The sequence below is a fragment of the Nocardia cerradoensis NBRC 101014 genome (assembly GCF_000308535.1).
Lineage (GTDB): Bacteria > Actinomycetota > Actinomycetes > Mycobacteriales > Mycobacteriaceae > Nocardia > Nocardia cerradoensis.
The window spans coordinates 1-56,358 of the sequence record NZ_BAFW01000008.1 but is presented as its reverse complement, the minus strand read 5'-3'; the positions used below and the strand labels follow the sequence as shown (position 1 = coordinate 56,358).

At 68.3% G+C, this 56,358-nt stretch carries 57 protein-coding genes and 1 riboswitch (1 of these 58 only partly in view); of the genes, 15 read left to right on the top strand and 42 right to left on the bottom strand.

What is annotated here, in order from left to right; all coding sequences use genetic code 11:
• The 3 genes from ON23_RS02030 to ON23_RS02020 form a co-directional block, all read right to left on the bottom strand.
• Positions 1 to 744, bottom strand: partial view of an enoyl-CoA hydratase/isomerase family protein gene (locus tag ON23_RS02030; RefSeq protein ID WP_039775737.1) — the 5' portion only. Its footprint begins 87 nt before the window's first position; 744 of the gene's 831 nt are visible here — the first part of the coding sequence; the start codon lies at positions 742 to 744; its stop codon lies off the left edge, out of view.
• Positions 745 to 979: 235 nt separating this feature from the next.
• The gene (locus ON23_RS02025; protein ID WP_039775735.1) at positions 980 to 2,149 is read right to left on the bottom strand and encodes an acyl-CoA dehydrogenase family protein; all 1,170 of its coding nucleotides are present in this window, start codon (positions 2,147 to 2,149) and stop codon (positions 980 to 982) included.
• A 135-nt stretch (positions 2,150 to 2,284) separates the two neighbouring features.
• Entirely contained in the window at positions 2,285 to 3,028 is a 744-nt protein-coding gene (locus ON23_RS02020; RefSeq protein WP_039775734.1) for an alpha/beta fold hydrolase, read from the bottom strand.
• Positions 3,029 to 3,072: 44 nt separating this feature from the next.
• On the opposite strand from ON23_RS02020, the gene mhuD reads away from it, so the two are divergent.
• Positions 3,073 to 3,387, top strand: a complete 315-nt coding sequence (gene mhuD / locus ON23_RS02015) for a mycobilin-forming heme oxygenase MhuD (protein WP_039775732.1) — start codon at positions 3,073 to 3,075, stop codon at positions 3,385 to 3,387.
• 76 nt (positions 3,388 to 3,463) lie between these two features.
• On the opposite strand, the gene ON23_RS02010 is transcribed toward mhuD, so the two are convergent.
• The 3 genes from ON23_RS02010 to ON23_RS02000 all read right to left on the bottom strand — a co-directional run bounded on the left by ON23_RS02010 (position 3,464) and on the right by ON23_RS02000 (position 5,845).
• Positions 3,464 to 3,907: an OsmC family peroxiredoxin gene (locus ON23_RS02010; RefSeq protein WP_039775731.1), complete on the bottom strand. Its 444-nt coding sequence runs from the start codon at positions 3,905 to 3,907 to the stop codon at positions 3,464 to 3,466.
• 109 nt (positions 3,908 to 4,016) lie between these two features.
• Complete coding sequence (locus ON23_RS02005) at positions 4,017 to 4,865, bottom strand: ABC-2 transporter permease (RefSeq protein WP_039775729.1); 849 nt, start codon at positions 4,863 to 4,865, stop codon at positions 4,017 to 4,019.
• Positions 4,862 to 5,845 carry an ABC transporter ATP-binding protein gene (locus ON23_RS02000; RefSeq protein ID WP_083903638.1) on the bottom strand — a complete coding sequence of 328 codons (984 nt, stop codon included), beginning with the start codon at positions 5,843 to 5,845 and terminating at the stop codon, positions 4,862 to 4,864. Before ON23_RS02000 ends, ON23_RS02005 begins: the two co-directional genes overlap by 4 nt.
• A 126-nt stretch (positions 5,846 to 5,971) precedes the next feature.
• Here ON23_RS02000 and ON23_RS01995 point away from each other — a divergent pair, with 126 nt between their 5' ends.
• Entirely contained in the window at positions 5,972 to 7,201 is a 1,230-nt protein-coding gene (locus ON23_RS01995; protein WP_039775727.1) for a sensor histidine kinase, read from the top strand.
• Between the two features lie 34 nt (positions 7,202 to 7,235).
• Positions 7,236 to 7,901 (top strand): response regulator transcription factor, encoded by a 666-nt coding sequence (locus ON23_RS01990; protein ID WP_039775725.1) that lies wholly within the window; start codon positions 7,236 to 7,238, stop codon positions 7,899 to 7,901.
• Between the two features lie 15 nt (positions 7,902 to 7,916).
• Here ON23_RS01990 and ON23_RS01985 read toward each other — a convergent pair whose 3' ends face one another.
• The 21 genes from ON23_RS01985 to ftsH form a co-directional block, all read right to left on the bottom strand.
• On the bottom strand, positions 7,917 to 8,825 hold the full coding sequence (locus ON23_RS01985) for an LLM class flavin-dependent oxidoreductase (RefSeq protein ID WP_039775722.1): 909 nt from the start codon (positions 8,823 to 8,825) through the stop codon (positions 7,917 to 7,919).
• A gap of 75 nt (positions 8,826 to 8,900) precedes the next feature.
• Entirely contained in the window at positions 8,901 to 9,686 is a 786-nt protein-coding gene (locus tag ON23_RS01980; RefSeq protein ID WP_039775720.1) for a phytanoyl-CoA dioxygenase family protein, read from the bottom strand.
• A 145-nt stretch (positions 9,687 to 9,831) separates the two neighbouring features.
• Entirely contained in the window at positions 9,832 to 12,381 is a 2,550-nt protein-coding gene (locus tag ON23_RS01975; protein ID WP_039775717.1) for an ATP-dependent Clp protease ATP-binding subunit, read from the bottom strand.
• Between the two features lie 291 nt (positions 12,382 to 12,672).
• A complete protein-coding gene (locus ON23_RS01970) occupies positions 12,673 to 13,638 on the bottom strand; it encodes an esterase/lipase family protein (protein WP_039775715.1) in 966 nt (321 codons plus the stop codon).
• A gap of 116 nt (positions 13,639 to 13,754) precedes the next feature.
• Positions 13,755 to 14,378: an FHA domain-containing protein gene (locus ON23_RS01965; protein WP_039775713.1), complete on the bottom strand. Its 624-nt coding sequence runs from the start codon at positions 14,376 to 14,378 to the stop codon at positions 13,755 to 13,757.
• A 216-nt stretch (positions 14,379 to 14,594) separates the two neighbouring features.
• Positions 14,595 to 14,960 carry a histone-like nucleoid-structuring protein Lsr2 gene (locus ON23_RS01960; protein ID WP_030517338.1) on the bottom strand — a complete coding sequence of 122 codons (366 nt, stop codon included), beginning with the start codon at positions 14,958 to 14,960 and terminating at the stop codon, positions 14,595 to 14,597.
• Positions 14,961 to 15,074: 114 nt separating this feature from the next.
• A complete protein-coding gene (lysS, locus tag ON23_RS01955; protein WP_036497454.1) occupies positions 15,075 to 16,541 on the bottom strand; it encodes a lysine--tRNA ligase in 1,467 nt (488 codons plus the stop codon).
• A 165-nt stretch (positions 16,542 to 16,706) separates the two neighbouring features.
• A complete protein-coding gene (locus ON23_RS01950) occupies positions 16,707 to 17,144 on the bottom strand; it encodes a rhodanese-like domain-containing protein (protein ID WP_039775710.1) in 438 nt (145 codons plus the stop codon).
• Positions 17,141 to 17,800, bottom strand: a complete 660-nt coding sequence (locus tag ON23_RS01945; protein WP_083903637.1) for a cupin domain-containing protein — start codon at positions 17,798 to 17,800, stop codon at positions 17,141 to 17,143. The genes ON23_RS01950 and ON23_RS01945 overlap by 4 nt, the downstream gene beginning before the upstream one ends.
• A gap of 176 nt (positions 17,801 to 17,976) precedes the next feature.
• Complete coding sequence (locus tag ON23_RS01940) at positions 17,977 to 18,771, bottom strand: type III pantothenate kinase (RefSeq protein WP_039775709.1); 795 nt, start codon at positions 18,769 to 18,771, stop codon at positions 17,977 to 17,979.
• A 21-nt stretch (positions 18,772 to 18,792) separates the two neighbouring features.
• Positions 18,793 to 19,212: an aspartate 1-decarboxylase gene (gene panD, locus ON23_RS01935; RefSeq protein WP_039775707.1), complete on the bottom strand. Its 420-nt coding sequence runs from the start codon at positions 19,210 to 19,212 to the stop codon at positions 18,793 to 18,795.
• A gap of 14 nt (positions 19,213 to 19,226) precedes the next feature.
• On the bottom strand, positions 19,227 to 20,213 hold the full coding sequence (gene panC, locus ON23_RS01930; protein ID WP_373282154.1) for a pantoate--beta-alanine ligase: 987 nt from the start codon (positions 20,211 to 20,213) through the stop codon (positions 19,227 to 19,229).
• Positions 20,214 to 20,251: 38 nt separating this feature from the next.
• Entirely contained in the window at positions 20,252 to 21,127 is an 876-nt protein-coding gene (locus ON23_RS01925; protein ID WP_051041847.1) for a Rossmann-like and DUF2520 domain-containing protein, read from the bottom strand.
• A 292-nt stretch (positions 21,128 to 21,419) separates the two neighbouring features.
• Entirely contained in the window at positions 21,420 to 22,403 is a 984-nt protein-coding gene (locus ON23_RS01920) for an AurF N-oxygenase family protein (RefSeq protein WP_039775706.1), read from the bottom strand.
• An 88-nt stretch (positions 22,404 to 22,491) separates the two neighbouring features.
• A complete protein-coding gene (locus ON23_RS01915; RefSeq protein WP_051041830.1) occupies positions 22,492 to 23,574 on the bottom strand; it encodes a DUF6779 domain-containing protein in 1,083 nt (360 codons plus the stop codon).
• A 70-nt stretch (positions 23,575 to 23,644) separates the two neighbouring features.
• The gene (locus ON23_RS01910) at positions 23,645 to 24,115 is read right to left on the bottom strand and encodes a DUF3180 domain-containing protein (RefSeq protein WP_039775781.1); all 471 of its coding nucleotides are present in this window, start codon (positions 24,113 to 24,115) and stop codon (positions 23,645 to 23,647) included.
• Between the two features lie 22 nt (positions 24,116 to 24,137).
• Positions 24,138 to 24,674 (bottom strand): 2-amino-4-hydroxy-6-hydroxymethyldihydropteridine diphosphokinase, encoded by a 537-nt coding sequence (gene folK / locus ON23_RS01905; RefSeq protein WP_039775703.1) that lies wholly within the window; start codon positions 24,672 to 24,674, stop codon positions 24,138 to 24,140.
• A complete protein-coding gene (gene folB / locus ON23_RS01900) occupies positions 24,671 to 25,063 on the bottom strand; it encodes a dihydroneopterin aldolase (protein ID WP_039775700.1) in 393 nt (130 codons plus the stop codon). Before folB ends, folK begins: the two co-directional genes overlap by 4 nt.
• On the bottom strand, positions 25,060 to 25,977 hold the full coding sequence (folP, locus tag ON23_RS01895; RefSeq protein WP_039775699.1) for a dihydropteroate synthase: 918 nt from the start codon (positions 25,975 to 25,977) through the stop codon (positions 25,060 to 25,062). Before folP ends, folB begins: the two co-directional genes overlap by 4 nt.
• A gap of 10 nt (positions 25,978 to 25,987) precedes the next feature.
• Positions 25,988 to 26,659, bottom strand: coding sequence for a GTP cyclohydrolase I FolE (gene folE / locus ON23_RS01890; protein ID WP_036497445.1), 672 nt, complete (start codon positions 26,657 to 26,659; stop codon positions 25,988 to 25,990).
• Positions 26,660 to 26,734: 75 nt separating this feature from the next.
• Entirely contained in the window at positions 26,735 to 29,125 is a 2,391-nt protein-coding gene (gene ftsH, locus ON23_RS01885; RefSeq protein WP_039775696.1) for an ATP-dependent zinc metalloprotease FtsH, read from the bottom strand.
• Positions 29,126 to 29,436: 311 nt separating this feature from the next.
• Between ftsH and ON23_RS01880 the strand changes: the two genes are divergently transcribed.
• Complete coding sequence (locus ON23_RS01880) at positions 29,437 to 30,360, top strand: hypothetical protein (protein WP_039775693.1); 924 nt, start codon at positions 29,437 to 29,439, stop codon at positions 30,358 to 30,360.
• A gap of 4 nt (positions 30,361 to 30,364) precedes the next feature.
• Here the strand turns inward: ON23_RS01880 and ON23_RS01875 are convergent, their stop codons facing one another.
• A complete protein-coding gene (locus ON23_RS01875; protein WP_223273473.1) occupies positions 30,365 to 31,186 on the bottom strand; it encodes a DUF1266 domain-containing protein in 822 nt (273 codons plus the stop codon).
• 183 nt (positions 31,187 to 31,369) lie between these two features.
• On the opposite strand from ON23_RS01875, the gene ON23_RS01870 reads away from it, so the two are divergent.
• Positions 31,370 to 31,621 (top strand): DUF2277 domain-containing protein, encoded by a 252-nt coding sequence (locus ON23_RS01870; RefSeq protein WP_036497439.1) that lies wholly within the window; start codon positions 31,370 to 31,372, stop codon positions 31,619 to 31,621.
• Between the two features lie 4 nt (positions 31,622 to 31,625).
• Here the strand turns inward: ON23_RS01870 and ON23_RS01865 are convergent, their stop codons facing one another.
• Positions 31,626 to 33,047, bottom strand: a complete 1,422-nt coding sequence (locus tag ON23_RS01865) for a PucR family transcriptional regulator (RefSeq protein ID WP_039775690.1) — start codon at positions 33,045 to 33,047, stop codon at positions 31,626 to 31,628.
• A gap of 429 nt (positions 33,048 to 33,476) precedes the next feature.
• Here ON23_RS01865 and ON23_RS01860 point away from each other — a divergent pair, with 429 nt between their 5' ends.
• The 3 genes from ON23_RS01860 (at position 33,477) to ON23_RS01850 (ending at position 37,786) form a co-directional block, all read left to right on the top strand.
• Positions 33,477 to 35,012: an aldehyde dehydrogenase family protein gene (locus ON23_RS01860; RefSeq protein WP_039775777.1), complete on the top strand. Its 1,536-nt coding sequence runs from the start codon at positions 33,477 to 33,479 to the stop codon at positions 35,010 to 35,012.
• Positions 35,009 to 35,848, top strand: a complete 840-nt coding sequence (locus tag ON23_RS01855) for an SDR family oxidoreductase (RefSeq protein ID WP_039775688.1) — start codon at positions 35,009 to 35,011, stop codon at positions 35,846 to 35,848. The genes ON23_RS01860 and ON23_RS01855 overlap by 4 nt, the downstream gene beginning before the upstream one ends.
• A gap of 609 nt (positions 35,849 to 36,457) precedes the next feature.
• Positions 36,458 to 37,786, top strand: coding sequence for an amidase (locus ON23_RS01850; protein WP_039775775.1), 1,329 nt, complete (start codon positions 36,458 to 36,460; stop codon positions 37,784 to 37,786).
• Positions 37,787 to 37,813: 27 nt separating this feature from the next.
• Here ON23_RS01850 and ON23_RS01845 read toward each other — a convergent pair whose 3' ends face one another.
• From ON23_RS01845 to ON23_RS01825, 5 genes are all read right to left on the bottom strand, one after another.
• Positions 37,814 to 38,695: a LysR family transcriptional regulator gene (locus tag ON23_RS01845; RefSeq protein ID WP_039775686.1), complete on the bottom strand. Its 882-nt coding sequence runs from the start codon at positions 38,693 to 38,695 to the stop codon at positions 37,814 to 37,816.
• A gap of 376 nt (positions 38,696 to 39,071) precedes the next feature.
• On the bottom strand, positions 39,072 to 39,626 hold the full coding sequence (gene hpt / locus ON23_RS01840; protein ID WP_030517362.1) for a hypoxanthine phosphoribosyltransferase: 555 nt from the start codon (positions 39,624 to 39,626) through the stop codon (positions 39,072 to 39,074).
• Positions 39,627 to 39,650: 24 nt separating this feature from the next.
• Positions 39,651 to 40,583, bottom strand: coding sequence for a tRNA lysidine(34) synthetase TilS (tilS, locus tag ON23_RS01835; RefSeq protein ID WP_051041840.1), 933 nt, complete (start codon positions 40,581 to 40,583; stop codon positions 39,651 to 39,653).
• A 173-nt stretch (positions 40,584 to 40,756) separates the two neighbouring features.
• Entirely contained in the window at positions 40,757 to 41,893 is a 1,137-nt protein-coding gene (locus tag ON23_RS01830; RefSeq protein WP_083903632.1) for an Rv3626c family coenzyme F420 biosynthesis-associated protein, read from the bottom strand.
• Positions 41,894 to 41,907: 14 nt separating this feature from the next.
• Entirely contained in the window at positions 41,908 to 43,335 is a 1,428-nt protein-coding gene (locus tag ON23_RS01825; RefSeq protein WP_051041828.1) for a D-alanyl-D-alanine carboxypeptidase/D-alanyl-D-alanine-endopeptidase, read from the bottom strand.
• A gap of 268 nt (positions 43,336 to 43,603) precedes the next feature.
• On the opposite strand from ON23_RS01825, the gene ppa reads away from it, so the two are divergent.
• Entirely contained in the window at positions 43,604 to 44,095 is a 492-nt protein-coding gene (gene ppa, locus ON23_RS01820; protein WP_030517366.1) for an inorganic diphosphatase, read from the top strand.
• Positions 44,096 to 44,217: 122 nt separating this feature from the next.
• Here ppa and ON23_RS01815 read toward each other — a convergent pair whose 3' ends face one another.
• Positions 44,218 to 45,039 carry a crotonase/enoyl-CoA hydratase family protein gene (locus ON23_RS01815; RefSeq protein ID WP_039775683.1) on the bottom strand — a complete coding sequence of 274 codons (822 nt, stop codon included), beginning with the start codon at positions 45,037 to 45,039 and terminating at the stop codon, positions 44,218 to 44,220.
• A gap of 184 nt (positions 45,040 to 45,223) precedes the next feature.
• On the opposite strand from ON23_RS01815, the gene ON23_RS01810 reads away from it, so the two are divergent.
• A complete protein-coding gene (locus ON23_RS01810) occupies positions 45,224 to 45,688 on the top strand; it encodes a flavin reductase family protein (protein WP_083903646.1) in 465 nt (154 codons plus the stop codon).
• Positions 45,689 to 45,796: 108 nt separating this feature from the next.
• A riboswitch (SAM riboswitch) is annotated at positions 45,797 to 45,910 on the top strand.
• Positions 45,911 to 45,956: 46 nt separating this feature from the next.
• Positions 45,957 to 47,423: an aminotransferase class V-fold PLP-dependent enzyme gene (locus ON23_RS01805; RefSeq protein WP_083903631.1), complete on the top strand. Its 1,467-nt coding sequence runs from the start codon at positions 45,957 to 45,959 to the stop codon at positions 47,421 to 47,423.
• Positions 47,424 to 47,439: 16 nt separating this feature from the next.
• Here the strand turns inward: ON23_RS01805 and ON23_RS01800 are convergent, their stop codons facing one another.
• From ON23_RS01800 to ON23_RS01790, 3 genes are all read right to left on the bottom strand, one after another.
• Entirely contained in the window at positions 47,440 to 47,628 is a 189-nt protein-coding gene (locus ON23_RS01800; protein ID WP_039775767.1) for a hypothetical protein, read from the bottom strand.
• A 29-nt stretch (positions 47,629 to 47,657) separates the two neighbouring features.
• Positions 47,658 to 48,110, bottom strand: coding sequence for a DUF2752 domain-containing protein (locus tag ON23_RS01795; protein ID WP_039775765.1), 453 nt, complete (start codon positions 48,108 to 48,110; stop codon positions 47,658 to 47,660).
• A 64-nt stretch (positions 48,111 to 48,174) separates the two neighbouring features.
• The gene (locus ON23_RS01790; protein WP_157170140.1) at positions 48,175 to 48,798 is read right to left on the bottom strand and encodes a TetR family transcriptional regulator; all 624 of its coding nucleotides are present in this window, start codon (positions 48,796 to 48,798) and stop codon (positions 48,175 to 48,177) included.
• A 99-nt stretch (positions 48,799 to 48,897) separates the two neighbouring features.
• Here ON23_RS01790 and ON23_RS01785 point away from each other — a divergent pair, with 99 nt between their 5' ends.
• Both ON23_RS01785 and ON23_RS01780 read left to right on the top strand, forming a co-directional pair.
• Entirely contained in the window at positions 48,898 to 49,686 is a 789-nt protein-coding gene (locus ON23_RS01785; RefSeq protein WP_039775677.1) for an SDR family oxidoreductase, read from the top strand.
• Between the two features lie 170 nt (positions 49,687 to 49,856).
• Positions 49,857 to 50,372 carry a L,D-transpeptidase gene (locus ON23_RS01780; protein WP_051041826.1) on the top strand — a complete coding sequence of 172 codons (516 nt, stop codon included), beginning with the start codon at positions 49,857 to 49,859 and terminating at the stop codon, positions 50,370 to 50,372.
• 32 nt (positions 50,373 to 50,404) lie between these two features.
• Here ON23_RS01780 and ON23_RS01775 read toward each other — a convergent pair whose 3' ends face one another.
• Both ON23_RS01775 and ON23_RS01770 read right to left on the bottom strand, forming a co-directional pair.
• Positions 50,405 to 50,749 carry a YrdB family protein gene (locus ON23_RS01775; RefSeq protein ID WP_039775675.1) on the bottom strand — a complete coding sequence of 115 codons (345 nt, stop codon included), beginning with the start codon at positions 50,747 to 50,749 and terminating at the stop codon, positions 50,405 to 50,407.
• Positions 50,750 to 51,009: 260 nt separating this feature from the next.
• The gene (locus ON23_RS01770) at positions 51,010 to 51,372 is read right to left on the bottom strand and encodes an ArsR/SmtB family transcription factor (RefSeq protein ID WP_039775672.1); all 363 of its coding nucleotides are present in this window, start codon (positions 51,370 to 51,372) and stop codon (positions 51,010 to 51,012) included.
• A 94-nt stretch (positions 51,373 to 51,466) separates the two neighbouring features.
• On the opposite strand from ON23_RS01770, the gene ON23_RS01765 reads away from it, so the two are divergent.
• On the top strand, positions 51,467 to 53,425 hold the full coding sequence (locus tag ON23_RS01765) for a heavy metal translocating P-type ATPase (protein WP_039775670.1): 1,959 nt from the start codon (positions 51,467 to 51,469) through the stop codon (positions 53,423 to 53,425).
• Positions 53,426 to 53,601: 176 nt separating this feature from the next.
• Positions 53,602 to 54,459: a cyclopropane mycolic acid synthase family methyltransferase gene (locus ON23_RS01760; RefSeq protein ID WP_039775667.1), complete on the top strand. Its 858-nt coding sequence runs from the start codon at positions 53,602 to 53,604 to the stop codon at positions 54,457 to 54,459.
• Between the two features lie 111 nt (positions 54,460 to 54,570).
• Here ON23_RS01760 and ON23_RS38390 read toward each other — a convergent pair whose 3' ends face one another.
• Positions 54,571 to 54,726: a DUF6131 family protein gene (locus tag ON23_RS38390; RefSeq protein ID WP_086006819.1), complete on the bottom strand. Its 156-nt coding sequence runs from the start codon at positions 54,724 to 54,726 to the stop codon at positions 54,571 to 54,573.
• 176 nt (positions 54,727 to 54,902) lie between these two features.
• On the bottom strand, positions 54,903 to 56,358 hold a 1,456-nt coding region (locus ON23_RS01755), incomplete at its 5' end, for a serine/threonine-protein kinase (protein WP_039775665.1).

Here is a 56,358-nt window from a genome sequence, read left to right as displayed (position 1 = left end):
GCCCTTCCACTGTGGCTGGCGGCGGTCGCGGAACGCCGCCATTCCCTCGGCCGCGTCCACACTCTTGCCGACGAAGCCGTGCAGTTCGGATTCCAGCCGGCCGACCGCCTCGGGGCTCATCCCGAGGCCCTCCCAGAGCAGCCGCTTGGTCAGCGCCGTCGGCAGCGGCGCCGAACCCGCCGCCAGGTCGTGGGCCACGGCCAGGGCGGTCGGTAACACCTCGCCGGCCGGCAGGCTGCTGTTGGCCACGCCCAGCTGGCGCGCTTCCTCACCGTCGAACGTGCGGCCGGTCAGCATGATGTCGGCAGCGCTGGCCATCCCCACCAGACGCGGCAGTGTCCAGTGCGCGTAGCCGTCGGCCATCGCGCCGCGACGCACCTGGTTCAAGCCGTATACGGCGTCGGTCGCCATGTATCGCAGATCGCACTGCAGTGCCAGCGACAGTCCGATCCCCACGGCATGCCCGTTCACGGCCGCGATCACCGGCTTGCGGATCTGCCACGGCGGCGGATCGATCGTGCCGCGCACGTCGCCGACGCGAGCGGACAGATCGGCGCCCGCGCAGAACGCGGGCGGAGTCCCGGTGATCACCACCGCGCGAATCGCGTCCTCGGTATCGCAGCGCCGCAGCGCGGTCCCGAGCTCCGTCGCCATCGTGGGCGTCATGGCGTTCTGCTGCGCGGGACGATTGAGCGTGAGTACGGCGACACCGGCGGAGACATCGACCTGCAGTTCCGAACTCATGCGACACAATCCTAGGCTTGGGTGATCTTTCCGCCCCACCTTACTTGCACGCAATCACCATGAGCGGGTGTCGGTGATCGACCGAAGCGCACATCTGCGAGCCGTAAACCTTGGTGGGTCTCGGCCCGCCTCGATTTTGGAGCGACGGAGCGAGGGAGCGCAGCGACTGAGCGGAGGAGTGAAAAATCGAGGCCCAGGGGGCCGAGACCCCGCCGGAGCGAAGCGGAGGCCAAAATTACCGCAAGATCTGGCGTCCGATCGCGTATTTGTGGACCTCGGTGGGGCCGTCGTAGAGGCGAAAGGCGCGCATGTCGCGGAAGATCATCTCGACCACGGTTTCGTCGCTGATACCGATGCCGCCGAGGACCTGGACGCAGCGGTCGGCGACCTTGAACAGTTCCTCGGATACATAGGATTTCGCCATCGAACTCTCGTGCCGCGCCTTGTGGCCCTGATCCATCAGCCAGCAGGCGTGCCAGATGGTCAGGCGGCACTGGTGCAGCGCGATCTCGTTGTCGGCCAGCATGAACGACACGCCCTCGTGCTCGCCGATCGGTTTCCCGAAGGCGGTGCGGGTCTTGGCGTGTTCGACGGCGATGCTCTGGGCGCGTTCGGCGGCGCCGAGCCAGCGCATGCAGTGGGTCAGGCGGGCGGGGGCCAGTCGCAGCTGGGCGTAGCGCAGGGCCTGGCCGCTCTCCCCCAGCAACGCCTCCTTGGGCAGGACCAGATTCTCGAAGCGCACGACGCCGTGGCCGCCGACGTAATTGCGGTCCATCGTGTTCATGGTTCGCTCGATGACGATTCCCGGCGTATTCCCCTCGGTGAGGAACAGGGTCGGGCCCGCGGGCAGGTGATCGTTGTCCTCGAGTCTGGCCATGACGATCCAGGTCTTCGCCCCGTCGGCCCCGGTGATCAGCCATTTGCGGCCGTTGATCGTGAAGTTCTCGCCGTCGAAGGTGGCGGTGGTGGCGAGCTGGGCCGGATCCGATCCGGCGCCACCGGGTTCGGTCATCGCGAAGACCGATCGCTGATGGCCGTCGATCACCGGCATCAGGTAGCGCTCCACCTGCTCCGGGTTCGCGACCTTGGACAGCAGGAACATATTGCCCTCGTCGGGCGCGGCGCAGTTCATCGCGACCGGTCCCAGCGTGGACCATCCGGCGGCCTCGTACAGCACGGCCTGTTCGACGTGGGTGAGCCCGCGACCGCCGAGTGCCTCGGGCGCCTGAATGGTGAGCAGCTTCTCGGCCCGCGCCACTTCCACCAATTCCTGCCGCAGCTCGTCGTTGGGCCCGTGCGCGGTCAGGCGGGGGTCGCGCTCGAACGGGACGATCTTGTCGATGACGAACCGGCGGATGCGGTCACGTTCGGCGGCGAGGTCGGCGGGGATCGAGAAGTTAATCATGATTCACCTTTTGGTCGGGGCCTCAGAGGAGCATACGTCGCCTCCGGCCCGAGACTGAAGGCGATTGCCCGCAGCTGCCGGACCGCAGCTCCCGAAGGCCGCTGTTTCGGCCCGCACCCACCGCGCACGATCCGATCAACCCAGGTTTTCGTGCAGAAACCGCTCGACTTCGGCGCGATAGACATCGGGTTGATCGTCGTGGACGAGATGTCCGGCGGCACCGACGACCACATGGCGCACACTCGGCCGCGCCGCCGCCATCTCTCGCATCTGCCCCGGCGGCGTGATCGTGTATTCGCCCTCGATCAGCAGGGTCGGCACGCGCACCGCGGCCCATTGGGCCCAGAAATCGCGCGTGCCCCATTCCTCGGAGATGTCGCGGAAGGTCGCGACCGAACCGTGCAACCGGTAGCCGTCCGGTGCGCGCGTGAACGACTCGAGGAAGTAGCGCCCGGCGACCGGGCCGAAATAGTCGAGTACCGCGTCGGCATCGGGAAACGGCTGCGGCCAGGCCTCGATCATCTCCGCCCAGTGCCGGGCGGTGCGCCCCCGGAAATCGGGCGCCATATCCTCGACCACCAGCGCCCGCACCCGCTCGGGATGGGTGGCAGCGAACATCCAGCCGTGCAGTCCGCCCATCGAATGCCCGATCACCACCATCGGCTCCGATATCGCGGCGGTCGCGGCGGCCAGGTCGGCGACGAACGCCTCGGTGGTGAGCTCCGGCGGCGCCGGACGACCGTGCCCGGCGGCGTCGAAGGAGTGGACATGACCGAACGCGCGCAGCCACGGCACCTGCCCGGCCCAGGTCCGCGCGCTGCCCATCAATCCGTGCAGCAGCAGAATCGGCACCCCGGTGCCGCCCTCGTCGTACAACATCGGCACCGACGATACGTGGCGAGCCATGGGATTAGCCTGGGCTCATGGCTGTTGTGAAGATCAATGCGATCGAGGTTCCCGAGGGAGCCGGACCCGAACTCGAGAAGCGCTTCGCGCATCGTGCGCACGCGGTGGAAAATTCCCCGGGCTTCCTGGGCTTCCAGTTGCTGCGTCCGGTCGCCGGGGACAACCGGTATTTCGTCGTGACGCAGTGGGATTCGGAAGAATCCTTCGCCGCGTGGCGGGACGGACCGGCCAAGGAGGCGCATGCCGGGCAGGCCCGGCAGCCGGTCGCCACGGGTGCCTCGCTGCTGGAATTCGAGGTCGTCCTCGACGTCGCGGGGAAATCCGCCGAGTAGTTTTCCCCGCACCCGGTGGTCGAAGCGGCCACCGGGTGCGGTGCGCCGGTCTGCCGGCTGGTCGGCCCGCGCCCGCTCAGCTTTCGAGTGCGGCGTCGAGTTCGATCGTCTCGACACCGGCGAGGGCCTTGCTGACCGGGCAGCCGGCCTTGGCGGTCTGGGCGGCCTGCTCGAAGCCGCTCGCGTCGATACCCGAGACCCGGCCGCGCACGGTCAGCGCGATCTTCGAGATGCGGAAGCCGCCCGCGGGATCCGGGCCGAGCGTCACGTCGGCATTCACGTCCAGGCTTTCGATGGTGCCGCCGGCGGCGCCGATCTGACCGGACAGTGCCATCGCGTAGCAGGACGAATGCGCGGCCGCGATCAGTTCCTCGGGGCTGGTGGTGCCCTCGGCGGTATCGGCGGTCCGCTTCGGGAACGAGACGTCGAATTTGCCGACACCGGAACTGGCGAGATCGACCTGTCCGGATCCGTCCTGCAAGCCACCGGTCCATGCGGTACGCGCGCTACGTGTGGGCATCGCTGTCCTTTCGTCGAGTGAGAATGAGCCGTCGCGATCGAACCTACTCGCCGAGCGCGCTCGACTCACCGTTGTCCGGCACGATTCCCGCGCGACGCCGCGCGGGCGGTCACGCCATATCGCGACGCACCATCAATACCACTGTGGCGCAGGCGAATACCGCGATGTATGCCGCCAGGACGAGAAACGACGCCGGTCGCGACAGAATATCCAGGACGCCCGGTGTCGCGGCGCCGCCCACACTGCGCATGGCCCCGGCCGCCGAACCCGCCGCGGTCCCCGGAAGATGGTCGGTGAGCACCCGGATCGGCGAGAAGATCGAGGCGACGCCGCGCAGCAGATTCTCCACGACGAGCACCCACACCAGCCCCAGTCCCACCGCCAGTGCCGGACCACGCGCGATCGCCGCGATCAGCGCACCGGCCAGTGTCCACATACCGAGGATCACCACGCCGGTCGCCAGACCGAGCAGGGTGTGCGCGGCCGTCGGCAGTGTCAGCGCCTGATGCTCGGCGACCCCGATCACCGCGGCCACAGCGGTATCCACCACGAACGCCGCACCGACCAGACCCACCACCACACTCGCCAGCGACAGCACGGTACCGCCGACCACCGCGCCGCGCGAAGGCCCCTGCGTGAAGGCGGTTTTCCAACTGCCCCAGCCGTATCCGCTGCCCACCACCAGCGCCCCGAGTACCAGCATGAGCGCACCGCCGAACATCGCCATGCCCTGGGTGAACACCTCCGGCACGGCCGCGGGCAGCATCAGCTGCAACAGCACCTCCCGTGGTTGCCCGTTCGACATCCGGGAACTGCTGCCCGAGGTGTAGGCCAGATAGTTGAACAGGTAGGCGAAGACGAGATTCAGCGCGATCCACGTGCCGAGCACGATCCAGAACGCGGGCCACTTCCGCAACCGCGCGAATTCGGCTCGGGCGCAGGTCAGTACGTCGATCATGGGTGCTCCTGTTTCGTCATCTCGAAAAACACTTCCTCCAGTGACTTCTCGTCCGTGCGCAGTTCCAGCAGATCCGCACCGGATGCGATCACCGCGCGCGCCACCTCGGGCGCCATTGCCCTACCGGCATCGACTCTGATGCCGGCGGCGGTCAGCAGCGCACGGTGTTCGCCCACCACCCGGCGCACCGCCGGATAGGCCGTCTCCAACGGTTCGGCGCGCACCAGAAGTGTTGCCGCGCCGCGAAGTTCGCCCACTGTCGATTCGGTGAGCAGCGTCCCGCCGGAGATCACGCCGACCCGATCGCAGATTTCCTGCACCTCGCCGAGCAGATGCGAGGAGAGCACGACGGTATGCCCGTCTGCGGCCAAACCGGTGACCAGTTCTCGCATTTCGGCCATGCCGGCCGGGTCCAGGCCGTTGGTCGGCTCGTCGAGGATCAGTAGATCGGGGCTGCCGAGCAGCGCGGCGCCGACGCCGAGGCGCTGCTTCATGCCGAGCGAATAGGTGCGGAAGCGGTCATCGGCCCGGTCGGCGAGGCCGACCCGCGCCAGGATCTCGTCCACCTCGGCGAATCGATCGCTACGCCGGCCACCGGTCGTCCGGTGGTAGCGGGCCGGCACCCGGAGGTTGTCGCGGCCGGACAGATACGGATAGAAACCGGGCCCTTCGATCAGAACGCCGATGCGCCGCAACGATTCCGGTTCGCCCGGATTCCGGCCCAGTATCGTCGCGGTACCGGAGGTCGGCGCGATCAGCCCGACGAGCATGCGCAGCGTCGTCGTCTTACCGGCGCCGTTGGGACCGAGAAATCCGTAGATCTCGCCGCGCCGCACCGTCATGGACACCGCGTCCACAGCCGTATGGTCGCCGTAGCTCTTGGTGAGCGCGTCGGTGACCACGACCTCGGCGGCGGTCGACCGAGCCTGCGTGGCCGTGCCGGGGAGCGTGCCACCCGGATCGGCATTCGATCTGTTCATATTTCGACCATCCGCTTCGACCTGCGGCGACACATCCGTCACGATGCCCGGCCCGGCGTACGTATCTGGACGTAATTCGCGGCGCGGAGGCTCACTGTGCGGCCCGGCGGGGTTACCGTTCGAACTGTGCAGTCGAGTACGCGGCCGGGCGCCCGGGATGTGATGCTGAGCGTCGTCGTGGCCGCTGTCCAACTGGGCGCCGGACATGCGGCGAACGCGCATCAGTCCGGCGTGCGGCCACTGGATGCGCTGGGTTACGCGCTGCTGGTGGCCGGCCCGCTGCTGTTGGCGCTGCGCGCGATGTATCCCCGGGCGGTGTTCGTGGGCGTGCTCGCGGTCACCGTCGCCTATCTGCTGGTCGGCTACGGTTACGGACCGGTCTTCGTCTCGCTGGTCATCGCCTTCCTGACCGCGGCCTCACGCGGGTCCCGCTGGTACACCTATCCGCTGGTGCCGCTGGGATATCTGCTGATGGTGTGGCCGGTGCCCGCCCTGCGCGGCCACGGCCCCGGGAGCTGGCCGGCCGCCGGCATCCTGGCCTGGCTGGTGGTGCTGATCGCGATCGCCGAGGGGATCCGGCAGCGGCGTTCGGCGCTGATCGCGCGGCATCAGCGCGCCGAGGCGGCGCGGCGCAACCGGGAGGCCGAACGTGCCCGGGAACTGGCCGAGCGCGAACAGCGCGCGGCCCAGGAGCGGCTGGCCATCGCGCGCGAACTGCACGATGTGCTCGCGCACAGCCTGTCGCTGATCAATGTGCAGTCGTCGGTGGCGCTGGAGCTGCTCGACCGCAAACCCGAACAGGCCGCGACCGCGCTGTCGGCGATCAAAGAGGTCAGCCGCGATGCGATCGGTGAGGTGCACAGCCTGCTGCGCTCGATCCGCGCCGGCGCGGAAACCGTTGCGGCGCCCACCGGTCCGGCGGTCGGCATCGGCGATCTGGAATCATTGCTGGCTCCGACCCGCGCCGCCGGGACGGCCGTCCACACCCGGATTTCGGGCACGCCGCGCCGGCTGCCGGTGGTGGTCGACGTGGCCGCCGCCCGCATCGTGCAGGAATCGCTGACCAATGTGCTGCGACACGCGCCCGGCGCGGAAACGACCGTGGTTGTGGATTATTCACCGAGCGAGCTGTGCATCACTGTGGACAACGAGCGACCGCCGAATTCTCCACAGTCGTCCACAACCGGTGGTGGAAACGGGATTCCCGGCATGGTCGAACGCGCGCACGCACTGGGCGGAGAAGTGTCCGCGACGCCGCGCGCCGACGGCGGATTCCGGGTGGACGCTCGACTACCGATCCCGCTGCCCGCGGCCGGCGAGCCCGCCCCGCCGGTCGAACCACCCCAACCCCGGTGATCGGCTCCGAATACCCTGAGCTACAGGAGGTTTCGTGAACGACATTCGCGTGCTGGTCGCCGACGACCAAGCCTTGGTCCGCGCCGGATTCGCCGCGCTGCTGGACGCTCAGGACGGAATCGCGGTCGTGGGCGAGGCCGACAACGGTGAGCAGGCAGTGCGGCTGACCCGGGAACTGCGCCCAGATGTGGTTCTGATGGATATCCGGATGCCGGTGCTCGACGGCCTGGCCGCGACCCGGGAGATCGCCGCCGATCCCGACCTCGCCGAGGTGAAGGTGGTGGTCCTCACCACCTTCGAACTCGACGAGTACGTCTTCGAGGCCATGCGGTCGGGCGCCACGGGGTTCCTGGTCAAACACACCGAACCCGCGGATCTGGTGCGGGCGGTGCGGGTGGTCGCCGACGGGGACGCACTGCTTTCGCCCAGCGTCACCCGCCGCCTGGTCGCCGAATTCGCCACCCACGCCAAACCCGCGCCCACCGCGGCCCTGTCCGAACTCACCGACCGCGAGCGCGAAGTGATGGCGCTGGTCGCCGAAGGGCTCACCAACGCCGAAATCGGCCGGCGGCTCTTCATGAGTCCCGCCACCGCCCGCACCCATGTGAGTCGAATCCTGGTGAAACTCGGCGCCCGGGACCGGACGCAACTGGTGGTGATGGCCTACGAATCCGGCCTGGTCCGCCCCGGCTGGCAGTAGCCCGGGCGCCGGCCGTCAGCGACCGAATTCCGCAGCCACCGGAATCACCTCGCGCCCCATCACCTCCAGGGGCGTCAGGTCGTCGACGCCGGCCACCCGTCCGATCACCAGGTCGATACCCATATCCGCCATCCGCTTCAGCTGCCCCAGCACCTGACCGACGCCGCCCCCGCCCGGTCCGAGATCGAAGGCGAAGACACAGCTCTTGCGGACCTCGCGCGGATCGCGCCCGATCTCCACGCACAACCGGTCCAGCAGTTCGATCTTGCTCGCCAGCTCGGGCCCCGGCCGCAGGCTCGCCACATCCGCGTACCGTGCCACCAGCGGCAGCGTGCGCCGCGCACCGTCCCCGCCGATGAGCACCGGCGGATGCGGGCGATGCTGCCCCGAGAGCGTGGTCCGCACGGCCTGCGGGGCGTTGAGCGGGCGTTCGACGTGAAAGTGCTTGCCGGACAAGGGTTCCGACCCTCCATGCTCGCCGGTCCACATGGCCCGGCAGATCCGCAGCGCCTCCTCCAGCATCTCGTAGCGGTCGCGCAGCGGCGGGAACGGCAGGCCGTAACCCTCCACATCGCCGGTCGAGGTGCCGGTCCCGATCCCCAGCCAGGCTCGGCCGCCGGACAGCACATCCAAGGTGGTGACGAGCTTCCCGAGCATGGCGGGATGCCGATAGTGCACGCCCGACACCACGGCGGTCAGCTGCACCCGCGAGGTGTGCGCCGCGATGAACGACAGCGTCGAATACGCCTCCAGCACATTCTGTTCCACACGCCCCAGCCACGGGCTCTGCCAGAGATGATCACCCACCGCGATGAGCGAGAACCCGCTGCCCTCGGCCGTGCGGACCACCTCGGCCAGACGCGATCCGATCCGTTCCGAGGGGGTGTCCAGCGCGAAGTTCGTGAGATGCAATCCGATGTCCATGACTTCAGCCTCGGCCTCCGGGCGGCGCGAATCATCCGTCCGCAGAACACATCCCGGGTACGTCCCCGCGCGTAGTCAGCGGGTGGCGCCGAGCTCGAGTCCCCGCCGGATCGCCAGCTCCAGCGGTGAATACGCACCGTCGGGCCGGTCCAGCACGCACGGTTCGCGCAGCTGCAGCGGCGGCTGGGCCATGAATTTCGGGTTCCGGCCGCGATGCGCCTGGGCGGCATGCACCAGGAACGGGTGGCACAGATACACATCTCCGGCCCGGCCGGTCGCCGCGACTTCCGGAAGACCCGCGGTGGCGGCGAAGTCCTCGGCCAGGTCCGACATCGCGACCCCGGCGGCACCGTACGGCTCCAGCACCTTCGCCATCCGCAGATGCGAGCCCACCCGGATCCGCGTCGGCGCATCGTCGGGGCCGACGTCGGAGAACAGGAACAGCATCAGCAGGCCCCGGCCCCGCGACCGCACGTTGATGCGCCACCGCAGATAGTCCTGCGGATCCTCGCCCGGGAAACTCGCGTCGATATGCCATCCGTCGTCGCCCGGCGGCTGCTCGCTCGGGAAGCGAATCGGGAAGGTGCCCAGCCCCTGGCACGCGACCCATCGGCCCGCGCCGACCAGCCGATCACATGCCTGCGCCAGCAGCGGACTGCGCGCGGCCCGGGCGAACGGCGGGTCGGCGAATCCGGGCAGCCGGACCACCGGCCGGGTCCACGTTCCGGAATCCGCCGGATCGCATCCGGTTGCGCGCCAGAGGATTTCCCGCCCCTCGGCCGCGGTGGACTCGGAGAACGCACCCTCCACTCGGACGAAACCCTCGGCGACGAAGCCCTCCACCTCGGCATCGGTCAGCACACAGCCCTCTTTCCACTCGCGAATATCGCCAGCATGGAACAGGTTCCGGCGCGGCCGCCACTCATTTTCAGGGCAGGAGACCCGGATACGACGATGCCGGTCACCCCGTCGGGGTGACCGGCATCGGTCGATTCGTATGGACTACTTACTCGCCCGAGGCCTCCGGAGTGGCCTCACCGGCGCCGGCCAGCGCCGCGACCGGTTCGGCCTCCGCCTTCGCGGGCTTGGCCTTACCGGCGAAGGTGAACTTGGCCTCCTCGCCGGCGCCCTCGCCGTCCCAGTTCTCGACGTCGACCTCGACGATCTGGCCGGGGCCGAGCTCGCCGAACAGGATCTTCTCCGAGAGCTGATCCTCGATCTCGCGCTGGATCGTCCGGCGCAGCGGGCGAGCGCCCAGCACCGGGTCGAAGCCGCGCTTGGCGAGCAGGCTCTTGGCCTTCTCGGTGAGCTCGATCTCCATATCCTTGTTCCGCAGCTGGGTCGCGACGCGGTTGATCATCAGATCCACCATCTCCACGATCTGCTCGTTGGTGAGCTGGTGGAAGACGATGACGTCGTCGATGCGGTTGAGGAACTCCGGACGGAAGTGCTTCTTCAGCTCGTCGTTGACCTTGAGCTTCATCCGCTCGTAGTTCGAGCCCTCGGCGTTGGACTGCGAGAAGCCCAGACCCACGGCCTTCGAGATGTCCGAGGTGCCGAGGTTCGAGGTGAAGATCAGCACCGTGTTCTTGAAGTCCACGGTCCGGCCCTGGCCGTCGGTGAGGCGACCGTCCTCCAGCACCTGCAACAGGGTGTTGTAGATCTCCTGGTGGGCCTTCTCGATCTCGTCGAACAGCACGACCGAGAACGGCTTGCGGCGCACCTTCTCGGTGAGCTGGCCGCCCTCCTCGTAGCCGACGTAGCCCGGAGGGGCACCGAACAGCCGCGAGGCGGTGAAGCGGTCGTGGAACTCGCCCATGTCGATCTGGATGAGCGCGTCGTCGTCGCCGAACAGGAAGTTCGCCAGCGCCTTGGACAGCTCGGTCTTACCGACACCGGACGGACCGGCGAAGATGAACGAGCCGGACGGACGCTTCGGATCCTTCAGGCCGGCGCGAGTACGGCGGATGGCCTTCGACACGGCCTTGACCGCGTCCTCCTGGCCGATGATCCGCTTGTGCAGCTCGTCCTCCATGCGGAGCAGACGGGTGGTCTCCTCCTCGGTGAGCTTGAACACCGGAATACCGGTCCAGTTGGCCAGCACCTCCGCGATCTGCTCGTCGTCGACCTCGGCCACGACGTCCAGATCACCGGAACGCCACTGCTTCTCCCGCTCGGCGCGCTTGGCGACGAGCTGCTTCTCCTTGTCGCGCAGCCGCGCGGCCTTCTCGAAGTCCTGCGCGTCGATGGCGCTTTCCTTCTCCCGGCGCGCATCGGCGATCTTGTCGTCGAATTCGCGCAGGTCCGGCGGCGCGGTCATCCGGCGGATGCGCATGCGCGCGCCCGCCTCGTCGATCAGGTCGATCGCCTTGTCCGGCAGGAACCGGTCGTTGATGTACCGGTCGGCCAGCGTGGCCGCGGCCACCAGCGCACCGTCGGTGATGGACACCCGGTGATGCGCCTCGTAGCGGTCGCGCAGACCCTTGAGGATGTTGATGGTGTGCTCGACCGTCGGCTCGCCCACCTGGACCGGCTGGAACCGGCGCTCCAGGGCGGCGTCCTTCTCGATGTACTTGCGGTACTCGTCGAGGGTGGTCGCACCGATGGTCTGCAGCTCACCGCGGGCCAGCTTCGGCTTCAGAATCGAAGCCGCGTCGATCGCGCCCTCGGCGGCACCCGCACCCACGAGCGTGTGCAGCTCGTCGATGAACAGGATGATGTCGCCGCGGGTGTTGATCTCCTTGAGCACCTTCTTCAGGCGCTCCTCGAAATCACCGCGGTAGCGGCTGCCCGCGACCAGGGAACCCAGGTCGAGGGTGTAGAGCTGCTTGTCCTTCAGCGTCTCCGGCACCTCGCCGTTGACGATGGCCTGGGCGAGACCCTCGACGACGGCGGTCTTACCGACGCCGGGCTCACCGATCAGGACCGGGTTGTTCTTGGTGCGGCGGCTCAGCACCTGCATGACGCGCTCGATCTCTTTCGAGCGGCCGATGACGGGGTCGAGTTTGCCTTCGAGTGCCGCCTGGGTCAGGTTGCGCCCGAACTGGTCGAGGACCAGCGAGGTGGACGGGGTCCCGGACTCGCCACGAGCGCCGGACTCCACCGCCTCCTTACCGCCCTGGTAGCCGGACAGCAGCTGGATGACCTGCTGCCGCACCCGGTTGAGGTCGGCGCCCAGCTTCACCAGCACCTGGGCCGCGACGCCTTCGCCCTCACGAATCAGGCCGAGCAGAATGTGCTCGGTGCCGATGTAGTTGTGGCCGAGCTGCAGCGCTTCGCGCAGACTCAGCTCCAGCACCTTCTTGGCCCGGGGGGTGAAGGGGATGTGACCGGACGGCGCCTGCTGGCCCTGCCCGATGATCTCCTCCACCTGGCTGCGCACACCCTCGAGCGAAATTCCCAGGGACTCCAGGGACTTCGCCGCGACACCCTCACCCTCGTGGATCAGGCCCAGCAGGATGTGCTCGGTGCCGATGTAGTTGTGGTTGAGCATCCGAGCCTCTTCTTGGGCCAGGACAACGACCCGCCGCGCGCGGTCGGTGAACCTCTCGAACATCGCTCCCTCACTTCCTGCTCCGCTATCCACGGCATCCGGCGCTGCTGTTGTGCTTCGTGCTTCACACCTGTGGCGCCAGCCTGCCATGAAGCCCTGGGGTTGCATCCCCCGCCTCTACTGTAGTTGGCGGGGGTCACGGCCGTCGTCCGTCCACCCTATTGCGAACGGGCGACAACGCGAGTCATACCGTTCTAACGCGACTCCAACCCGGATCGTTTCCCCAGCAACTACGCCCACAGCTGAATTTTCCGCTTCCGCTTCGCGACGGCGGGTGCGCGGCCCGGACCCGGACTATCCGGTGATCGGCGGGATGAAGTGGCAGGGCACCGCCTGCGGATCGTCCGGATCCAGGGCGTTGAGCGCGAACGCCGCCGCCCGGTCGCTGCCCGCGATGCCCGCGTGCTCCGAGTAGTCCGCCGCGCAGCCGTCCTGGACCACGATGTTCGTCGTCGTCGGGCCGGGCACCAGGGCGACGGTGTACGGCACCACCAGCTCGTCGTAGCGGGTCTCGATATTGGTGTAGGTGACGTCCGGGTCGTAGACGCCGTCGGCGTTCAGGGAGCGGATGAAGTCCGTGCTACCCGTCATCTGCGCGCAGGCGGCACAGGGGCTCGCCCCCAGGGCGGCGTCGAAGGCCGGCGCCGCGCCCAGGCGCCGCGCGATTTCGCGAGCCGGGTCGATCACCGGGCCGAAGGTGCCCAGCCACGGCGCCGCGATGGCCACGAACTTGTCGACCTTGTCGGCACCGCCCAGTCGCTTCACGAAGTAGTTGCCCACCAGATTGCCCTGCGAATGCGCGATCAGATCGACCTTCTCGGCGCCGGTCGCCGCCAGCACCCGGTCCACGAATGCCGCGAGTTCCGCCGAACTGTCCTCGATCGGCCGCATCCCGCCGATCGCCGAGAGCGGCCACGGCAGATCGTAGGCGCCGTAGGTCAGCGAATAGACGCAGTAACCCGCGTTGGCCAGCAGCGGCGCGTACACGCCCCAGTTCGTCTGCGCCCCGCCGCCGGTGCCGTGCACCAGCACGACCGGTTCGGGATGGGCGTCGCTGGGCCGGCACGACCAGTCGTCGGCGCCGGGCAGGGATCCACCCGGATTTCGCAGCTCGTACGGAATGCCGGAGAAGAAGTTGTAGTCCACCGGATATTCGGCGTGGGCCGCGGCGGCGGCGGTCACCCACAGAATGCTCGAGATCGCCAGAACGAGCGCGGCTCCCAGCGCCCGGCGCGGCAGATGCGCGAAATGAGACGGCATCGGGATCCCCTCCCAAAAAAAACTAGAACGTGTTTCAACACGCTAGCGGGGAAAGGGACCATTCGGATCGATACCGGCGGGTAACCGGAATCGCCGGTCACATTCGGCGGCCGGTATCAGAGGTCGCGGTGCGAGATGATGCCGTTCTGGATGGCCAGCGCAGCCAGCCGCACCCGCTTCTGGTTCTGCGGCAGGTCTTCGACGCCGAACTTCGAAAACAGCGCGCGCAGATGGGTTTTGATCGCATCCACGCTCAGGTACAACTCGTCGGCGATCTGCTGATTGGATGCGGGCGTGGCGAATTCGGTGTTGTCGCGATATGGGCGGCACAGCGCGATCAGTACCGCGCGCTGGGTATCGGTGAGCGATCGCGGACTCGGGACCGAGCCGACCGAAGTCCGGGTCGCGTCGTCGACCGTGCCGGTGTAATCGTGGAACGACAGCGTCGAGGTACCGACCCGGATGCGGTCGCCGGCCTCGAGCCGGCGGCGGCCGACCAGTCGCTCCCCGTTGACGAAGGTGCCGTTGCGCGACAGTCCGTCGTCGACGATCGTCCAGTGCGCGCCGAGATATTCCACGGCCGCGTGCAGTCGCGACACCTCCGCATCCCAGCCCAGCGACAGATCCGCCTGCGGCGAACGCCCGATGGTGATGCGCTGATGATCCGGGGTCAGCGCCAGTTCGTGCCGGCTGCCCGTGTCGTCGATGAACCGGAGAAACGATTCGTGAATGTCCGTCACCGCGTTGCTACCCCCACTCTCGTACCGCCAGTGACGTGGTCTGCATAGGCCCCATGGTGCCGCGCCGACGCGGCGGCGAGCAAGATCACCACGCCGGGCCGTCCGCGCGCGACCGCGGAAATGCCGTCACCGCATGGAAATGCCGCTGCCGCCCGGACGTCGCACGATTCCTCCGGGCGGCAGCGGCACAGACGCAGCCGGGTCTTTTCGACCGCACTAGTTGTTGCGGCCGACTTCCTTGTGGTAGCTCTCCACGACATCGGCGGAGATGCGACCGCGCGCGGAAACCTTGTGGCCCTTGCGCCGCGCCCATTCCCGAATTGCCGCACTCTGTTCGCGATCCATGGAAACTCGGCCCTTCGGCGCACCGGTGGTCGCACCGACCGGCTTGCTGCGCCGGCGACCGCTCACCCGACGGGCATTGGCGACCCACACGTCCAGCCCGTCGCGCAGCTTCGCCGCATTCGCCGCGGACAGGTCGATCTCGTACGAAACACCGTCGATCGCGAACTCGATGGTCTCGTCCGCAATGGACTCACCATCGACATCGTCGATCAGGCTAACGGTGACCTTCTTTGCCATGAGATGAACGTCCTCTCGAAATCGTGCGACCCGGATACCAGGCCGATGCCCGAGTCGAGAATACCTCTAGATACGAAATTTCCAAGACGGGGAATCGGCATTCAATCCCGGTACTCAGCGACCGGACGGACGCACAATTGGGAAGAGTATGGTTTCCCGGATTCCGAGTCCGGTCAGTGCCATCAGCAAGCGGTCGATTCCCATACCGGTACCCGTTGTCGGCGGCATACCGTGTTCCATGGCGGCGAGGAAGTCCTCGTCCAGCCGCATGGCCTCGTCGTCACCAGCGGCGGCCAGTCTGGCCTGGTCGACAAAACGTTCCCGCTGCACGACCGGATCCACGAGTTCCGAATAGCCGGTGGCCAACTCGAATCCGCGGACATACAGATCCCACTTCTCCGTGACGCCCGGCTTACTTCGGTGCTGCCGCGTCAGCGGCGACGTCTCCACCGGGAAGTCACGCACGAAAGTGGGGGCATAGAGCTTGTCGCCATAGCTGTGTTCCCACAGTTCCTCGACAAGTTTGCCGTGGCCGTAACCCTTGTCCGGAGGAATTTCCAGACCGACTCGATCGGCCAGTGCCAGCAATTCCGGAACAGTAGTTTCCGGCGTTACCTCGACCCCCAGCGAATCGGATAGCGAGGGATACATCTCGACGGTGTTCCACTCACCACTCAGATCGTATTCCGTACCGTCGGCGAGCGTGACGACCTGAGTGCCGAAGACCTCTTGCGCGACTTCCTGGATCAATTCCCGCATCATCAGCGCGGAATCGTCGTAGGTGCCGTAGGCCTCATAAGTTTCCAACATCGCGAACTCGGGCGAATGCGTCGAGTCGGCGCCCTCGTTGCGGAAGTTGCGGTTGATCTCGAAGACCTTCTCGATCCCGCCCACCACGCATCGCTTGAGGAACAACTCCGGCGCGATGCGCAGATACAGATCCATATCCAGCGCATTGGAATGGGTGACGAACGGACGCGCCGCCGCGCCCCCGTGCAGGGTCTGCAACATCGGCGTCTCGACCTCGAGGAAACCCCTGCGCTCCAACGCATTTCGCAGTGCGCGCACCGCCGCGATCCGGGTGCGGGCGTTCTCCCGCGCCTCCGGCCGCACGATGAGGTCGACATAGCGCTGCCGGACCCGCGACTCCTCGCTCAACTCCTTGTGCGCCACCGGCAGCGGACGCAGCGATTTGGCCGCCATCGACCAGGAATCGGCCATCACGCTCAGTTCCCCGGTACGGGAGGAGATGACCTCGCCGTGCACGAAGACGAAATCGCCCAGATCGACATCGGCCTTCCACGCCGCCAGCGCGTCGGCACCGACACCGTTCAGACTGATCATCGCCTGCAGCTTGGTGCCGTCACCCTCCTGCAGCGTGGCGAAGCACAGTTTGCCGGTATTGCGCATGAAGATGACCCGGCCGGCCACACCGGCCTGCACTCCGGTGCTGGTGTCGGGCTCGAGGTCGGGATAGGCGGCGCGGATCTCGGCGAGGCTGTGGGTCCGCGGCACCACGACCGGATACGCCTCGACGCCCGCGTCGATCAGCCGCTCACGCTTCTCCCGGCGGATCCGCATCTGTTCGGGAACGTCGACTTCCGCTGCGGCAGGATGCGATTGCCCCGCAGGAACCCGGCCCGCGGAGCCACCGGACGAAGGGCTGTTCGGGGTGCTCACAGCGAACCACCCTATCGTGCGCCGGAAATCCTTTTGCGCGCGCCCGACCCCCGCTCACCCGGGCGATTACAGCGAGACGAGTGCGTTGATCTCACCGGCCAGATGCGGTGCGCCGGCGGCCACCGACAGCAGCCCCGCGGCCTTTACCGCCTGATAGCCACCGACCAGATCGGTGGCCCGGTGCAGACCCAACTCCTGCAGTGTGGCGGCCGCCAAACTAGAGGTGTAACCCTCCGAGCAGACGATCACCCATTCGCGATCGTGATCGGTGGCCAGCGCGAGCCGCGCGGGGCTGGTGGGGTCGAGCCGCCACTCCAGCACATTGCGCTCGATCACCAAGGCGCCCGGCAGGGTGCCCTCCTTGACGCGCTGGGCTTGCGGGCGAATATCGACCAGCAGGGCGCCGCGCGCGATCGCCTCGGGTAATTCGAACGCGTACATGCGCGTCAATCGCGCGCGCGCCGCCTCCAGCATGTCATTGATGGTGAGATGCGTGTGCGTCATTTCACATCGCCTTCGGGCTGGTCGGTGAGCACGGTACGGGTGCGCCGCAACGTTCCGTGGCCGGTCACTTCGTAATACGACATGGCGGACAGGGGTGGTGAATACGCGTGTACCGACAGCGTCGGATTCGACGGTTCGGGCACACCCGCGACGTGGTCCGGGGCACGCACCACGTCGTGTACCCAGCCGAGCGGGAACGAGGCCTGATCGCCGGCGGCGAGGGTGCGCTGACGCAATTCCTTACCGTTCCAGCGGAATTCCGAGAGCGCGCCGCTCAGCACGGTCAGGGCGCCGAGCGAGCCGGCATGGTCGTGTAATTCCGTCGACCGGTCCGGCACCCAGCTGATCAACCAGACGTCGACCTCATCGTCGGCGAGAAGGCGTACCGCCCAACGGTTTTCGGTGGGCCACACGCCGGCCGACGGGAGCAGATGGTCGAAGCGGCCGGCCAGTACGTCCTCGGCACCCTCGTCGGTCAGCCGCAGCAGATCCGCCGGACGCAGCCGGGTCGGCAACGCGGACGAGACCGAACGATCGGTGATCTCCGCGGCGAGCCGATTGGCCGGGCGAGTGGGCGGCAACTGCCCCGTCCGGCGACGCGCGGCGTCAGCACTCGCGGCGGAGGTAACAGCAGAGGCGATTACAGAGGAACGCATGAGCGAAGCTCCAGGAGTAGTGGATGGCCGAGGGCGGAAACGCAGCCTCGACAATCAGCCGAGGCGAATCAGCCTCGACAACACTCCTGGGTGCTCACGCGGAAAGTCACGAGCCGAAGTCTAGCAGGGTGACCGGCGCGTGCAAGCGCGGTGTGTTTCACCCCACAGCAGCGCCGTCAGGGGCGGCGGCGCTGCTGGTTGCGCTCGTAGACCAGACGCAGGCCGTCCAGCGTCAGATGCGGCTCGTGGTGATCGATGGTCTCGGATTCGGGGACGATCAGCGGTGCGGTCGGGCCCGTCGCCACCACCGACACGTCGTCGCCGGCGAAGGCGTCGAGCTCGTCGCGAATCCGGTCGATCAAGCCGTCGACCAGTCCGGCGAAGCCGAACACCGCACCGGACTGCATGCATTCCATGCTGTTCTTACCCACCACCGAACGCGGGCGGGCCAGCTCCGCGCGCCGCAGCGCACTGCGGGCCACCAGCGCCTCGGTGGAGATCTCCACCCCGGGCGCGATCGTCCCGCCGAGGAATTCACCCTTCGCCGACACCAGGTCGACACAGATGGCGGTGCCGAAGTCGACCACGATCGCCGGCGATTCGAAACGGTGATATGCCGCAAGGCAATTCACGATCCGGTCGGCGCCGACCTCTTTCGGATTGTCGACCAGCAGCGGAATTCCGGTGCGCACACCGGGTTCCACCAGCACGTGCGGCACATGCGACCAGTACCGGCCCAGCATGGTTCGCAACTCCCGCAGCACCGGCGGCACCGTCGACAGCGCCGACACCCCGACCACCTGATCCAGCCGCTCGCCCACCAAACCCCGTACCTGCATGGCGAATTCGTCGGCGGTCAGCAGCGGATTGGTGTGCACACGCCAGGTGTGCACCAGTTCCGCGTGCGCACCACTGCCCGAGAACAGGCCGATCTCGATACTGGTGTTGCGGACGTCGATCGTCAGCAGCATCCTCGCCCCGCTGCCCGCGGCTCAGGCGAAGGTCAGCGAGCGCGGCGAGGTCAACCCCGAACCCTCCGGGGCGTGCGCCGGGTCCGAACCCAGCTGCACCGGACGGTTGCGGTCGTCGACGAACACCACCCGCGGCTGGTACTCGCGCAGCTCGGCCTCGTCCATCATGCCGTAGGCGATCAGGATGACGAGATCACCCGGATTCACCAGATGCGCTGCGGCGCCGTTGATTCCGATCACACCCGAACCGCGCTCACCGGCGATCACATAGGTTTCCAGCCGGGCGCCGTTGTCGATATCGACGATGCAGACCTGCTCGCCCTCGAGCAGATCGGCGGCATCCATCAGATCCGGATCCACGGTCACCGAGCCCACATAGTGCAGATCGGCGTGGGTCACCGTGGCACGGTGGATCTTCGACTTCATCATGGTGCGCAACATCGTGGTCGCCTTTCCTATGCGTCGGCCTGGGCAGGCTGGAAATCGGGGACAGCATTGTGGCCGTCGGCGGGAGCGACGGGTCCGGAGGCGGCAGCCTGCGTAACCACGGAGGGCCCCGCGGACGCCGCATCGGACACCGCGGGAACGACGGTGACGGGAAGGTTGTCGATCAGGCGGGTGGCGCCGACGCGGGCGGCCACCAGCAGACGAGCGTTCCCGCTGCTCGGAATGGGGCCCAGATCGGAACCACGCAACTCCAAGTAGTCGACGTCGACACCGGTCGCGCCGTCGAGCACCGAACGGGCCGCGGCCACCACCGCGTCGGGTCCCCGCCCCGCCGCATGCCGGCCCGCGGCCAGCGCGGCGGACAGCGTGATCGCCGACTCGCGCTGCTGCTCGTCCAGGTAGCGGTTGCGCGAGGACAACGCCAAGCCGTCGGATTCGCGCACCGTGGGCACCGCGACGATCTCGACGTCGAAGTTCAGATCCCGGACCATCTGCCGGATCAGCGTCAGCTGCTGATAGTCCTTCTCGCCGAAGAACGCCTCGTGCGGACGGACGATCTGCAGCAGTTTCGCCACCACCGTCAACATCCCCGCGAAGTGGGTCGGGCGGCTGGCGCCCTCCAACTCGGCGCCGAGCGGTCCCGGATGGACCGAGGTCCGCGGGCCCTCCGGATACATCTGGGCCACGCTCGGCGCGAACACCAGCGCCACGCCCTCGTCACGCAACAGCGCCACATCGCTGTCGAGCGTGCGCGGATACTTGTCGAAGTCCTCGTTCTCGCCGAACTGCAGCGGGTTGACGAAAATCGACACCACCACAACCTGATTCGTGCGCTTGGCGCGGCGCACCAACTCCAGATGGCCCTCGTGCAGGGCACCCATCGTCGGCACCAGCGCGACCGTGCGACCCACCCCGCGCAGTGCGGAGGTCACCGCCGAGAGCGCGGCCGGCTCGTGCACCACCGTCAGCTCGCCCGGGCGATACAGGGTGCGCAACTGCTCCGGGGTCAGCTTCTTCGCTCGCGAATTCGACATCAGTGTCCCTCCAGCAGACCGATCAGATCCGGACTCGTGCGGGCCAGCTGCGCCGTCCGCAGCGACATCGCGCGATAGCTCTCGGCCAGCTCCGGATCGGCCGCGGCCAGTGCCTCCAGGTGCGCCGAGACCGCGAGGGCGTCACCACGCGCCACCGGGCCGGTCAAGGCCGGCAGACCCCGGCGCAGCGCGTTGTCCAGCGCCGCCGACGCCAGCGGCGCCAGCATCCGCTCCGCCAAACCGTTGGGCTGCTCGTCGACCACCTGCTGCCCCAGCAGACCCGGGCCGTCCAACGCCGCCCGCAACGCCGCCACCGCATCGACGATCAGGGTGACCAGATGATTACTGCCGTGCGCGAGAGCCGCGTGATACAGCGCCCGGTTCTCCTCCGGCACCCGGACCGGTTCGCCGCCCATCTCGATCACCAGCGACTGCGCGATCGCATAACCGATCTCGTCGGCCGCGGTGATCCCGAAACAGGCATTCGCCAAGCGCGCGGTGTCCTCGTCGTGGCCGGTGAAGGTCATCGCCGGATGGATCGCCAGCGGGCGGACACCGGTCAGCGGGGACAGTACGGCCACGCCGTTCGCCCCCGAGGTATGCGCGACGATCGTTCCCGGGCGGACCACCCGCGCGGCCGCCAAACCGGCCACCAGACCGGGCAGTTCACTGTCCGGTACCGCCAGGATCAGCAGTTCGCTGCGGGCCGCGATCTCCTCCACCGGCAAGATCTGCGCCTCCGGCAACCGCGTCCGCGCCCGATGCCGCGACGCATCGGAAATCGCGGACACCCCGAACACCACATGCCCGGCACGCTCCAGCGCGACACCCAGCGCCGAACCCACCCGGCCCGCCGACACGATGCCGACCGTCAGCCGAGCCGGCGCCGGATCGGAGCCGGAAACAGCGGATGTGCCCGATGCCGCGGGCGCGGCGGGGCGCGATGAATCGGCCTCGTCGGGCCGCGAAAAATCGGAGGTCACCGTTGTCCTCTCGGAAGGCGTTCCAGTCCCGCATGGCGGGTACCGGACGTTACGAGTCGAGAATAGGTAGTGACCGGGGGCGCTGCCAGAGCCGGGGCGCGTGATATTTCCCTCAGTACCTTGTCGGGGTGTACATCGTTTCGATGTACACCCCGACGGATGGCCTACTCGGCGAAGCTGGGCCCTACGCGGCCTTGCGGGCGGGTTCGCTGCGGTAGCGGGAGGTGGGGCCGTGGATTCCCAGGAGGCGCCAGGCGACCTTGGCTACAGGGTTCATCAAGCCGCTCGTGGTGGCCAGGGCACGGACGTCGCCGAAGATGTTGCGCATGGTGACCTGGGACTCCGCGCTGCCCCAGTAGGCCTCGCGCATCACCTCCGCGGGGATGTCGAACTTTTCCACGAACTCCTTGGGCGGAGTCATGATCATGTCGAGCATGATCCGCATCGCGGTCGGGAAGAGCAGCGACAGCACGAACTTCGTGGCCGGATTCATGCCGGGCACGTTGCGGCGCAGATATTCGTGCGCGAACGAGATGTGGCGGGCCTCTTCGGCCACGTGGATCTGCATCACCCGCTGCACCATCGGATGCAGGTCGGTGCCGGCGCGCAGCAGCGATTTCTGCAGGTGGTCGATGGGTTCCTCACCACCGAGAATCATCGTGAAGAACAGCTCCGGGAAATACTTCACGGCCGGCCAGATGATCATGGTGAGCTTGCGGTCGATGGTGCCCATGCCGACCACATCCTCGCCGATGCGGTTGATCATCTCCTGGAACATCATCGTGTGGTTGCACTCTTCGGCCGCCTCGTGCGTCACGTAGCGGAATTCCGGATCACCGTTGGGCACCGACACCAGGTACTGCATCAGGCCGCGGATGAGCAGCTGTTCGAAATCCAGGCCGACCTTGGCGATGCCGGCCTGCCGCCACATACCCATCGCGATCTGGCGTTCCACCGGCTGCGCCTTGTACCAGGGGTGGCGGCCCAGCGGATCCTCGTCCGGCATGACCCAGCGGGTGTCGGTCGGATCGACCGCGAATTCCGGTGATTCCCAATCGATGTCGACGTAGGGGTCGAAGTTCTTGTGCACCGAACCCTCGGACAGACCACGCAGGATCTCGTGATACTCGGGATCGGCCGACGTGTTCTTTACAGCAGTGGACAGCATCTTCGGTGTCTCCTTCGCATACTCCTCCTGCGAAGTTACCGATACTGCGCGTCACATGCAACCTGTTTCAGGGCCGCCGTCGCGGGTATTACGACGAGCTGTTCTGCTCCGATCGCAGATTCGCCATGATCTCCGCGACGGTGAGCTTGCGTCCCGGCTGATCCTCGTCGGAATCGGCGTGGCGACGGCGGCGGGAACCGGCGGTGCCCATGGTCGTCGCCGGTCGGACGGGAGCCAGCCGCGGCACCGCGGAATTCGGACGCGAGTCGCCGGATTCGGAGGCCGAATCCGCGCCGCTCCCCGCCGGTTCGGACGTTTCGTTCGCCGCCGCGGTGCCGGATTTCGCCGAGGTCGCCGCGGGGTCGGCGTGCTCGTCACCGGCCGCCTGGGCGGATTCGGATCCGGCGGCCTCGACCTTCGACGATTCGGCGTTCGAGGATCCGGCCTTCGACGATGCAGACTCCGGCGATACGGACCCCGGCGATACGGACCCCGGCGATTCTCCCTCCTCGTCCGACGCCTCCGCCGACACCACGGCAGTCTCGGCCGTCACCGGATCGTCGTAGGGGCTGGCGAAGGCCGGGGGTTCGGGATGGTCCGGATCGAAGACCGGCGAGACCACGTGCAGCGGCACGGCCGGCGCACTCCACGCGTCCCAGGTGTCGGTTTCCTGCGAGCTACCGTTCGCCACGGTGGCGCGGGTGAGCTCCTGTACGCGCACAGCCTCGGCGCGCAGCGCCGGTCGGTCGACCAGTAGGTCGCCGTCGAACAGCCGCTGCAGGCTTTCGCGCAACACGGTCAGCTCGCTCCGCAGCGCGGCCAGTTCGGCGGCGTCCGCGCCGACCTCCCGGCGCACCCGCGATTCGACGCCGAGTTCGTATTCGCGCCGGGCGGTGATCTCGCGTTCGAGCTGCAACTCGTAGACCTTCTGCAGGTCACGGGCCTTGGCCTGATCGATCGCCGCATCCCGGCGGTAGCGGGTCGCCGCCAGCGCGGCCACCGCGGCGGCCCACAGAGCCGCGACCAAACCGACCCGAACCAACTGCACATTGTTGCTGAAAATCAGAAACACGCTGGCAATCAGACCGAGCAGAATTAATACGCCGACGACGATTTTTCCCGCGTTGTCCCGCTGTCGCGGGGAAGCACTGCTACGGGAGGGTGAAACCATGTCCGCAAGGGTAACTCGAATAGCGGATTTCGGCGCGCAGCCGGTCCGGAACTCGACTCAACTGTGTTAGCTATGAGGTAGCTGGTTCGTCTGGTGGCTCATGTGGCGCGCGGCAGCAATACTCCAGCCACAGCGCGGCCGCGACCAACACCACACCGGCGATCAGACCCACGATGGCGCCGGGGGTGTCCGAGGCAGCCGCGCGCATATCCGACCGCTGCGGCAGCACCCAGATCAGGAAGCCCAGCCACACGCCGGCCGCCAGGGAACCCACCTGCGCCGAGGCCTTCGCCAGCGCCACCGCGCGGGCCGCGGTGATCGGATGCAACTGTTTCGGACCGTCACCGATGCGGTGCTCGCCGACGCGGGAGCGAATCACGAACGCCAGCACCGCTTCCACGGCGGCCACCGGATACAGCGAGGCGCCCGCGATCACCGTGATCGGCGGAAAGCTCGAATAGGCCCAGCGCGTCGCCACCCACGCCACCGCGGCGGCGATCAGGACGTTCGCGAGCAGATCCAGAATCTTGGTCGGCCTCATGACATTCATGACCAGCCACCGATCATCGTTGCGCCGCGGACAGCGACAGGTCGGTGAGCCGGACGCCGTCGATCTCGCCCGGATCGAGTTCGGCCAGCAGGTCCCGGATCCGACGGGTCCGGCCGTCGACCTCCAGCGTCGCATCGGGTTCGACCTCGGCCCACGGCACCAGGACGAACGCGCGGTTGTGCGCCTGCGGATGCGGCAGTGTCAGTTCCGGATCCGCACTGGTCACCGGCCGCAGTCCCGCGGCGCCGCGCTCGGCGCACCAGATCACGTCCACATCCAGAGTCCGTGCGCCCCAGCGGATCTCGCGGACACGCCCGGACCGCTGCTCGAGCCGCTGTCCGCGTTCGAGCCAATCGTGCGGACCCAGCTCCGAATCCTCCACCACCACAACGGCATTGAGGTAGTCCTCCTGCGGCACTCCACCCCACGGCGCGGTCGTGTACACCGGCGACACCGCGACCAGCTGCGGCGTCAGCGCCTCCACCACGCTGCGGAGATGGGCGAGCCGATCCCCCAGATTCGACCCGATCGACAGCACCGCACGGCTCATCCGGCCACCTCCGGGGTCGGCGGTACGTCTCGCCGCCTGGTGGCCACCACCCGGACATCGGCGAAGGCGTGCGGAATCGGCGCCGACGGCTTGTGCACGACCACCTCCGCGGCGACGACGCGCTCGTCGCGCATCACATCGTCGGCGATCTCGGCGGCGACGGTCTCGATCAGATTGCGCGGCGGCCCGGAGACGATCGCGACCGCGCGTTGCGCCAGCTCGCCGTAGTCGACGGTGGCCGACAGCTCGTCGGTCGCGGCCGCCTTCGCGAAATCCAGCCACAGGGTGATGTCGACCAGGAATTCCTGGCCCTCCCGGCGCTCGAAGTCGAAGCAGCCGTGGTGACCGTAGGCGCGCAGACCGCGCAGCTCGATGCGATCGGTACTCACTCGCTCCCCTGATGGTGTGAACCGGCGGCTCGCCGCTGCCCGATCTCGGCGGCTCGCCGCTGCCCGATCTCGGCGGCTCGCCGCCAGGCGTCCGCGACGGCGATGGCGTCGAGCGACGACCGCACATCGTGCACTCGTACGCCCCACGCGCCGTGCTGGGCAGCGAGGGCCGAGATGGTGGCGGTGGCGACCTCACGCCCGTCGGGCGGACGCGGTCCGGACTCGTCGGCCAGCAGCGAACCCAGGAAACGCTTGCGGGAGGCGCCCACCAGAATCGGCAACCCCTGGGCCGTCAGTTCCGGCAGTGCGCCCAGCAGTGCCCAGTTGTGTTCGGCGTTCTTGGCGAAGCCGAGGCCCGGGTCCAGCACCAGCCGGCTCGGATGCACGCCGGCCGCCATGGCCAGATCCACCTGCGCCGACAGTTCGGCCAGCACCTCACCCACGACGTCGTCGTAATGGTCGGCCGGGCCGATGTGGCGATGGTCGGCATTCGCCCGCCAGTGCATCAGAATCCACGGGATCTGCGCGGCGGCAACGACTTTCACCATCTCGGCATCCGCGCGACCACCGGAGACGTCGTTGACGACGCTCACCCCGGCGTCGATCGCGGCGGCCGCGACACTCGCCCGCATGGTGTCCACGCTGGTCGGCACGCCGGCCTCCACCAGACCGCGAATCACCGGGACCACCCGCCGGGCCTCGGTGTCGGGATCGATGCGCACGGCGCCCGGGCGGGTGGATTCACCGCCCACATCGATGATGTCGGCGCCGGCCTCGTACAGCCGCACCCCGTGGGCGACCGCGACGGCCGGATCGAGGTAGCGGCCACCGTCGGAAAAGGAGTCGCTGGTGACGTTCACCACGCCCATCACCACGCACGAGCGCCCGTCCCGGGGCGTGATCACTGCGCTCATGGGCGATCGCTCATTTGCGCAGGATCAGGTCGAGGGCCTCGGCGCGCGAGGAGGCGTTGGTCTGCAGCAGGCCACGCACCGCGGAGGTGGTGGTGCTGGCGCCGGGCTTGCGGATACCGCGCATCGCCATGCACAGATGCTCGGCCTCGACCACCACGATGGCGCCGCGGGGATCCAGTTTCCGCATCACCGCGTCGGCGATCTGGCTGGTCAGCCGCTCCTGGACCTGCGGCCGCTTGGCGTACAGGTCGACCAGGCGGGCCAGTTTGGACAGACCGGTGACCCGCCCCTGCGGACCCGGGATGTACCCGACGTGCGCGACGCCGTGGAAGGACACCAGGTGGTGTTCGCAGGTCGAATACATCGGGATGTCGCGCACCAGCACCAATTCCTGATGCCCTTCGTCGAAGGTGGTGTTCAGCACCGAATCCGGTTCCACGTACAGGCCCGCGAACATCTCGAGATAGGCGCGCGCGACCCGGGCGGGAGTATCGATCAGCCCGGGGCGGTCGGGATCCTCCCCGACCGCGACCAGTAGTTCCCGCACCGCGGCCTCGGCCCGCTTCTGATCGAAGGTCCGACCGGTACCCAGCGCGATCGGAGCCGGTGCCTCCGCAACCACGGCGGCACCCGCGCCCGACGCCGAATCGGACCCGGCGGGAGCGCTGTTGTTGGCCGACATACGAGGACACCTCCACAATCACGTAAATCAACGCGCCGACAGCGCGGTTCGACCGTCGAGCCTAATCGCAGCCGGTCAGCGGTGGCTGTTCGGTCCGTCCCAATCGCCGTGATCCTGGGTGCCGTTCTGCGGCGAACCCTCCTGATCTCCGGACCACTCGGGCCGCCGATGACCACCGCCGTAGCGCTGGGGCTCGCCGTATCCCTGGGATCCGCCGCCGTAGCCACCGCCGTACTCCGGCTGCTGCGGCGAACCGCCAGCGGACGGATCCTCCTGCGGCGGCCAGCCCGGAGCCGACCAGCCGGCGGGAGCGCCGTAATCCGGGCGGGAGCCGTGCGTACCCTGCCGCGGCGGATATCCCGGGCCGTTCGCGGGCCGCGGGTAGTTACCGGGCTGCGGGGCCGGATAGCCGTAGCCGGGGGTCGGAGCCGGGGCCGGGTTGCGATGGCCCTCCTGCGGATAGCCGTTGGCCGGCACCGGCTGCGGCGCGGGCTGGCTCGGCTTGCGGGTCTCGGCCTCCTCCGGCCACGGTTCGCCGCGTTCGGCGGCGAGTTCGCGCGGGGTCTTCACCGGCGGGCGATCCGAGGGCACACGCTCACCGAAATCGTTGAAGGCGGTGATGCGCGGACGCTTGTCGACGGTGGCGAGCACCTGTTCGAGATCCTTGCGGTGCAGGGTCTCGCGCTCCAGCAGCGCTGTGGCCAGCGCGTCGAGTTCGTCGCGATATTCGTTGAGGATCGCCCAGGCCTCGGTGTGCGCGGCCTCGATGAGGTTGCGCACCTCCTCGTCGATCTCGCGGGCCACCTCGTGCGAGTAGTCCGAGCCGGTGCCCATCGTGCGGCCCAGGAAGGGGTCGCCCTGCTCCTGCCCGTAGCGCACCGCGCCCAGCCGGGCACTCATGCCGTATTCGGTGACCATCGCACGCGCGATCTTGGTCGCCTGGTCGATATCGGACGAGGCCCCGGTGGTCGGCTCGTGGAAGACCAGTTCCTCGGCCGCGCGGCCGCCCATCGCCATCACCAGGCGGGCGATCATCTCCGACCGGGTCATCAGGCCCTTGTCGTCCTCGGGCACGGTCATGGCGTGGCCGCCGGTACGACCGCGGGCCAGGATGGTGACCTTGTAGACGGGCTCGATATCGGGCATCGCCCACGCGGCCAGGGTGTGACCGCCCTCGTGGTATGCGGTGATCTTCTTCTCGTGTTCGCTGATGATCCGGCTCTTGCGACGCGGACCGCCGATCACCCGGTCGACCGATTCCTCCAGAGCCGGTCCGGTGATGACGTTGCCGTGTTCACGCGCGGTGAGCAGCGCCGCCTCGTTGATCACATTGGCCAGATCCGCACCCGACATGCCGACGGTGCGCTTGGCGAGGCCGTCCAGATCGGCATCGGGCGCGATCGGCTTGCCCTGCGAATGCACCCGCAGAATCGCGCGCCGACCGGCGAGGTCCGGGTTGCCGACCGGGATCTGGCGGTCGAAGCGGCCCGGGCGCAGCAGCGCCGGGTCCAGGATGTCGGGCCGGTTGGTGGCCGCGATGATGATGACGCCGGTGCGGTCGCCGAAACCGTCCATCTCGACCAGCAACTGGTTCAGCGTCTGCTCGCGCTCGTCGTGACCACCGCCGAGGCCGGCGCCGCGCTGGCGGCCGACCGCGTCGATCTCGTCGACGAAGATGATGCAGGGGCTGTTCTGCTTGGCCTGGTCGAACAGGTCGCGCACGCGCGAGGCGCCGACACCGACGAACATCTCGACGAAGTCGGAACCGGAGATCGTGAAGAACGGCACCCCGGCCTCACCCGCGACGGCGCGGGCCAGCAGCGTCTTACCGGTTCCGGGAGGGCCGTAGAGCAGCACGCCCTTGGGGATCTTGGCGCCCAGCGCCTGGTAGCGCGCCGGATTCTGCAGGAAGTCCTTGATCTCGTACAGCTCTTCGACGGCCTCGTCGGCGCCGGCCACATCGGCGAACGTGGTCTTCGGCATATCCTTCGACAGCTGTTTGGCCTTGGATTTACCGAAGCCCATCATGCCGCCGCGGCCACCACCCTGCATGCGGGCCATCACGAAGACGAACAGGCCGAGCAGAATCACCATCGGCAGGACGAACAGCAGCACCTGGGTGAACCAGCTGTCCTGTTTGACCGCGGTGTTGAACGGCGCTCCGGACTGCTGCACATCGCGCAGGATCTGCGCGGAGACCTCGCTGCCGCCGGGGTACTTGGCCATGATCTGGGTCTGGCCGCCGGTGGCGTCGTTGCCCTGTTTCAGGGTGATGCGCAGCTGCTGTTCTTTGTCATCGATCTGGACCTGCTTGACGTTCTGCTTGTCGGCAAGCTGGGTGAGCGCCACCGAGGTATCGACGTTCTTCCAGCCGCGCGTGTCGTTGCTGAAGTAGCTGACCAGATAGATCACGAGCAGGATGCCCGCGACTATGGCCAGGTTGCGAAACACTGTCTTGCGGTTCATAGAGCGTCGGCCGGCGGGCCAGTCCTTTCCGGTGTTTCCGGTGTATGCCTACTATGCGTCGGGCGGGGCCGTATCCATACCGGCACCGACCGGGTCGGGCAGAACGGATGCGGACAAGCCACGTTACCGCGTACGGTCTACTCGATACATCGCGCAGTTCGGCAGCTGATGCAGTTCAACAGGTAAACGGTCGGAGAACGCTGGTGGTTCCCGATCTATCGGGCGATCACCTCGCGGTGTCCGTCCAAGTGGTCCCAATCATGGCATGCACGACCTATTGTGAGCGACAACACAGGACGAACGCAGGGGGTATGGACATAGTCGAGCTACGGACACCCACAGCGATACTGCGCCACGGCGGCGGGCGACTCCAGGTTCTGCGGCCGGGCACCGATGGCGAGCGGGTGCTCGACGTTCCGGTGTCGGACCTGCTGAAGGTCCGGCTGAACCGGCGCGCCGACGACGCCGTCGTGATCGAGATCTACCTGCGTTATCCGAGTCCGGTCCTCACCGGCGTCCCGGCCGACCGCACCCCGCTCCCGGTGCTGATCGCCGAACACGACGTGCCGGCCGCGACCGTGATCGTGGAACGGATCAACTCGCAGATCCTGGCCACCCAGCGCATCGATATGTCGGCGCCCGATCTGGTGCCACCCGCACCGGTCTGGGGTAAGAGCGGACCGACCCGGGCCGACGTCGACCGCGCGATCCGGCGGATGGCGCCGCGGCGGGAGACCCGCTCGGCCGCCGGCGCGCTGCACACGATGGTCACACCCGACGAATTCATGCTGGAGACGGCGATGGTCACCGCGGTCCCGCCGGCCGGACGCGGGCGCGGGCTGCTGGCCGTCACCACCGGGCGGGTGCTGCTGCTCTCGATCGGTTCCACCCCGCGCTATGCGCACGAGATGCCGGTCTCGGCGCTGATCTCGGCCGAGGTCGGCAAGGGTTCGGGCGACGAACCGGGTGGCGACTACGGCATCGACCTCACCGACGGCAATACGACGCTGAGCTTTCTGGGGACCGACCGGGCCGATACCGATCGGATCGTCGGTGCGGTGAACTTCGCGATTCAGCGCGAGTCCGCCGACGGCGCCGTGGCGCCGCCGGATCCGGGCGTGGCACAGCTGTATTCGGAGTGGGAACTACTGGTCGAGCGGCATTCGCTGGCGATGGTCGACGATGCGCAGTTCCAGCGTTACGGCCGCGGGATCCTGCGCTCGCTCCCCGACTGAGGCGCTACTCGCCTTGGAGTGCGATGCGCCGCCACGGACTGGTCGGCCGCATCCATAGTCGGACGAGTTCGAGCCGCCGATCGGTGCCGCCGGACTTGAGCACGGCCATGTCCTCACAGGCCTGCCAATAGGTCCAGCCGGTGAGATAGGCGTCGCCGAACTGCCGCCAATTGCGGTAGCGCTTCTGCGCCGGCGGCAGCGCGCGCATCACGTAATCCCAGGCCGTATCGGCCTCGAGGTAGCCGGCGGTGAAGGCCATCCGCGCCACCGCGACCACCCGGGCGAGATCCCAGGCCTGGATATCGGCGGGCAGCGGCTGCACCAGATGGCCGGTCAGATCGAGTTTGATCGCCTGGGACCAGATGTCGTAGTCGCGGACCAGCGCCTCCGGGTTGTCCATTCCCCGAAACGCCCCGACCTGCCGCAGGAAGGCGCGATGCCGATCGGCGCGCTCACCGAAGCGGTCCCGTTCGGGCGAATTGAGGGCCGCGTTCACCAGCGGATGGACCAGCGCGTACAGCGGTGCGTGCATCCCGTCGAGCAGCTGTTCCATCGACGCCATCGCCTCGGTCCCGTCGGTGATCCCCCAGGCCCCGGTCAGCGTGTCGATGGCCAGTTCGCGGCGGTCGCCGAGCGGATGTTCTCGTTCGGGACCGAGCAGCAGCGCATCGTGGAAAGCGTCCCAGCGGGCGGAGTAGAACGCCCCCAGGGACAGCGCGCGCAATTCGTCGTCGGAAACCTGGGCGCCGGACCAGTGGTCGTCCTCGCGCTCGTCCAGTTCCGGATAGGGGAATGTGGTCAGGGTCGGCATGTCGCGGGCAGCCATGATCCGATTGTGTCGCATCCGCCATCCGGGGGTTCGGTTATCTCCCGATGCCGTGTCGACTGTGACCTCGAAGGGCGGATTCCGGCGCTTCTGGACATACCGCCACAGTCCGATACACACATTTTTCACATTTGCCGTTTCATCGGGCGCCGTAAGCCCCTGCCTAGGGCTACTCTCGGCGCCATGGGTAGCAACATCACCGTGCTGCGCGGGCTCGAACCCCGCGCCACCGACCAGGAAATCTTCGCTGCCGCACAGGAATACGTGCGGAAGGTGGGTGGCCTGACCGGTCTGTCGTATGTCACGAAACCGGCCTTCGACAAGGCGGTGGCCGCGGTGGCCGCGGCGACGACGACACTGCTGGCCGAACTGCCCGATCATCCGGTCACCGCGGCGGCGGAACCCCCGCTGCGCGCGACCGGCGACCGCGTCTGAGCGTTCACACCCCGTAGACCGCCACGCATTCCAGCGCCAGCTCGAGCCGCAGGCCGCATTCCTCGATGCGACGCCCGAGCGTCTCCTCGATGCGCTGAATGCGGTAGCGGACCGTGTTCTTGTGCACGCCCAGGCGCGCCGCCGCGCCCTCCGGGCTGCGGTGACAGCTCAAGTAGGCGAGCAACGTCTCGCGCAGCCGCGCCGAATTCGCATCCGGAGCGGCCAGCGGTCCGAGTTCCCGCCGGATCAGCGCGCGCATCGCCGCGACGTCCGCACCGGCCAGATAGGCGGGTTCGACCCGCGCGTACGGCAGCACCCGGCCGAGATCTACGGCCGCCCGCTCGGCCACCTGCCGCGCCGCGATCGCATCGCGATGGCTCTGCCGGAATCCGGCCACACCCGTCGCGGACGAGCCCAGCGTGAGGCGCATCGGCGCGGCGACGATATCGGCGGCGACCGCGGCGACCGCCTCGGCGTCGGCCGCGAGCCACGCCCACAGCGCCGCCGATCCCGCCGGGACGGTCAGGACGCCGACCCCGCCGAGCGCGGTGGCCAGCCGCGTCGCCGTTCGTTCCAGCCGTCCGAGTTCGTCACTGCCGGCCGTCAGCCGGTCGTCCGCGCCGCGGTCCCCCACGACGCCGCGGTCCCCCACAACACGGTCGCTTCCGGCGATACCGTCGCCCGTTCCGGTCACGGCGTCCGGGCCTTCCCGCGGGCCGTCGCCCGTGCCGGGGAGGTCGAACCCGGCACGGGCGAACCCGTCCGCCGCGGCGGACAGGAGCGCACCGGCACCGCGCGCGGCGGAATCGGTCCACAGCACGATCGCGACCTGGCGTTGCGCGAGACGGAAGCCCAGTCGCGCCGAGGCGTAGTCCGCGTCGACGTCCTCGCCCGACAGCAGGGTCCGCACGATCTCGGTGCGCTGGTTGAGCGCCGCGCGCAGGCCGCGCTCCCGCTCCTGCATATAGGTGTCGGTCAGCGCCTCGACGGAGGTGTTCACCCAGCGGGTGGAGCGTTCGAACAGCCGGATCAGCGCCGAGCGTTCGAACTGCTCGGGCAGCCGGCGCTCGTCGATCACCTCGGTCATGTAGTCGATCGCGGCCTCCTGGCCGGCGTGGTAGACGCGCAGCAGCAGCCGCAGGTCGTAGCCGCGGCGGGCCAGCGTGCGGGCGAAGGCGTGCGCCTGTTCGGGGACCGCGTATTCCATCGCGTCCTGGGTGAGACCGCTGAGGACGGCCAAGGCGTGCGCCCGGGTGCTGGATTCCAGATCGCGGCGCAGATCGCGATCGGTCAGTTCCGGCACGCGGCCGATGATCTGCGCGTCGAGCCGGGCCACCATCTGTTCGAGGGTCTCGCCGCGCAGTGTCTCGGCGACGAAATCGGCCATCCACTGCCGGACCGCTACATCGGACGGGGCTGTCGCCATCACCGATCCCCCTCGTTCACCCGATCTCGTGTCGCAGCCCGCCGGTGGCCGCGAGATTTTTGTGCTCTGGCGCCAAATTCCGGCTGAGTCCTTGACCGCAAAGACCAAGCAGCGCGGGAATCGTTGTGACACGATCATAGATCAGTGAAGTGATTCACAATGTCAACCGTTCGCAGCGCAGCGCACGTGGGGAGAGACAGCATCGTGCCGAATACCGAACCGTCACCCGGCGAATCCACGGCCGGGACATCGACCGGCGCAAGCAAGCCGGCCGCCCGGAAGACCGCGGGCCGGACCGCGGCCAAGAAGACACCCGCGAAGGCGGCCAAGTCCGCCCCGGCCGCGAAGTCGAGCACGCCGGCGGCGACGAAATCGGCCCCGGCGGCAACCGCGCAGAAGGATCGCGCACCCGCGCGGCAGGCGACCGCGGTGGTCACCGACATCGAGGTGCGCAACCCCGCGACCGGCGAGCTGGTGGGCACCGTCCCCGCCGAATCGGCCGACGCGGTGGCCGCCAAGGTGCGCGAACTGCGGCTCTACCAGCCCGAATGGGAAGCCATCGGGCCGGAGGGCCGCAAGGAGTGGCTGCTGAAGCTGCAGGACTGGATCATCGATCACACCGATCATCTCGCCGATGTGCTGCAGTCCGAAACCGGCAAGGCCCGCGTCGACGCGCTGATCGATCCGAGCTTCTCGGTCGACCTCACCGGCTATTACGCCCGGCGCGCCGGCAAGTTCCTCTCCGACGAACATCCCTCCCCGCACAGCCCGCTGGCCCGGGTCAAGAAGCTGACCACCGCCTACCGGCCCTATCCCGTGGTCGGCGTGATCACGCCGTGGAATTTCCCGCTGGCGATGCCGGTGATCGATGTGATTCCGGCGCTGGCCGCCGGTGCCGCGGTCGTTCTCAAGCCGTCCGAGGTGACCCCGCTGTCCGCGCTGGAATTGGCGCGCGGCTGGGCCGAAATCGGTGCGCCGCCGGTGCTGGCCGTGGTGACCGGCGCCGGCGAGACGGGTGCGGCGGTCGTCGACAACGTCGACTACGTGCAGTTCACGGGTTCGACCAAGACCGGTAAGCGGATCGCCGCGGCCTGCGTGGAGCGGCTCATCCCCTACAGCTTGGAACTCGGCGGCAAGGATCCGGCGATCGTGCTGGCCGACGCCGATATCGACCGCGCCGCCTACGGCATCGCCTTCGGCGGTCTGTTCAACGCCGGGCAGGTGTGCATCTCGGTCGAGCGGGTCTATGTCGAGGCGCCGGTCTACGACACCTTCGTCGAGAAGCTGGCCGCGCACGTGCGCGAACTGCGGCAGGGCGCCGACGGGCGGGAGCCGAAATACGATGTCGGCGCGCTGGCCAACGACGCGCAGAAATCGATCGTCTCCGACCACGTCGAGGATGCGATCGCCAAGGGCGCACGGGCGGTGACCGGCGGCAAGGCAACCGGTGTGGGCACCTTCTACCAGCCCACCGTGCTGGCCGACGTCGACCACTCGATGAGCTGTATGACCGAGGAGACCTTCGGCCCGACCATCCCGGTGATGAAGGTCGCCGACGAGGCCGAAGCCGTTCGGCTGGCCAACGATTCGATCTACGGCCTGTCCGCGTCGGTGTGGACCGGCGACAAGGCTCGCGGGGAACGTGTTGCGCGCCAACTGAATGCGGGCGCGGTGAACATCAACGACGTCTTCGCCAACATGTTCAGCTTCGCGCTGCCCATGGGCGGCTGGCAGCAGTCCGGTGTGGGCGCGCGCTGGGGCGGAGCCGACGGCGTGCGCAAGTACTGCCGCAAACAGGCCATCACCGTGCCGATCCTGCCCACGCAGGAAAAAGAACTCATGTGGTTCCCGTACAACACCACCAAACTCGGTTTCGCGCTGGCCGCGATGCGCGCCGCGGGTGCGCGCGGTATGCGCCGGCTGGGCATCAAGGACGTGCTCGACACGGTCGGAGGGAAGAAGTGACCGACTTCGGCAAGATCAACGGCAAGGTCGTCGTCATCACGGGCGGCGCCCGCGGTATCGGCCTGGCGACCGCGACGCGGCTGCAGCAACTCGGCGCGAAGATCGCCATCGGCGATGTGGACGAGACGGCCGTCAAACAGTCCGGCACCGACCACGATTTCGATCACTACGGCCGGGTGGACGTCACCGACCAGCAGTCGTTCAGCAGTTTCCTCGACGAGGTGGAACGGGCGCTGGGTCCTGTCGATGTGCTGATCAACAACGCCGGCATCATGCCGACCGGCAAGGTGGTCGACGAACCGGATGCGTTGACCCGCCGCATCATCGATATCAATGTCTACGGCGTCATCCTGGGCTCGAAACTGGCGCTGGCCCGGATGTTGCCGCGGCGAAGCGGCCACATCATCAACATCGCCTCCCTCGCCGGTGAGACCCACATCCCGGGTCTGGCGACCTACAACGCCACCAAACACGCGGTCCTGGGCTTCACCGACACGCTGCGGGAGGAGTATCGCGATACGGGCGTGTCGTTCTCCTCGGTGCTGCCGACGCTGACGAATACCGAACTGGGATCGGGTGTTTCGGCGCCGAAGCTGATGCGCCCGGCCGAGCCGGAGGAGATCGCCGAGGCCATCGCGAAACTCCTGGTGACGCCGAAGTCGAAGGTCCGGGTGACCAAGGTCGCCGGCGCCATCTCGCAGGTGGTCGGACTGCTGCCGGAGTCGGTGGGCGATGCGATCGGGCGTGCCCTGGGCGCGCAGCAGACCTTCCTCGGCGATGTCGATTCGGCCGCCCGCAAGGCCTACGAGGAGCGGGTCCGCAGCGGCACCGAATAGCGCGGAGCGAAACGTGTTGTCCGGCCGCGGTGTCCAGTGGGTGCCGCGGCCACCGTGCATTCGGGCATCGCGGTCGTGGTTTCGCGGCACCATCCGCCACGCCCCGTGATCATCAACGGTGTGCGTCGCCGAAAGTGATAACTTGCGCGACAACATCGAAAACAGCCCATATCGACCACAACGCGACGGGGGCTTTGACATATGCACAACGAGGGCACCGCACTAGCCGACGCGACATCGAACGCCGTCTCGCGCGCCACCCGGGAGGTAGCAGTGGACGCAGACGAACCCACCGGCTCCGGACCAGTGGATCCGGCCTCCGGGACACCGGCGGAAAACGCCGGACCGCACCAGGATTCCAGCGCAGATTCGGAGTCGACGACCACACCGGGTGACCGGCCGCAACCGCCCGCCGCGGAACCGGCAGCGACCTCGGCCACCGACCGGCCCGGCACCGATGACTCCGCGGCTACCGAAGGCCCTGCGGACACGAGGAAGTCCACGCGAACTCGGCACCACGATTCGCCCTCGTCGACGGCCGGCCCGGAGCCCGCGAGCGGTGAGCCGCTCCCCGGCGGCGGCGCCGAGAACGCCCCCAACCCAGCGAAGTTGACGACCGCCGTCGCGATCGCCGCCGCGGTGCGCGACGGTCTGGTCACGGCCGGGCAGGTCGTCGACGCCGCGCTGGATCGCATCGCCGGGGGCGATACACGGGTGGGCGCCTTCCACACCGTCCGCGCGGAGCGGGCACGGGCCGAGAGCCGCGCCCTGGCCGACCGCGCCGACCTCGACATCCTCCCGTTGGCGGGCGTCCCCGTCGCGGTGAAGAACAACATCGATGTGGCCGGTGAGATCACCGACGCGGGTTCGCGCGCGGGATCGGGCGTCCCGGCCGCCACGGATCACCCGGTGGTGCGGCGGCTGCGGGCCGCGGGCGCGATCGTGGTCGGCCTGACGGAGATGCCGGAGGGTGCGCTGTGGGGCACCTCCGACACGCCCGAGCGAATCGCTCGTTCCCCGTGGAATATTCGCTACAGCGCCGGTGGATCCTCGGGTGGATCGGGTGCCGCGGTCGGCGCCGGGCTCGTGCCGGTGGCCCACGGTAACGACGGACTCGGGTCGGTGCGCATACCCGCCGCATGCTGCGGCGTCTTCGGCATCAAGCCGGGACGCGGCGTGGTCCCGGCCCAGGTGGGAGTCGACTCCTGGAGCGGGATGACCGAGAACGGGGTGCTCGCGACCACGGTCGCCGATGCGGCACTCATGCTGTCGGTGCTGGCCGACCGGCCCGCCCTCGCCGATCTGGAACCGCCGACGCCGCTGCGCATCGCGATCGCGCCCGGATCGCCGTCCCCGCTGGTGCGGGTGGACAGGCACTGGGCCGCGGCGGCGCAGACCGCCGCCCGGCTCGCCGAGGAGGCCGGTCACGGCGTCGCGCCCGCCGCACTGCCGTATCAGGGCGCGACCACCGCGCTGGCGTGGCGCTGGCTGGCCAATGCCGCGCGCGAGGCGGGTGCGGTCGCGAATCCGGAACTGCTGCAACGCCGTAGCCGCGTGCATATCGCGCTGGGCCGGGCGGTGCTGAAGGCCGGTCTGGTCCGGCCGAATCAGGTCGACCGGATCGAGGCGCGATTGCTCGACTTCTTCGAGCAGCACGATGTGGTGATCACGCCGACGCTGGCCACGCCGGCCCTCGCGGCGCGCAATTGGCACGCCCGGGGCTGGCTGGCCAATGTCGTTGCCAACGTGCGCTTCTCGCCGTTCACGCCGCTGTGGAATCTGGTCGGCTGGCCCGCGGTGAGCGTCCCGATGGGGCTGCACCCGCGCACCGGGACGCCGGTGGCCGCACAGCTGGCCGGGCCGCCCGGCAGTGAATCGACGCTGCTACGCCTGGCCGCGCAGTTGGAGACGGCTCAGCCCTGGCAGCGCACCGCCTGAGCGCTCACCGCTCGTCTTCGCCAGCGCTCACCGCTCGTCTTCGACGACGGAAAAGCCTCCGGCCACAACGCGATTGGCGAAATCGAGAATGGTCGGCCGGTCGTCGTCCGCGCGCCACACCATGGCGAGTTCACACGGCGCGAGGCCGGCGACCGGGCGGGCGGTGAGTCCGGGCCACCGATACATCGGCACATTGTTCTCGGCCAGCAGACAGACGCCGAGTCCGAGGCTGACGGCCTCGAGCCGTTCCTCGGCGGTGGCGGCCTCGCCACCGATCTTGGCCTGCCGCCCGCCGCGGGCGTCGCCGCCGAGCCAGAAGTCGCGTGCCGCACCGGCTTCGGCGGGCATCGCGATGAACGGCTCGTCGATCAGGTCGGCGAATTCGATGGCCTCGTGATCGGCCAGCCGGTGGTTCTCGGGGAGCAGCACCCACCTCGCCTCGGTGCGCAGCACCTGCCAGCGGTAGCGCCCGGAATCGGGCACCGGCAACCACATCAACGCCAGATCGGCCTGCCGGCCCGCGAGGCCGCTGGAGGGATCGGTCCACGATGCCGAATGCAGGGCCAGCCGATGTCCGCTGGCGCTTTCCAGTTCGGCGATCAGACCGCGTCCGATCGAGCTCTGGATACCGACCCGCAACACCTCACCGGCTTCCTGGAGGGCCACGTTGGTGACCTCCCACAGCTCCAGGATGCGGCGGGCGCCCTCGAGCAGTTCTTTACCGGCGACGGTCAGCGCGACGCTGCGCTGGTTGCGATCGAACAGGACCACGTCGAGCTGACGCTCGAGCTGGCGGATCTGCCGCGAGAGGGTGGGTTGAGCGATGTGCAGCCGCTGCGCGGCATTGGTGAAGTGCAGTTCCTCAGCGACGGCGACGAAGTACCGCAGGTCGCGCAAATGCGGGTCCATAGCACCTTGCTATCAGAATCGGTCAGGGAAATCCAGCCGCTTTAGACCTTCAAGTCTGAATAGAGGGTCATAAACAGCCAAACGGTTTGTTACCGACAGCATAGGGCTCCGCCATAACTCCAGCACAATCGCCTCGGACAATTCTCAGCGAACGCGACAGCCGTCGCGAGAAGCCGATGAGACACCATCTCCGCATGCGTCGACCAGCGGTGATGTCACCTTCAGCGCGGCGCGGAGAGTTCCGCCGCCGGTACGGCCTGCCATCGCGGCCGATCAGCAACTTCCATCGATAGCGATTGCGCAGGGAACATCGTCAAACGGTGATTTTCGCCACACTCCGGCGGAATTCGGTCACCAATTCGGTCATGTGCCCAGTTCAGGCGCTGTAGACCCGCGGGTTCAGGGTGCCGATGTACGGCAGATCGCGGTAACGCTCGGCGTAGTCCAGTCCGTAGCCGACCACGAATTCGTTCGGAATGTCGAAACCGACGTGCGCGACCTCGATGTGGGTGCGCAGCGCATCGGGCTTGCGCAACAGCGTCACCACCTCCAGCGAGGCGGGGTTGCGGCTGGAGAGGTTGCGCATCAGCCACGACAGCGTGAGACCGGAGTCGATGATGTCCTCGACGATCAGCACGTTGCGCCCGGCGATGTCCTTGTCCAGATCCTTCAGAATCCGGACCACGCCCGACGACGAGGTGGACGACCCATAGGACGAGACGGCCATGAACTCCATCTGCGTCGGGATGGGCAGCGCCTGCGCCAGCTCGGTCATGAAGAAGATCGCACCCTTGAGCACGCCGACCAGCAGCAGATCACCCTCGGGCGCGTCCGGGGGATATCGCTTCGCGATGAGTTCGGCCAGCTCGTCGACCTTGGCTCGGATCTGCTCCTCGGTGATCAGCACCGACGCTATGTCGTCCCCGTACACGTGTGCTGGGTTCCCTTCGGGTCGTTATCGTGCGAACGCCAACGTCAGCCTGCCACGTTCGCGCCTGGCAACCAACCTGATCCCCGGCATTCCTCCGCCGACCGCCACGCCGCCCTGCCCGTGCCAATCGGTGATCAGGGACTCCACCGCGCGTAAATGCTTGTCCGTCAAGGCCTTTGCGCCGCCACCGAGGAGCCAGGCCCGAATGACACGCCGACGGATCGCGGGCGGAACCGTGGCGAGTGTCTCGACCGACAGCGACGAACCATCACGCGCATCGATCAGCAATCGATCGGCAATCGCGTCGAGCGCCTCGCCGTCCTCGCGCAGTTGCGCGGCCGTGCGAGCCAGCGCCGGTGCCACACCCCCGCCGAGGACCTCCTCCAGCAGCGGCAGCACCTCGGTCCGCAACCGGACGCGGGCGAATTCCGGGGCGGCGTTGTGCGGATCCTCGTGTGGGTCGAGACCCAGATCCCGGCACATCTCCCGGGTGACCGCGCGCCGCACGCCCAGCAGCGGCCTGCCCCAGGGCTCGTCGTAGCCGGCCATGCCCTGGATCGAGCGCTGGCCCGAACCGCGCGCCAATCCCAGCAGCACGGTTTCGGCCTGATCGTCGAGGGTGTGCCCGACCAGCACCGGCAGGCCGTCGCGCAGTTCGTCCAGTGCCGCATAACGCGCCTGCCGCGCCGCCGCCTCCGGCCCACCCGGCCCGGTCACCGACACGCGGCACACCCGGACCGACCGGCATCCCAGCCGGCGGGCAACCTCGCCGGCCTCCTCCGCGACGGCCGCCGAGCCTTCCTGCAAGCCGTGATCCACGATGAGCGCGTCGACCGCTGCGGCCTCGGCCACCGCCGCGGCCGTGAGCGCCAGCGAATCCGCCCCGCCCGAGAGCGCGACGGCGACCACCCCGGCCGGCGCATAGCGCGCGAGCCACTCCCGTACGGCGTGCCGCATGACCAAGACGGCTCGGGTCTCGGGCAATCGCGCCCTGTCCGCCGCCCGCGCCTCCTGTGTGCCCGCCCGGACCGGCCCGGGCGCCGAGGGCGACTCCGCATCGTCGGGCGATCGGATCTCCGCCGCCGACACCGGACCCGTTCCCGGCGCCTCCGCGGGCAGATCCGCCGGGTTCACCCCAGGACTCGGTCGATCCATCGTTGCGGGGTGCTGATCTCGTCGGGCCGGGGCAGGGTGTCGGCGTCGGTCCACACGGTGTTGAACCGCTGCATGCCGACCTTGCCGACGACCTCGTCGACGAACGCCTTGCCGCGCACGTACTGCGCGACCTTCGCGTCGACCCCGAGCAGGGCGCGCAACAGACGCTGGATCGGATTGGCCGGGCGCCGGCGACGTTGATCGAAGGCCTCGCGGATCTGCGCGACGGTCGGGATCACGGCCGGGCCGACGGCGTCCATCACATGGTCGGCGTGGCCCTCCAGCAGCGTGCCGAGCATCAGCAACCGGTCCAGCGCGTCGCGCTGCGGCGGCGGCTGGGTGGCGCGCAGCAGGCCGAGGATGCCGCGATCGGCGGGATCGTCGCTCACCCCGTTGTCGCGCCGGCGACGCATCTCCTCCAGCAGCCGGGTGAGTACCTCGTTCACCGATTCGTCGCCGACAGCGCCGAGGGTGTCGACGTTCTGCTTCATATAGTCGGCCAGCCAGGGCGCCGAGGAGAACTGCACCCGGTGCGTCACCTCGTGCAGGCACACCCACAACCGGAAATCGCTGGGCGAGACGCCGAGTGCGCGCTCCACGGCCATGATGTTGGGCGCGACCAGCAGCAAGGTGCCGTCCGGCCCGCTGAACGGATCGTATTGGCCGAGGATCGCGGTGGACAGGAAGGCCAGCATCGCCCCGGCCTGGACGCCGGCCGGTTTCCCGGCGAAGCGGCCACGATCGTCGTCGGCGGATCCGGTGAGTTCGGACATGGATTCGGCGGCCGCGCGGATCCAGCCGCGGCGATCGACGATCGTGGCCTGCGGGACGGGCTGGTCGTCGAGGAGCAGACTCACCTCGCGCACCGGGCCCTCGGCCCGCACGGATGCCTCGGACAGTTCCTCGACGACCTGTTCGGCGGAATACCGCGTGGTGCGCGGACCGGACGGCACGACGGCGCTGCCGGCCCGTGCGGCCAGCTGCCAATCGACCGAGCCGGCCAGCACCGAGCGCTTCGCGGACGCGTTCTTCGCCACGTCCGTGGCTTCGCGACCGGCGACCACGGCATCGTCGGCGGTACGGCCATCGGCGGGGTCACCGGATCCGGTCATCGCATTTCCACCCGTCAGGAGCATCCACAGTTGCGAAGCGTGGTGGCGACGGCGTCCAACGCCGGGCGGCTGGCCTCGGGGGGCCGGTCGTTCGACATCAGCGCGAAGGTCATGACGCGGCCGTCGCGATCCAACACATATCCAGCCAACGCGCTCGACACCGACAGAGTTCCGGTCTTGGCGCGCACCCAGCCCGCACCGGCGCGTTGCGGCCCGCCGTCGACGAACCGCACCGCCAGCGATCCGGTGCCGCCGGCGACCGGCAGGTAGTCCAGCAGCGGCGCCAGCGGGGAGGCGACCGCGGCGGCGTCGCCGGTGTTCACGACCGAGGGCGGTGTGGTGCCGCCCGGATCCGCACCACCCGGCTGCGCGGAGGCGGCCGATTCGGCGATGATCCGATCGAGCAGTCGCGCCGGCACCCGGTCGTCGGTGGACAGTCCGCTGTTGTCGATCTGGGTGACGCCCGCGGTGTCGAAACCCGCCGCCTTCAACGCCGTGAGGGTGGCGGAGGCGGCACCGGTGAACGACTGCTCGCCACCGGTCGCCGCCGCGATCTCCCGGCCGATCGTCTCGGCGAGCACGTCGTCGGAGTGAATCATCATGTCCCGCAAGCGATCCCGCAGTTGCGCGGAATCCACGTGCGCCAATTCGGCGGCGCCGGGCGCGGCCTTGCCCAGCCGTACCTTCGCCGGGTCGGCGCCCAGTTCCAGCGCCAGCCGGCGACCCGCGTCCAGGGCGGGCGTGGCCGAACGCGGCGAATACTCGACCAGCGGGTCGAGACGGCCGCCGTCGATCATCACCGGTTCGATCGGCGCCCACGAACCGCCCGCGATATCGGCCGGATCCCAGCCGGCCGGCGAGGTCGGGCCCGAATACAGCGAGGTGTCGACCACGACCGTGTCGACCGGATGCCCCGCGGCACGGACCTGAGCCACCAGATCCGACAACCTCGGCCCGTTCGGGTAGTAGCCCTTACCGTCGGCCTGCGCGGTCAGGGTCGGATCGCCGGCGCCGACCAGCACCACCTCACCGGGCGCCGAACCGGCCACCACCCGCGTGGTGAGCCGATGGTCCGGCGGCAACACCAGCAGCGCCGCCGCCGTGGTCATGACCTTCAGGGTGGACGCCGGGATCATCGGCTTGTCCGGATCGGCGCTCCAGAGCGTGGCGCGGGTGTCGGGATCGGAGATCGATCCGGCGAAATTGCCCAGGTCCGGACTGGTCGCCACCTGGGCCAAGGCCGCGGCCAGACCCTGGCGGCTGGGTTCGGGCGCACTCGCCGCGGCCGGATTCAGCTGGGGAAAGGGCTTCACGGGGGCCGGAGGTGCGGCTATCGTCAAACCCCCGTGCCGGAATTCCTCGGTCCACGGCCGCACCGTCACCAGAGCGACCGTGGCCACGACGACGGCGACAACGGTTGCGACCAGCACCGCGACCCACATATTGCGGCGTCGGCGAGCGGCCAGCCCACCGATGTTCTTCCTACCTCGACCTACCACGTGACAGCTGTCTCCCTATTCACCCGTGTGAGGCGGACGCTCCCTGCCGCACCCATGCGCGCATCGACCACACTATCCTCACCTCGCCGGCGTTCCACCGAACGAGCTGGCGAGTCGGCAGCCCACCGAACCGGTCGGCGAGTCGGCCGCGGCACACGCCGGCGAGCAGCCGTACCGCATCAACGCATACGCATCGGACGAAGGAGATGACGTGGAGTTCGACGTCACCATCGAGATCCCCAAGGGGCAGCGCAACAAGTACGAGGTCGACCACGAGACGGGTCGGGTGCGGCTGGACCGCTACCTCTACACCCCGATGGTCTACCCGGCCGACTACGGCTACATCGAGAACACGCTGGGCTCCGATGGCGACCCGCTGGACTGCCTGGTGCTGCTGCCCGAGTCGGTGTTCCCCGGCGTGATCGTCGAGGCCCGCCCGGTCGGCGTGCTGCTGATGAGCGACGAGGCCGGCGGCGACGAGAAGGTCGTCGCGGTGCCGGCCGGTGACAAGCGCTGGGATCACATCCAGGACGTCAACGACATCCCGGAGTTCGAGCGCAAGGCCATCGAGCACTTCTTCGAGCACTACAAGGACCTCGAGCCCGGCAAGTGGGTCAAGGTCGACGGCTGGGACGGCCGGGCCAAGGCCGAGACTCTCGCCGATGAGGCGTTCAAGCGGCTGCAGGAGCAGGGCGGGCACTGAGTGCCGCCGGCGACCCGCGCCGCCGGGCCGCCGGGCATCCCTACCGAGCGAGGGCGCTCGCGGGCGTATGCGTCCCGCGGGCGCTCTCGCCGATTCGGCAGCCGTGTCGGCAGGTACGTGCGCTACTTGCCCTGGAAGTTCGGCTTGCGCTTCTCGAAGACGGCCTGAATCGCCTCGGTCAGATCCTCCGAGGGCAGGAAGGCGGCGTTCCACGCCGAGACGTACCGCAGCCCGTCGGCCACCTTGCCGGCCTTGGGCTGATCGAGCACATCCTTGATGCCCTGCACCACCAGCGGCGGATTCGCGGCGATCTCCTCCGCCAGCGTGTGCGCGGCGGCCAGCACCGCCTCCTGGTCCGGATAGACGTCGTTGATCATGCCGATCTTCTCCGCACGGGCGGCGTCGATGTCCTTGCCGGTATAGGCGAGCTCGCGCACATGGCCCTCGCCGATGATGCCCGGCAGCCGGTGCAGCGACCCGATGTCGGCGACGATGGCGACCTTCGCCTCGCGCAGGCTGAAGCTGGCCTCCGCACTGGCCAGGCGGATATCCGCGGCGGCGATGAGATCGAGTCCGCCACCGACGCACCAGCCGGAGATCGCGGCGATCACGGGTTTGCGGCAGTCGGCGACCGCGGTCACCGAGGCCTGCATGCGGCGGATCTCGTAGAGGAAATCGGTGCGCGGTGCGGCCAGGGCCTTCTCGCCCAGCAGCGGACCGAAGGTCGGGCTCATCGCGGGCAGATCGAGGCCGTAGGAGAAGTGCTTACCGGAACCGGTGAGCACGACCGCGCGGATCTCCGGATCGGCGTCCAGCTCGCCGAAGATCAGCGGCAGTTCACTCCAGAAATCCGGGCCCATGGCGTTGCCCTTGCCGGGCCCGGTCAGCGTCACTCGCGCGACGTGACCGGTGCGCTCGACGTCGAAAGCCTTCCAATCACTCATTCGTCCAGCGTATCGGGGCAGTTCGGCGGGGCCGGGACGGCGTCGGGATTGCGGGCGGGCGGGCACGACGTAGGTTGGAGTCGTGAGCAGTTCCCAGCGACCCGACGCCGAGCTGGCCGATCTCGACCCTCAGCATCTCGAACCCCGCCACGACGGTGTCACCGCAGCGCAGTACCGGGCAGCCATGCGCCACTATCCCGCGGGAGTGACGATCGTCACCCTGAGCCGGCCGGAACGCCCGGTGGGCTTCACCGCCACCTCCTTCGCCTCGCTCTCGCTGGATCCGCCGCTGATCTCGTTCAACATCGCGCACACCTCCTCGTCCATCGACGCGATGAGCGAGGCCGATTCGGTCGTCGTGCACTTCCTCGGCGAACATCAACAGCATCTGGCACAACGGTTTTCGCGCGCTGCCGAGGAGCGTTTCGCCGACCCGGAGTTGTGGTCGACGCTGGACACGGGCGAGCCGGTGCTGCACGGCACCCCGATCTGGGTGCGGGCCACCGTGCACCGGTTGATTCCCATCGGCGACCACACCCTGGTGGTCGGATTGGTCACCCGGGTGCACGACGACACCGGTGGCGAGCCGATGCGCAACCCGTTGCTGTACTACAACGGCACCTATCACCGCCCGGCCGGATTGGACTGAGCGGCAACATCTTTCACGCGCCCCGCGATGTCGGGGCCAGCGCGGCGCCACTGCCTGCTCCAGTCGGGTGCTTGACAACGGCGGGCCGGTTCTGTCACTCTCGGCTCAGGTCACGAGTACCAGCGTCAAGCCCCGGCTAGCTGGTCGGCAACCCTCCTCCGCGGTGGGGTGCTCCGGGTGACGACCTGGCCGATGCTCGACCGAGCACGGCAAGCGCGGACTCCGATCACCTCCACATCCGGAGTCCCTGAACAAAGGGATCGCCCCGATGCGTACTGCTGTCTCGACAATTCCCGCCGCCACCGCCGAAACCGTTGTCCCGGAACAGGTTTGCTCTCACCGAGGCTGCGCCTGCCGCTACGGCGCCTCCTGCACCTGCGCGGCATCGGACTGCGCCGGCCAGGCAACCCGCGCCTGCCGCACCGGTGAACCGATCGCGCGCGTCTCCGGGTGCGATCTGCGAGTTCCGTTGGTGCAGGGCGGTTTCCGCACCTACGCCAACTTCGACTACGCCGCCAGCGCCCCTGCCCTGGCCCAGGTCACCGATCGCGTGAACGAGCTGCTCCCCTACTACGCCAGCGTGCACCGCGGCGCCGGATACGCCTCCCGCATCAGCACCGATCGCTACGAGGCGGCGCGGGTGTCGGTGGCACGGGCGGTGAACTGCGCCGACGACCAGGTGGTGGTGTTCACCCGCAACACCACCGACTCGCTGAATCTGCTGGCCTGCTGCGTTCCCGGCGACACCGTGGTGCTCGATATCGAACACCACGCGAATTTCCTGCCCTGGACGCGCCGCGGCCGCCGGGTGGTTCCCGCCGCCGAGACGATCGCGGAGACGCTGCGGCGGATCGAGGCCGAGCTGTGCGCCGAACCCGCTGCGCTGCTTGCGGTGACGGGCGCGTCGAATGTGACCGGTGAGGTGCTGCCGCTGACGGAACTGACCGCGATCGCGCATCGTCACGGCGCCCGCATCCTGGTCGATGCCGCGCAGCTGGCCCCGCATCGCCGAATCGACCTGCAGTCGTTCGCGGAATCCGGCGGAACCGGCATCGACTACCTGGCCTTCTCCGGGCACAAGTTGTACGCGCCGTTCGGTGCGGGTGTGCTGGTGGGCCGCCGGGACTGGCTGGACGCGGCGCCGCCGTATCTGGCCGGCGGCGGGGCGGTCACCGCCGTCACCACCGAGCAGGCGCACTGGGCGCCCGCACCGCAGCGGCACGAGGCGGGATCACCGAACGTGTTGGGCGCGGCGGCCGTCGCGGCGGCCTGCGAAACGTTGTACGCCCTCGACGAACAGGCCGTGGTCGAGCACGAACACCATCTGATCCGCCGCCTGCGCGACGGCCTGAAAACCGTTGCGGGCGTTCGGCAACTGCGCATCTTCTCCGACAGCGCCGACAGTGTGGGCATCGTCGCGTTCACCGTCGACGGGTTCGAGCCCGGCCGGATCGCGGCGTATCTGTCGGCGGAATTCGGTATCGGCGTGCGCGACGGGCGATTCTGCGCACATCCCCTGCTGCAGCGGCTCGGTGTCGACGGCGCGGTGCGCGCGAGCGTCGGTCTGGGCACATCGGTCGCGGATGCGGATCGCCTGCTCGAGGCGCTGAGCCGACTGGTTCGAGACGGCGCTTCGTGGAACTACACGAATGCCGGCGGTCAGTGGTCCCCGGTGCCGGAGACCCGGCCCGGTTTGACCGAGGCGGGGCAGGGCGCGGCACCCTGCACGATCTGATTCGGCACCATCCGATTCACGGCACCAGGTAGCGGGCGGCCAGTTCTTCGATCAGCGGATCGCCGTCGGGAACGGAATCGATGGCCTCGAGGTCGTTCTCGATCGCGATCTGGCGCGGATCGTCCTGCTCGGCGTCGGGCGCGCCGTCCTCGTTCAATTGGCGCAGCATCTTCTCGCGCACCCGAGCCTTCAGTGAATCAGCGATCTCCTGGGTCATACTCCCAGCATGCCCGCCTAGACCGGGGCCAACCATGTACCCCACGGGGTATTTCGGACCACGGTGAACAGCGCGAGCAGCCCGATCAACCACCATTGCGCCTGGCCACGAAGGGTGAACGGGAAGGCGGTGTCGGCTCGGCCGCGCCAGCGGCCCAGCGCCCACCGCCCCCACCACAGCGCCAGGGTGAGCAGCAGCGGAAGCACGAATACGTTGCTGTGCAGCGCGTCGAGCACCCGGCCTTCGGTGAGATTGTGCACAGCGCGCAGTCCACCGCAGCCCGGACACCACCATCCGGTCAGGGCATAGAACGGGCATATCCCGTAGGCCCCCTGGCTGTGCGGATCGTGGAAGTGCAGCACCGCGGCCGCGGCGACCACCGCACCGGCCGCCAGTAGCGGCCCGCCCTGACTACGCCATCCGGTGCGCGGCACCGACCGTTCGCCGGGTAGCTCGCGCGCGATATCCACGGAGTTCACCGTAATCGGCGGGCGTGGTGAGCCGCCAGCCTCGATGGACGGCGTTGTCACACGGTCAGCGGGTACGCGTCGTGACCGGGGCGGTGAGGGTGCCGGCGAGCATGTCGATGACCTGGTCCCACGCCTCGCGATCGTCGGCGGCGATCCGCCCCGCCTCGACGGCCCGTTCGTGGTCGGCCAGCAGCGCGAACAGCACCGTGGTGAGACTGCGCAGCCGGCGATGCCGCAGCCGCGGCGGCAGGTCCGACAGGGCGCGGTCCAGCCCGCTCACGATCACTCGCACCGAGGTCCGCTCGGCGCTGTCCAGGTTGGCCGCATCCGATACCGCCGGATGGGTGCGAATCTGTTCGAGAAACCTTGCGTAATAAGAATTTTCGTCACTCGCCCCCAGTTCGAACATGGGGATGACGAGCGCGTCGAGAAGAGTGTGCACGTCGTCGGCGTCCGCTGCCGGGCGCTGCGCCAGCAACTCCAATCGGCGCACCTCCAGGGTCGCCAGCCGCTGCTGCACCACCGCCTCGACCAGTCCGTCGCGGGAGCCGAAGTGATACGGGATCGCCGAGTTGTTGCGCTGCCCGGCCGCGGCGGCGATATCGCGCAGCGGCACCAGATATCCCCGCTCGGCGATCAGCCGTTCCCCCGCCATCATCAACCGCTCCCGGGCACTCACTGCTTCCACCCTCAGCACGATACGTCCTACCAGCGGATTAAGCACTAGCGCTTGACAGTTAAGAGCTAATTCTTAACACTGCGAGGACCACAACCGAGAGGACTAGCGATGATCCTGGACAAATTCCGACTCGACGGCCGCGCCGCCGTCGTCACCGGCGCCGGCCGCGGCATCGGCGCCGCCACGGCCCTCGCCCTGGCCGAGGCGGGCGCCGATGTGGCGATCGCCGCGCGCACGCAGTCGCAGCTGGACGCGGTCGCCGAGCAGATCCGCGCGACGGGACGGCGCGCCCTCCCCGTGGCCTGCGATCTGTCGGACCTCGACGCCGTCACGGCACTGGCCGACGCCGCCGCCACCGAATTCGGCCGCATCGACATCGTGGTCAACAATGTCGGCGGCACCATGCCGAACACGTTCATGACCACCTCCGCGGAATTCCTCGAGGAAGCCTTCCGCTTCAACGTCTCCACCGCGCACGCCCTCACCCGCGCGGCGGTCCCGCACATGCTCGCCGGCGAGGGCGGCTCGGTGGTCAACATCTCCTCGATGATGGGCCGTGCGCCCGGGCGCGGCTTCCTCGCCTACGGCACGGCCAAGGCGGCGCTCGCACACTGGACCCGGCTGGCCGCCGCGGATCTGTCGCCGCGAATCCGGGTCAACGGCATCGCGGTCGGCTCGGTGCTGACCTCCGCACTCGAGGTAGTGGCACAGAATCCGGAGGTCAAGGCCAAGATGGAGGCCGATACGCCGCTGCATCGGCTGGGCGATCCGACCGATATCGCGGCCGGCATCGTCTATCTGTGCTCCCCCGCGGGCAGTTATCTCACCGGCAAGATTCTCGAGATCGACGGCGGTATCGCCGCACCCAACCTGGAACTCGGTCTGCCCGATTTGTGATAACAAGGCGGATTCTTCCGCACCATCGGGGCCCGCGGCGGGTCACAATGATCAACCATGCACTGTGATCGAACACACATCGATCGCTGACGGTGCCGTCCCAGCTTGTCGACGAAGTGCCCGCCGCCCGGCTCGGCCGGACAGCGGGCCGGGTAGAGAGGTCGGACGCTATGAACTGCACGAGCATCACCCGATGGACGATCCGAGCGGCGGCCGCGACCGCGATCGCGGCCGCCGGATTCGCAGTCACGGTGCCCGCGGGCGCCGATCCGGTGTGGCCCGGCGGCCCCGACATCCCCGGCATTCCGCAACTCGTACCCTCCCCGCCCGGCCAGATCTCGGCTCCGTGTTCGGCCGCCGCACGCGCCTGCCTGCGCCTGTCGACCAATGAGGGCTGGCTGATGGACAACGGCCGCGTGGTCTACGGCCCGACCCCCATCTCGCACGGGCGGCCCGGGTACGAGACGCCGCCCGGCACCTTCCACGTCGCGTTCAAGGAGCCGTACCACTGGAGCACCATGCACAACGCCGAAATGCGGTGGGCCGTCTTCTTCAACGGCGATATCGCCACCCATATCGGACCCATCGAGGAGCAGTCCCACGGCTGCATCCGGATGACCCCCGAGGGGGCCAAGGCCTTCTACGACTACGTCAATCCGGGTGACGTCTTCGAAGTCGTGCCGTGAGCGTGGGCGCCGGCCCGTACTCCGGGCCGGCGCTACGAATTCAGGTGGCCCACTTTTATCGCCAGCAGATTCGCGATCACCAAGCCCGCGAAGACGACCGCCGCCACCCGATGGCCCAGTCCCCACAGCGCGGCGGCGGCGCCACCGAACACCACGACCTTGGTGATCACCGCGAGCAGCGGAATATCGAAACTCGCCTTCGGCGCCGCGAACATTCCCCACGCCACCGCGGCGGCCAGCGGGATGCCCAGCGCCAGAACCACTTTCACCACGGTGCTGTCACCGGCGCGCCATCCCCACAGTCCCAGCACCACCAGCGCGCCGAGCTCCACGGCGAACGCGACGGTCAGGTTGGCCCACTTCCACAGTTCCTGCATGACTGCCCTCTCGTTCTCTTGAGAGCAGCGCTCTCTAATAAGAGCAGTGTGCGCGAGGGTCAGGGCGTTGTCAACAGGAACGGGATGAACTGCGCACGAAAGGGCCGCGCTACCGGCGCGATATCGGACGAACCGAGTCGACGTCCGCGAAATCGCCGGCACCTACCGACGCCACCACAGGCCGATTCCGTCGGCGCAGACAAACGGAGCCCCGACTCGCCACCGGACCGGAAGGTCGACGAAAGCGCCCCGAAACGTCCTCAGCCGGCCGTTCGCGGTCGATCCGACAGGCCGAGACGCAGATGCTCGCTGTGATACACCGCCTCGTCCAGCAACTGCGCGACGTGGGTGTCGTAGAGGCTGTAAACGATGCTGCGCCCGGCGCGGGTTCCGGTGACGAGCCCGAGATTGCGCAGCAGACGGAGCTGATGGGAGACCGCGGACTGCTCCATCCCCACCGCCTCGGCGAGTTCGGAGACAGGCCGCGACCCCTGGCGCAGTTCGCTGAGGATCAGCAACCGGCTCGGCGTGGCCAGCGCCTGCAGGGTGGTCGCCACATGCGCGGCGGACTCACTGTCCAGCCGGGCAATCGGCCGATCGCGACCCTCGACGCCATGTCCCATAACCGTGGAGTTTAGCCGACCAGGTATACATGAAGACCTCTTCACGTGTTCTGTTATTCTCGGGTTGTCCGCTCCCGACCTTCGGAGGTTTCTCGTGTCCGCACCGGTCGCCACGCGTCCCGCCGCGCTCACGGCGATACCCACGCGGCGGACGCGGTTGTTCGCGCTTCCCGAAATCCGTTGGGCCACAGCGGCACTCCTGCTCTTCACGGCCGGCTCGGTGGCCCGGCTCCTGCATACACCTCCCGAGGTGTGGTGGTCGCTCTATCTGGCCTGCTATCTCACCGGCGGCTGGGAACCCGCCCTGGCCGGAGTGCGCGCCCTGCGCGAAAGGACTCTGGACGTCGACCTGCTGATGGTGGTGGCCGCGATCGGCGCCGCCGCGATCGGGCAGATCACCGACGGCGCACTGCTGATCGTCATCTTCGCCACCTCGGGCGCACTGGAGGCGTTCGCGACCGCGCGCACCGAGGATTCGGTGCGCGGCCTGCTCGATCTGGCACCCGACACCGCCACCCGGATCGACGACGGCGTCGAAACGACCGTCAGGGCAGCGGATCTGGAAGTGGGTGAGGTGATCCTGGTCCGTCCCGGAGATCGCATCGCGGCCGACGGCACGGTCGTGGCGGGCGCGAGCGAGGTCGACCAGGCAACCATCACCGGCGAGCCCATGCCGGTGGACAAGACACCCGGTGACGAGGTCTTCGCCGGAACCTCGAACGGCACCGGCGTCCTGCGCGTGCGGGTCGGGCGCCGGGCCGAGGACTCGGTCGTGGCCCGGATCGCCGCCCTGGTCGAACAGGCCGGCCGGACCAAGGCGCGGGCGCAGCTGTTCATCGAGAAGATCGAGCAGCGCTATTCGGTGGGCATGGTCGCGGTGACGCTCGCGGTCTTCGCCGTACCGTTGATCTTCGGTGCGGCGCTGCGCGACTCGCTGCTTCGGGCCATGACGTTCATGATCGTCGCCTCACCGTGCGCGGTGGTGCTGTCCACCATGCCGCCGCTGCTCGCCGCGATCGCCAACGCCGGCCGGCACGGCGTGCTGGTGAAATCCGCCGTCGTGATGGAACGGCTGGGCAGCACCACGCGCGTGGCCTTCGACAAGACCGGCACGCTCACCCGCGGTGTCCCGGAACTCACCGATATCCGGGTGCTGCCCGATTGCCCGTACACGGCCGAGGAAGTCCTGCGCTGGGCCGCGGGCGCGGAATACTCCAGCGAGCATCCGCTGGCCACGGCAGTCGTCCGCGCCTGTCATGAACGCGGACTCGCCCCGCCGCCCGTCGACCACTTCAGCGCGAAACCCGGGCGCGGCGTCACCGCGACCGTGGACGGTCACCTCATCGAGGTGGGATCGCCTGCCGCACTGCTGGATTCGCCCGACACGGACGCCGCGGCCATCGTGGCCGAGATACAAGCCGCGGGGCATACCGCTGTGATCGTGCGCCACGAGCACCGGCCGATCGCGATTCTCGGCCTCTCCGATCAGGCGCGCCCCGAGGCGGCCGAATCCGTCGCCGCGCTCACCGAAATCACCGGAGCCGCACCGGTTCTGCTCACCGGCGACAACCTCGCCGCCGCCCGGCAGCTCGCCGGCCGGCTCGGACTCACCGATGTGCGGGCGGAGCTGTTGCCCGAAGGTAAGGTCGCCGCGATCGAAGAACTGGAAGCCGCGGGCGACCGGATCACCGCCGTGGGCGACGGCATCAACGACGCACCCGCGCTCGCCGCCGCGCACGCCGGAATCGCCATGGGCGGCAACGGATCCGACCTCACCCTGCATACCGCCGACGCGGTCGTCATCCGCGACGACCTGACCACCGTCCCCGCGGTCATCGCCCTGTCGCGCCGTGCGCACCGCACCGTGACCGCCAATCTGATCATCGCCGCGACCTTCATCGCCGCCCTGATCACCTGGGATCTCGCCGGCCACCTTCCGCTACCGCTGGGCGTCGCCGGACACGAGGGTTCCACGGTCATCGTCGGACTCAACGGTCTGCGCCTGCTTCGGCGCAGCGCGTGGGACAGCGGGACGGCGCGCGGGAACGACTGACGGTTCCGGCGGCCACATGCCCGGACCTCGGCCGATCCGCCGATCGCGTCCCTGCGCCGTGGCGAGAGGCGCATACTGGTCGAGCGCGCATGGTGCGGCGGCCGGGTCGAACCCACCGCCGGGGTAGCTCGTATCAGAGGCAGAACGTTTCCCGAAACCGACCATCAGAGGTCACCATGACCGATCTGTCACCGTTCTACGCCGACGTTCAGGCCCACTACGACCTGTCCGACGATTTCTTCGCCCTCTTCCTCGATCCCACGCGCACCTACAGTTGCGCGTACTTCCGCGAACCGGACCTCACCCTGGAACAGGCACAGCTCGCCAAGATCGACCTGTCGCTCGGCAAATGCGATCTGCATCCGGGGATGACGCTGCTCGACATCGGCTGCGGCTGGGGTTCGACCATGCTGCGCGCCGTCGAGAAATACGACGTGCGCGTGATCGGCCTGACGCTGAGCCGCAACCAGTACGAGCACGTGCGGGAGCTGCTGGACCGGCTGCCGACCGGCACCGGTGAGGTGCATCTGCGCGGCTGGGAGGAATTCGACCATCCGGTCGACCGGATCGTCTCGATCGGAGCCTTCGAACATTTCCGGCGCGAACGCTACGACGCGTTCTTCGAACGCTGCCACCACCTGCTCCCCCCGGACGGCCGCATGATGCTGCACACGATCATCGGCTTCCACCGTCACCAACTCCGCGAGATGGGCATCCCCCTCACCCACGAATATCTGGCGTTCAGCAAGTTCGTCCTCGACGAGATCTTCCCCGGCGGACAACTTCCGCAGCCGCAGTGGATCGGCGAATACGCCGAACAGGCCGGCTTCACCCTGCACGACGTCCAATCGCTGCAGCCGCACTACGCCCGCACCCTCGACCTCTGGGCACAGGCCCTCCGCGACCACCGCCCCGAAGCCGTCGCCCTGACTTCTCCCGCCGTCTACGACCGCTACATCCGCTACCTCACCGGCTGCGCCGACCTCTTCCGCGACGGCTACATCGACGTCCGCCAGCACGTCCTGCTGGCGTGACGGACCCCGCCATGCTGGGCACGACATATGCGAAACCGCCCCGGAAATCGTCTTCCGGGGCGGTCGCGTCTTCACGTCGCTGCCGCGCGCAGCCCGCGGCGGCCGAGTGCGTCAGTAGTAGTGCGCGCGGCCGGCCACCGGGCGTCCCAGCGCTCCCAGCAGAGCCAGTGCAGCCCCCACGACCAGCGCGATGATGCCCAGAGTCCACAGGATCGGAATCCCGAGCAGGAAACCGAGAACCAGAAGGACAACCCCGAGAGTGATCACAGCAATCTCCTCACTTTCGCTCACCTCGCACCGATCCGGCGACCGGCTGCGATCAGCGGTGGCTCGAACCATCCGATACCCGCATATCCGGGAGTGAAACGAACTCTCTTCATCACGGTGACGATTCGCTGATCGGAGCGCGGGAACACCGCGGTCCGATCCGATATCCGTGAAACTCAGAGCCGACCGGCAGTCTGCTGATGTTCAGGGTCCACCACTCGCTCCAGTGCGCGCAGATCTGCCTCGAGCGCCCGGAACAGCACATAGGCGACCACGAAGGCGACGATGGATCCCACGCACAACACCCGCACCGCGACGATGATCTTCGGAGTATCGCTCAGCGGCAGGAATGTCACCCCGGCCACCGCCAGCAGTGGCACCGACGCCGCCACCGCGAGATATCCGTTGCAGCGGCGATCGAGCCGGCGCAGGTGCACCGCATCCTCGGGGCTGATGTCGCCGTGCCGGAGAAACAGCGGGTAGACGCAGCGGACCATGTAGAACGTCACCAGGAAGAACGGATATGCCACCGCCATCGCGCCGCACACCAGCAGCCCGCCCACGAAGTGCACCATCTCCTGTCCGGTGAGCTCGTGGGTCGCGAAGTGCAGCACGAGCGGGAACAGAATCGCCGACAGGGTCCAGAGCGAGAACGCCACCACCACACACCGATCACCGAACAGCAGGGCATCGGATCTGGCTCGGGCGAGTATCCGGGAGTCATACTCACGTCCGCGCCGCATACCGCGCGGAACGGTGAGTAGATAGCGCGACAAGTACATCACGGTCACGATGCCCACCGGGAAGAAGACCACGTTCACCGTGCTGGTGAAAATCCACCATGTCTGTTGGGCGGGCGCACTCATCCGGTCGATGATCAGGGTTCGATTGTGCACCGTGTTGTACACGGCCGCAAGCACATTCGGAGTGCCATAGGCCAGCAGTACCAGCGGCACCAGCCACCTCCGCGCCCGGAAACGCCAGCTGGTGGGTGCCGGATCCACCAGTTCGCGGGCCCGCGCGTCCAGGCACAGTTCGAACTGCTGGGCCAGTTCGTTGCCGTTGGACCACCGCTTGTCACGCGTGGGCGCCAGGCAGGTCCGCAACACCCTGCACAGTGTCGCCGGACAATCGGGCGGAACTCGTTGCAGCGCAGCCGAATCCACACCAGCACGACGACGTGCGAGCATCGCCCCCAGCGCGGTGGAGTCACTGCGCTCACCCGCGGTGCTGTCGTCGAACGGCTTGGCACCGGTCAGCAGCTCCCACAGCACCACACCCAGCGAGTAGATGTCGGAACGGGTATCCAGATCGTCGGCGGAACGGCGGTAGCCGGGATGGCAGGCCTCCAACTGTTCCGGCGACATGTACGACAGCGACCCACCGAAGTACGCCACCGGATTGGCGCCGGCCACCTCGCGGCTGAAACTGATGTTGAAATCGGCGAGTTTCGGCACCGCCTCCGCGGTGAGCAGCACGTTCGCCGGTTTGACGTCGCGATGCAGCACGCCGTGCTCGTCGGCGTAGGCCAGCGCCTCGGCGAGCCGGCGACCCAGCCAGGCAACGGTTTCCGGCCACGACAGCGCCGCGATCTCGGCGCGCACGCTGGAATCGGTCGGGCGGATCTCACCC

Bases quoted from the DNA above. Each gene is read 5' to 3' on its own strand.
- ON23_RS01975 (WP_039775717.1), bottom strand. From the start codon at position 12,381: ATGTTCGAGAGGTTCACCGACCGCGCGCGGCGGGTCGTTGTCCTGGCC.
- ON23_RS01845 (WP_039775686.1), bottom strand. From the start codon at position 38,695: ATGGACCCGCATTTGCGCGACCTGCGGTACTTCGTCGCCGTCGCTGAG.
- ON23_RS01780 (WP_051041826.1), top strand. From the start codon at position 49,857: ATGAACTGCACGAGCATCACCCGATGGACGATCCGAGCGGCGGCCGCG.
- ftsH (WP_039775696.1), bottom strand. From the start codon at position 29,125: ATGAACCGCAAGACAGTGTTTCGCAACCTGGCCATAGTCGCGGGCATC.
- ON23_RS01785 (WP_039775677.1), top strand. From the start codon at position 48,898: ATGATCCTGGACAAATTCCGACTCGACGGCCGCGCCGCCGTCGTCACC.
- ON23_RS01985 (WP_039775722.1), bottom strand. From the start codon at position 8,825: ATGGACATCGGATTGCATCTCACGAACTTCGCGCTGGACACCCCCTCG.
- mhuD (WP_039775732.1), top strand. From the start codon at position 3,073: ATGGCTGTTGTGAAGATCAATGCGATCGAGGTTCCCGAGGGAGCCGGA.
- ON23_RS01945 (WP_083903637.1), bottom strand. From the start codon at position 17,800: ATGCGTTCCTCTGTAATCGCCTCTGCTGTTACCTCCGCCGCGAGTGCT.
- ON23_RS01815 (WP_039775683.1), bottom strand. From the start codon at position 45,039: ATGAGTGATTGGAAGGCTTTCGACGTCGAGCGCACCGGTCACGTCGCG.
- ON23_RS02020 (WP_039775734.1), bottom strand. From the start codon at position 3,028: ATGTTGTACGACGAGGGCGGCACCGGGGTGCCGATTCTGCTGCTGCAC.
- ON23_RS01825 (WP_051041828.1), bottom strand. From the start codon at position 43,335: ATGTGGGTCGCGGTGCTGGTCGCAACCGTTGTCGCCGTCGTCGTGGCC.
- ON23_RS02025 (WP_039775735.1), bottom strand. From the start codon at position 2,149: ATGATTAACTTCTCGATCCCCGCCGACCTCGCCGCCGAACGTGACCGC.
- ON23_RS01950 (WP_039775710.1), bottom strand. From the start codon at position 17,144: ATGACGCACACGCATCTCACCATCAATGACATGCTGGAGGCGGCGCGC.
- ON23_RS02010 (WP_039775731.1), bottom strand. From the start codon at position 3,907: ATGCCCACACGTAGCGCGCGTACCGCATGGACCGGTGGCTTGCAGGAC.
- folK (WP_039775703.1), bottom strand. From the start codon at position 24,674: ATGAGCCGTGCGGTGCTGTCGATCGGGTCGAATCTGGGGGATCGGCTC.
- ON23_RS01865 (WP_039775690.1), bottom strand. From the start codon at position 33,047: ATGGCGACAGCCCCGTCCGATGTAGCGGTCCGGCAGTGGATGGCCGAT.
- ON23_RS01915 (WP_051041830.1), bottom strand. From the start codon at position 23,574: ATGGTTTCACCCTCCCGTAGCAGTGCTTCCCCGCGACAGCGGGACAAC.
- ON23_RS01970 (WP_039775715.1), bottom strand. From the start codon at position 13,638: ATGCCGTCTCATTTCGCGCATCTGCCGCGCCGGGCGCTGGGAGCCGCG.
- ON23_RS01760 (WP_039775667.1), top strand. From the start codon at position 53,602: ATGACCGATCTGTCACCGTTCTACGCCGACGTTCAGGCCCACTACGAC.
- lysS (WP_036497454.1), bottom strand. From the start codon at position 16,541: ATGCGGATCCGCCGGGAGAAGCGTGAGCGGCTGATCGACGCGGGCGTC.
- ON23_RS01940 (WP_039775709.1), bottom strand. From the start codon at position 18,771: ATGCTGCTGACGATCGACGTCCGCAACACCAGTATCGAGATCGGCCTG.
- ON23_RS01810 (WP_083903646.1), top strand. From the start codon at position 45,224: ATGCGCCACTATCCCGCGGGAGTGACGATCGTCACCCTGAGCCGGCCG.
- ON23_RS02005 (WP_039775729.1), bottom strand. From the start codon at position 4,865: ATGATCGACGTACTGACCTGCGCCCGAGCCGAATTCGCGCGGTTGCGG.
- ON23_RS01960 (WP_030517338.1), bottom strand. From the start codon at position 14,960: ATGGCAAAGAAGGTCACCGTTAGCCTGATCGACGATGTCGATGGTGAG.
- ON23_RS01770 (WP_039775672.1), bottom strand. From the start codon at position 51,372: ATGGGACATGGCGTCGAGGGTCGCGATCGGCCGATTGCCCGGCTGGAC.
- ON23_RS01870 (WP_036497439.1), top strand. From the start codon at position 31,370: ATGGGTAGCAACATCACCGTGCTGCGCGGGCTCGAACCCCGCGCCACC.
- ON23_RS01775 (WP_039775675.1), bottom strand. From the start codon at position 50,749: ATGCAGGAACTGTGGAAGTGGGCCAACCTGACCGTCGCGTTCGCCGTG.
- ON23_RS01920 (WP_039775706.1), bottom strand. From the start codon at position 22,403: ATGCTGTCCACTGCTGTAAAGAACACGTCGGCCGATCCCGAGTATCAC.
- folP (WP_039775699.1), bottom strand. From the start codon at position 25,977: ATGAGCGCAGTGATCACGCCCCGGGACGGGCGCTCGTGCGTGGTGATG.
- ON23_RS01910 (WP_039775781.1), bottom strand. From the start codon at position 24,115: ATGAGGCCGACCAAGATTCTGGATCTGCTCGCGAACGTCCTGATCGCC.
- tilS (WP_051041840.1), bottom strand. From the start codon at position 40,583: ATGCGGCACGCCGTACGGGAGTGGCTCGCGCGCTATGCGCCGGCCGGG.
- ON23_RS01880 (WP_039775693.1), top strand. From the start codon at position 29,437: ATGGACATAGTCGAGCTACGGACACCCACAGCGATACTGCGCCACGGC.
- panD (WP_039775707.1), bottom strand. From the start codon at position 19,212: ATGTTGCGCACCATGATGAAGTCGAAGATCCACCGTGCCACGGTGACC.
- ON23_RS01805 (WP_083903631.1), top strand. From the start codon at position 45,957: ATGCGTACTGCTGTCTCGACAATTCCCGCCGCCACCGCCGAAACCGTT.
- ON23_RS02000 (WP_083903638.1), bottom strand. From the start codon at position 5,845: ATGAACAGATCGAATGCCGATCCGGGTGGCACGCTCCCCGGCACGGCC.
- folE (WP_036497445.1), bottom strand. From the start codon at position 26,659: ATGTCGGCCAACAACAGCGCTCCCGCCGGGTCCGATTCGGCGTCGGGC.
- ON23_RS01875 (WP_223273473.1), bottom strand. From the start codon at position 31,186: ATGGCTGCCCGCGACATGCCGACCCTGACCACATTCCCCTATCCGGAA.
- ON23_RS01830 (WP_083903632.1), bottom strand. From the start codon at position 41,893: ATGACCGGATCCGGTGACCCCGCCGATGGCCGTACCGCCGACGATGCC.